The following is a 57,671-nucleotide window of genomic DNA, read 5'->3' on the forward strand; positions in this document are numbered from 1 at the left end:
ACGTACGGACCGTGTTGCGAAATACAACCAGCTTCTTCGCATCGAAGATCAGTTGGCTGAAACTGCTCAATACCACGGTATTAACTCTTTCTACAACTTGAATAAGTAATAAAAAGACCGCCGAGATATGTCTCGGCGGCTTTTTTTATGCAAACTTTCCTAGCTGTCATTCTTACTCTCCTTCTATCTGATTACCTTGATTTGGTAATTAGTATTCATTTTATTGCTTTTTAAAGGAATCAACACAGCAGAACCGAAAAGAAAGGAGTGAATAAGAGGAGGAATGTAAAAATGAAACTGATATTAATGTCCGCAGCACTGGCCGGAAGCGTCATATGGGGAGCTTCGGCTGAACAGCTGAATGAGAAGCAGCCTCTTTCTGTGTCTGAAATGGCCCCGTTGTTTGATGAAGAGCATGCGTATGAAACCATTCATGAGCTTAGTGAAGTCATAGGTCCGAGAGAAACAGGGACAGAGAAAGAAAAAGAAGCGGCATCATACATATCGAAACGGCTTCAAGATGAGGGGTTAACTGTTCGGATTCAGCCATTTCATGTGAAAACATATTTTACTGGTTCAGTAATGGCAGGCGATCATGAATATCCAATACGCTCAGCAGATAAGAACTTTGTGGAAGATGAAGAAAAAATAGAGGCTGCCGTCTTTGACGGAGGCTATGGGTTAAACCTTGAAGTAAAAGAAGCAAAAGGAAAAATAGCCGTTATTAGAGAGGGGAAAATATCAGTATCTCAAAAAATAAAAAACGCCCAAGATGCTGGTGCGAAAGCTGTCATTATTTATAACCGCAAGACAAAACCTCTCGCGATCCGTCCGGTAAAACCAAAACACACCACAATACCGACAGCGGGAATGAAAAAAGAAGACGGAGAAGCTTTGCTGAAAGAAAAGCAGGCTGTCATTCAATTTAAGAACTATCAAAACCGCACTTCACAGAATATAATAGCGACACGCAAAGCGCAGCACACAAAACACCCGGATATTCTTTATGTAACTGCCCATTATGACACAGTTAAAGGTGCACCTGGGGCTGATGATAATGCATCAGGCACATCTGCTGTGCTGGAAATGAGTAAGCAAAGCAAGGATCTTCCTAAAAACAAAGAAATCCGTTTTATCTTATTCGGAGCTGAAGAGCTGTGGTCAGCGGGTTCCTCATATTATGTCAGTACGCTTACATCAGATGAAATCAAACACAGCCGGGCAAACTTTAACGCTGATATGATTGCGACTGACTGGAAAGAAGCCAGCCAAATGTATATAACCACTCCGGATGGCAAAAAAAATGCAAGTGTCAATTATGCAGTAAACGCTGCCCGGAAAGCACAGCTTGAAGCACCCCGCCTCACACAACTGGGATACTCGGATCACGTGTCTTTTTATGAAGCGGGCATACCTTCAGCTAATTGGATTTGGCTCAGCCCGGATACACAAGAGCCTGGTTCATGGTATCACACTGAAAATGATAATATAACACATATCAGCAAAGATAGATTGAAGGAAGCGGGGCAGCTCTTGCTATCTGCTGTAAAAGAGGCGAATATAGAATAAAAAACAGGCTTCGGCCTGTTTTTTAATTTTTCACTAAATTCTTTCAATTAAGGGAGATTCTCTCACCATTCTCCTAATAAATACCTTATCATAGGTACGTAAAATACCAATTACTAGTAAATTACAACATAATGTCCTACGAAATAAAAGGATACAAAACTCATTTACCGTTTTTTTACTTTTGTTATAATTGCAGTATCGATCGATAATTGTTTAATTTTGTAAAAATATATCCTTTTCTATCTTATAGGGGGTCCAAAAATGAATCCTGTCACACAAGAAGCTCGAAACCTAGGTCATAAGCGGCTTTTAGAATTGATTGAAACAAAACAGGCTGTTGTAGGTGTATTAGGGATGGGATATGTGGGGTTTCCTCTTGCATTGGAATGTGTCAATAAAGGATACAGCGTCATCGGCTTCGATAGGAACAGCGAAAAAGTTTCTTTGCTGAAAGACGGGCACAGCCATATTCGGGATATAGACGATAACCAATTAAAAGCGGTATTACAAACAGAGCGTTTTCAAGTGAGTGAGAATATGTCTCTCATTGAACACTGCGACATTATTGTGATATGTGTTCCGACACCTTTGAACAAAAAAGATAAAATTCCCGATCTAAGCTACATAGACAGTGCAGTTGACAGTATGTTGGCTTACGGAAGAACAAATCAGCTCTTAATTTTAGAAAGTACAACCTATCCGGGTACAACCAAACAAAAAATCGCCGATAGAATGGCAACAGGGCGGCAGGTAAACATAGGCTCAGATTTTTTTATAGCTTATTCTCCTGAACGAATTGATCCTGGGAACAGCCAATATGAAGTTGCCGATATTCCTAAAGTGGTCGGCGGAATGACCCGGAATTGTACAAAACTTGCCTCAGCGTTTTACAACACCATCGTTGCAAGCATTCATCCAGTAACCTCACCTGAAGTAGCAGAAACAGCTAAACTCCTAGAGAATACCTACCGTTATGTAAATATAGCTCTCATCAATGAAATGGCACTTAATTGCCGAGAACTCGATATTGATATATGGGAAGTGATCAATGCAGCAGACACAAAGCCGTTCGGGTTTCAAAAATTCAGCCCCGGCCCTGGCGTAGGCGGCCATTGTATACCGATTGATCCTTTTTATTTTAAATGGATAGCCAATCAAAAGGGATTGCAGACAAAGCTGATTGATTTAGCTGATGAAATTAATTCTGAAATGCCGTTTTCAGTGTCCGACTATGCCATGAAGCTGGTTGATAAAGAACCGTGCAGCATTTTATTAATAGGTGCTGCTTATAAAAAAAATACCAATGATTCTCGTGAGTCTTCTGCATTTGCAATTATCGATGATCTGATGAAAAAGGGATGCACGATAGATTACTATGATCCTTTTATCAGTGAAATTCGCCTGGAAGACGGCAGCATCAAGCGCTCCGTCCCTTTCACTAAGGAGCAGATCAACCAATATGATGTCGTCATTATTCATACTGATCATGATGATATAAATTACAGCATATTGCGGGATACAGCCCCTATTATTTTCGATACCAGAAATATTTGCAGAGAAAAAATGGCTGACAATGCAAAGCTTGTCACACTATAGGAGGGAACTACCATTAGTAAACGATTTATCTCTTTTCACAGACCTGATATCACAAACGAAGAACTGGAAACTGTAGCCGAAACAATCAAGTCAGGATGGATTTCAAAAGGTCCGAAAGTGATTGAATTTGAAAAAAAGCTGGGCGAATATCTAGGCGCGGAACACGTAATCAGCTGTAATTCAGGAACAGCTGCCTTACACATGGCATTGCTTGCACTCGGTGTAGGAGAAGGCGATGAAGTTATTGTTCCAAGCTTCACGTTTTGTTCAAGTGTAAACGTCATTTTGCATGTCGGAGCAACCCCGGTTTTTGCGGACATCTGCGAGGATGATTTATGTATAGATCCGGAAGATGTTAGGCAAAAACTTTCACCGCGCACAAAAGCAGTCATTGCGGTCCATTTTGCAGGTCATCCGGCAAATTTGGATGAGCTTAGCAGCATATGCAAGGAAAATGGACTGTACTTGATTGAAGATGCCGCTCACGCGCTTGGGACAAGATATAACGGGAAGATGATCGGCACACACGGAGATGCAGTATGCTTCAGCTTTTATGCAACCAAAAATATTACGACGGGAGAAGGAGGAGCTCTTATTCTTAAGGATGAAGAGGCAGCCGAGAGAGCGAGACTGTATGGGTGGCATGGCATTACAAAAAATGCTTGGAATCGATACGGTGAAAAGGGCAGCTGGCGATATGATGTTTTACTTCCCGGCTTTAAGTACAACATGACAGATATCCAGGCTGCGCTCGGGCTCATTCAATTGAAACGTGCTGCTGAGATCCAAGAAAAACGGACAAGAATCGCAAAGTATTATGCGTCTGAGCTTACAAATCAATCAGAAAGAGCAGAACTTCCTTTGACAGACATCCCCAGCCATATCACCCACTCTTGGCATTTGTTTATTCTGCGGGTGAAAAAACGCGGGGAAATGGAGCGAGACCAGTTTATTGAAAATATGAAAGCGAAAAATATTGGCTTGAGTGTCCACTTTATCCCTGTGCATATGCATCCCTACTATAGTGAGCATTTTCCCGCAAAGCTGCCGGTAACTGAACGCATCTTTCCTGAAATTGTATCACTGCCTCTTTATAGCCAGCTATCGAAGGAAGATTGTCAATATATCGTTCAATCAATTAAAGATGTTTTATCTTTAAGCCAGGAGGTCGGACAATGAAACACATTGCTATCTTAGGTGGAGCAGGCTTTATAGGAAGTGAATTAGCCGGGTTATTACAGAATAAAGGCTATCATGCGATCATCGCTGATCAAAAAAAGCCGGATTTTCAGGCGGAGTTCCGACAAACGAATATTTTAGATCGGCAATCGCTTAAGGAATCATTAAAAGGAGCAGATGCTATTGTTCATTTAGCGGCAATGGTCGGAGTAGACAGCTGCCGCAGCAATGAAGAGGACGTCATCAAGGTAAATTTTGAGGGAACGAAAAACGTAACGGAGGTATGCAAGGAGCTAGGCATCAAAACCCTTCTTTTTTCCTCCAGCTCAGAGGTATTCGGGGACTCACCCGATTATCCGTATACGGAATCGAGTAAGAAGCTCCCTAAATCTGCTTATGGAAAAGCAAAATTGAAGTCAGAGGAATATTTGAGGGAGCAGGCATCAAACTCGTTGAATGTCAGAGTTGTCCGGTACTTTAATGTATACGGCCCGAAGCAGCGGGAGGACTTTGTCATTAACAAGTTCTTCAGTTTGGCTGAATCTGGTGCAGAGCTTCCTCTTTATGGAGACGGCGGCCAAATCAGATGCTTCAGCTACATTAGTGATATCGTTAACGGAACATATCTGGCACTTCTGCATAAAGGCAGTGTTTTTGAAGATTTCAACATAGGAAACAATATGCCCATCAGCATAAAAGGGCTGGCAGAGAAAATCAACGTAATGACAGGCAGGAAGAAAGAGAATTACACCTTTAAAAAGCTGGGTGAGGATGGTGTCCGAGGTAAAGACATTGAAATTTTCAAACGTGCTCCTTCCATCGAGAAGGCAAAGCGAATGCTTGGATATGCTCCTAAAGTTCACCTTGATGAAGGCCTGAGGATGATTAAAGTTGAAAGACAAAAACAAAAACTTCCATTATCCTGAGAATCCCAAACAGATCAAGTTTCCCATTTATGCGAGGCAGCTTTCAGGCAGAAGTCTTTTCCCGGCATTCACTCATTTCATCTCAGCTAAAAAAACCAGGTTGGCAGAAAAACTGGAAAAACGCTATGGAAAGGGTATCGAATTGACTTCGAGCGGAAGTGCGGCGTTGGTGCTTGCACTGAAACTTTCCGGAGCGGAGCCTGGAAAAGAAGTTATTTTTTCTTCTTTCAGCTGTCCGAATGTAATTGATGCTGTGCTTCAATCCGGGGCTTCTCCAGTTTTCGCTAATCTGGATGATGATTTATCCCTGTCTTTTGAAGATGTGAAAAACAAAGTGACCGAGAGGACATGCGCTGTCATTTTGACACACGTCTACGGTCGGAAGGAAAACATGAATCTTATTGAGTGGGCGAAAGAGAAGCGTATTCGTGTCATCGACGATGCTGCTCAGGCTATGTTTACAAAACAAGCCGGAACATTTGCAGGCGGTTTGGGGGATTTCGGTATCTTGAGCTTTGGAATGTCAAAGCCTCTCGGCAGTATAGGGGGCGGAGCATTAATCGCTCGGAAAGATGTGCTGGACAAAATCAGCAGGCTGCCGATGGAACAGCGAAAGCAAGTAGATGCTGATTATGATGCTTATAAGAGACAGCAGCGAATGCAGGCCTTGATGAGTTCTAAGGCTCTATCTTTCTTATTCAGAAAAGCAGGTGTTCGTACTTCTTTAAAAACGAGCAAACTTGAAGTCCTTCCGAAAAAACCTGCTACTGTCCCTTTATTGCGAATGCATCCGGTGAGACAAGCCATTATCGAATACCAGCTGTCCAAGATGGAGCGGTTGGTGAAAGACTCATCAAGAAATTTGGAGACGGCAAGATACATTTTTGCGGAGGCCGAAGAGTTATACGGGATCAAGATGATTCAGCCTCAGGCGGGAGAGAGCCTGAACTATTTGACAATCGTATTTCCTCATGAAGGCGAAAGGTACGATTGCTCCGTTTATTTAGCGGCAAAAGGCATTCAAACATGCTGGAACTACCTTCCTCTTCACCTGATTCCGCTATATCAGCCTTATTCACAACTTGAGGATGAAAATTCTCTTTGGAAAAGAGTTCTTTCGCTGCCATTCAAACCGCCTCTTGGCACAGAGCAGGTGAAGTATATTGCTGAAACTGTTTTAACGTATGCAAAGCAAAAGAATAAGAAATGAATGTTGGTGATATATCGTGGAAAAAACAGCATTTTCCGTAACGCCTCAAGCATGGGATCGGGCTGCTGACATATTTCAGGCTGGGTTGTTTCAAAGCTATGATTGGGGGAAGCTCATGGAAGAGCTCCCCAATACCTCGTTTCACCCCGTCAGGCTGACATCGGACGGCGGACAAGTGATATATGTTCCGGTGTTTGAGCAGAATGGCTCGCTCAGCGGTAATATGATAGGATACGGCGGCGTCATTTCAGACCGTCCAATTTCATTCGAATGGCTGCAAAGTGAAATCAAAGCATTATTTGGACAGAAACTATCGCGGCTCCTGCTTCCGCATGACCAAACTCCTTTTATCGAAGAATCGGGAGAACAATGGGAAGAGAAAACAACTCATATTTTATCGCTTCCCGATACATTTGAAGAGCTATGGACAAACTGTTCGGGAAAAGCACGGACTGCAGTCAGATATGCGGAAAAGAAAAATGTATCCGTCCGCTTAATCGGACAGGAGTCGATTCATGAGTTTTACGATTTGTATAAGGCGCATATAGCAGCTATCGGCGCAGCATATATGCTAAGCCAGGATTTTTTTCAGAGGCTGCATGAAAGCCTTGGCAGACAAGTCTTTTGGGTAGGGGCATTTCTTGAGAATGAAATGATCAGCAGCAGTATTTTTCTATATGACCATTCTCATTTCTATTATTGGCAGAATGTAAACAGCCTTGCCGGTAAAGAAACGCAGGCTTCTTATCTGTTAATGCGGAACGCTTTATCATTCGCCATCGACAAGAAGCTTCAATGGGTTGATTTTGGATATTCTCACAGTAAAGAAATTGCCAGACCGAAACGATATTGGGGAGCTGAAGAGAAACGATGTCGACATTTCACAGAAACGGAGTAAAAGTGGTAAGCGGCCATCAGTCCAGTTATCTCCCTTGGTATGGTTTTTTTGAAAAAATTCATAAATCAGATGTATTTGCGATTCACGATACAGCCCAGTTTGAGAAAAAAGGATTTCTCAATCGGAACAGGATAAAAACGTCTCAAGGCCCTACGTGGCTGACTGTTCCTCTGCAGATGAAAAATTATAAGGATATTGAGCTACGTGATATGAAAATTGATCAAGAACAAGACTGGCGAAAGAAACACTGGATGGCGATAAAAATGAATTATGCAAAGGCTCCCTATTTCGAGGAATATCAAATGTTTTTTAAAGATGTCTATCAGCAGGAATGGGAGTACCTTCACGATTTGAATATGTACATCATTGATTTTTTTCTGCGTGAACTTCGTATTTCAACGCCAATTTGCTATGTTTCGGAGCTCGAATGCCGGAATGAAAAAAAGAGTGATTTTGTGCTCGCACTTTGTAAGGAACTAGGGGCTGATCATTATTATTCAGGCAGCCAAGGATCAGACTATTTAATAGAAAGTGATTTTGATAGAAGCGGAATTACAATCGAATACCAGCAAATCAAGACAATACATTATCCGCAGTTATTCGGAGAGCACATTCCTCATCTCTCTATGCTTGATATGCTTATGAATTGCGGGGCGGATATTTCCGAAACGTTAATCAAAGGGGGACAATATAATGAAAGTAATGGTATTTGCGGCGCACCCGGACGATGAAATTATCGGCGTCGGCGGAGCTCTGGCGAAACATGTCCGTCAAGGAGACAGTGTGTCGGCTGTCATTATGGCTGAGGGAAAATCGTCCAGAAAAGAAGACTATGAAAAACCTTGTGATTCGCTCATGCAGCATTCCTATAGTGAAACGGAACAAGCGCTTAGCACGCTCGGCATAAGCGATTTTGTCAGATTAAATCTTCCTGATAACAGGCTTGATTCACTGGATTTGCTGGATGTCGTAAAAGAAGCAGAAAAACAAATTGAACGCTTTCAGCCGGATATTGTATATACACAATACGGCGGTGATATTAATATTGACCATACCGTAGTATTCAGAGCGGTGATGACGGCAACCCGCCCGCTTCCAGGTCATTCCGTAAAACAGGTCCTGGCATACGAAACATTATCCTCGACAGAGTGGAACTATTTGAATAAGGATCAATTCCACGCGAATTTCTTCATTAATATAGAAGAAGAGCTTGAACTGAAGCTGAAGGCTATGGCGTGCTACGATTCGGAGCTGAGGGATTTCCCGCATCCGCGGTCCTTGCAAGCGATTGAAAATAATGCATATGTTTGGGGAGCTAAATCCGGTTTTTCTGCAGCAGAAGCTTTTATGCTTGTGAGAGGGACGTGGTGACGGATGATTGCGCAAATACCGTTTTTCGGGTTAGACCCGAAGCAAATTGATAAAAAGTGGGTCGAAGCAGGATACGGCCTTGAAGCCAATATTTTTGACGGAAAATCGTTTGAAGCAACAGATTATGTGAAAACCTTCAAGCGGACACTTGATTACACAAAACAGCTTGAGCCGTCATTATTGACACTTCATTTTCCCACCGACAATGCGGATTATGTTCATGAAGCGCATATAAAGGACCGTCTGCTTCATTTTGCAGAGCTTGCGGATGTATATGGCGCCAAGGGGATAATTGTTCATGCCAATCAATTTATGTCCGTTGAAGAATTTCAAGGCTATGATTTAGAAGGAAACCGCAGAAAAGTCATTGAATTTTTTGCAGAGTTTGATGAAGAGCTAAAAGGAACAGATATATGGATTGGAGTCGAAAATCTGCCGATTATCGGGAATCTGGGCGAAGACTTTGACCCGATATTCATTTATCCTGAGGATTTTGAGGAACTGATTCAGCTCGGTTTAAAACATATCGGGATTACATGGGATCTGTGTCATTGGGCCATTACCTATCAGACACATTTATCATCATCACTTATGTTCAGGAATGAAAAGCTGAGATACCCTGACTTTTTTCAATTTCTTTCCTTAAAGGACAGCATTAAACATTATCATTTCAGTTCGTTTTGCCAGCTAGCCTTCCCGCATGGAGGTGTCCGCTGTTTTGAAGGGCGTCATCCTGCAGAAGGAACGATAGATGAAACATTGCTCAGACAAGCAGCAGAGATGTTAAAAGAGATACACCGCGGTGATGGCACAGGTATCGTATTTGAAGTGATGGAAGAGGATTATACACAAAGAAAAGAATCATGGAGAACATTAGAATGGTTCGGCGGTGCTTCTGATGAAGATCAAAAACGGCCGTGATTCGGCATATCGAACACCAAATTATGCAAAACTTTGGTCTGCACAAGTATTTTCTTCCGCGGCGGATGGCGTCTGGCTCATCGCGCTGCCGCTTCTTGTACTCGATTTGACCGGAAGCAAAATATTGGTCGGGGTGATTTCTTTTATCGAGCTCGTTCCCCTGACCTTCGGAATGTTTACAGGCCCCTTAATTGATTCTTTACGAAAAAAAACCATATTGTATATGTGTAATACAGGAAGGGCAGTCATTATGATTCTCTTGGCAGTCCTTAGCGCAAATGGTTTTTTAACTGTATGGATCATCGGTGTATGCGCATTTTGTTTATCGCTACAATCGATGCTCTTTTCCCCGGCGAAAGTCGCGCTTATCCCGATACTTGTCCCTCAGAAACATCTAGATCAAGCGACATCTTTAATGAATACAAGCGAACTTATTGGTCTGATCGTCGGAAAGCTGATCAGCGGCGTTTTACTTGCGGCCATTCCGTTCGGGCTGCTGTTTTTCATTAATGGAACCGCCTTTTTTGTATCCGCTGCATTGATTGCAGTTATCCACATTTCAGAACCTGCCGGCCTAAAAAGCAAAGGGGCAGAAGCCCTTAAGACAGGATACAGAATGCTGAAAGGCAACTCATCTTGGATGACTTCTGTCGGTTATTTTTTTATCGTGAATCTTGTTATTGCCGGGTTTATTTCGGTTATGGGGCCGATTCTTGCAGTGGAACGTTTTCATGAAAACTATTCAGTATGGTTCGCCGTCATGTATGCAATGTTTCAGGGCGGAATGCTCTTAGGTAATCTTGCTGTATTTTTTAAGTGGAATACTAAGCGGCTTGAACGGCTCTATCCCAGAACTTTAACAGCTGTCGGATTGCTCATAATGTTTTTGTTTTTTCAGCTTAGCGGGCTTGAATCTGTCATTTTTTTGATACTAGGTGTTATTATCTCGTATATTGATGTGCAAACAGTTCTGTTTTTTCAAAAGACTGTTCCGACTGAATACTTCGGAAGAATTTTCGCGCTTATTTTTTCTATTGTAAAGATGGGAGAACCTCTTTCAGCAGCTGTTTATACAGTGCTTCTTGTGTTTATGGACGCTGATTATATTTTTCTGGCTGTCGGTCTGACCCTCGTGCTGACTTTTTTCATACTGTCAGTGAGGCAGGGAATGCAACGGGATGCCGGGAAAAAAGCGAATCAGTTTTTTTAATTTCTATATGAAAGAGCTGCCGATTATCATACGGCAGCTCTTTCATTAAAGATCCAAATAAAGTCTCACCATATCACGGCATTGAATGCCGTTTTCGAAAATGTCCTCATCATAATGTCGGGTAAAGAAATCATGATCGATGGCCTGCAGGCGGAAACCGCATTTTTGATAGAGAGAAAGCTGATGAATGCTGGAATTTCCCGTGCCGATTTCAATCGTGTCCGCACCCAGCTCCTTTGCCTTTTCGATGGCGTCATGGACAAGCTGTTTGCCAAAACCCTTCTTTTGAAGAGACTCTTTTACGGCAATATTTACAATTTCAACTGTTTGCGGCCTTGTTTTTAGCAATACATAAACACCGGCAAGTTCATCACCGGCCCAAGCTGTGTAACATTCTCCTCTTTCAAGATATTCATCTACAATGTCTTTCGACGGATCGGCGAGCAGCAATAGATCGTATAATTCGTCATTTGCTTTTTCTCTTATTTGAATCCTGAGCTTTTGCACGTACATTCCACCTTTTCATATGTTTATAGAGATATTTTCATGATTTCCTCCAATTTCATACCATTCTATTATAAAATATGTAACATAGGAAATCTGTACAAAATAGTGGATAAAAAATAGGAGGAAAGTCACATGTTTTGTAAGGAATGCGGTCAAAAAAATAATGAAGGGGCCAAGTTTTGTAAAGAATGCGGCACCCCGATCGGAGGGAGCAGCAGACAGGCAAATCAAGAAACAGCAAGCACTGCTGAAACGAGGCAGGCTCCGCGGAAACCAATCCCTAAGAAAACCATCATGTTATGGAGCAGCATTGCCGCAGCGTGCGTCATATTATTCACTGCATATAAAACCGGAGCGTACCTTACTTCTAAGGACAGGTTAGTCGACAAATTTGAGCAGGCTGTAAATGATGAGGATAAAGACCAAATCGCTTCGCTGCTAACACCGGCAAATGACAGGCTCAAGCTTACTAAACAAAACGTAAAGCCGTTTCTTACATATTTAAAGGATCATCCTGACAAAAAAGATGAGCTTTTTTCATCGCTGCGTGCTGAAACAGTCCAAAAGGATATTGTTTACGCGGAGAAAGACGGGAAAACTTTGCTAGTATTTGACCATTATGATTTAAAGATAGCACCTGTTTATTTTGAAGTAACCAGCAATTATAAACATACGGATCTCTATGTGAATAAAGAGGAAGCCGGATCTGTAAAGAAAGCAGATCAAGCACAAACCCTCGGACCGTACATTCCCGGCGAATATACAGTCTCAGCCAAACTGAAAAACGATGTAGTGGATCTTGTGAAAAAGGAAGACATTCAGGCGGTTGGTGACAGCAGCTTTCGTGTTGATCTCTCATTGGAAGCGGATAATGTAACATTCAGCTTAGCGGACGACATGAAGGATGGAAAGGGAGAATTGCTGATTAACGGCAAATCCATCCATAAGGATCCGTTCAAATCTGTCACATACGGACCGCTTCTGACAGACGGACAAATGACAGCTGAGGTCGAAGCGGAGTTTCCGTGGGGAAAAACAAAAACAGCGGGTGTGCCGATTGATAGCAAAGAAATGGAGTTAACATTAATTCCTGACCAAGACACACAAGAAACAATCATGAATACGATTGTCAAAACGACAAAGCAATATTCCAAAGCGCTTTCTGATGGAAATACAGCTCAGATGACAGAGGCAAGTGCCAGTTGGAAAGCCGAAGTAAAAGATAACGTGGATTCGATGAAAAACACGGATTCTTACTTAAAAGATAAATATCTGGAAACAGACTTTGATTTGGATACATTTGCTCTATCCCAGAAAAATGACGGTACATGGCAGGCGTCAGTAAAAGGAAAAGAACTTCACCAGTCGGCTAATTATAATGACTATACTAAACCTGAAATGTCGGATGAGAGCCCGAGCTATGAATATCTGCTTTCATATGATAAAAAACAGAAAAAGTGGATGTTCGAAGATGCAGAATCAACTTTTGATTCTGCCGGCACAAATATAAAGAAAATAAAAAATGATCATGCAGAGACGTACACGTCAGCCTGGGCAGACGCAAAAGGCAAGAAAGCAAGCGTAAGCCCATCGGCCGGCGATGTCACGGATGAACAAGTGACATCATTTATGGTTAGTTATCTGACAAATCAATCAACCGCAGTGAATTTAAATGAATTTGCGGTCATGGAAGGCAATCTGGAAAAAGGAAGTTCATTATATAATGATCAGCAGAAATTGGTTAAGAAGCTGTACAGCGAGGGGACGACTGAAGTATTTATTGATGTAGAGGTAAAAAGCTTTAATCAAAGCGGCTCGAATATCACAATTAAAACATATGAAGAATTTGATATTACAAAATCAGGCGGCAGTACAAAGCGCAGAACATACAACTGGACCTACACCGGCGTAGTGAAAGACGGAAGAATTTATTTAACATCTATTCAATAAAAACAAACCCCCATCACCAGCAGGCGATGGGGGTGTTTTTTAAAAAAAGATATAACGGAAAATCTCTTTAATATAATGTTCGATGATGAACCGAAACGCAACGCACGTGATCAGATAAATCACAATGGTTGAGTAAATGATATCAGCTTTTCCTTTATACGAATGCTGGTAACTGCTCAGCATCGCAGGGGGAATAGCGAAGAATGCGCCGATTAAACCAATCGCTAACACGGTGAAACAAAGATCTGTATGTAATAAAAACAATAAAAGTGCAAGAATCAAAATAGCTGTAAACGGAATAAGAAACGCACCAAATCTGGAGAATGAATCTTTAAATGAGACTTGGTTTCCCGCGATTTTTAAGGAAAAAAAGATCAATGCATGCAACCCGAAAATAAAAAGGGCAAAGTAAATGGTTGGCTTTAAAAAGATTTCTGTAAAGCTCGCACTGCCGGGACCTTCTGAAAAAAGAATATAAAACATCAGCGGAGTTAGTAAACTGAAAAGCACCATTGTAATGATTCCGCTGATCAGCTGTTCGCCGCCTGTTGTTTTGCACTCCTGATAAGGGCGTTTCAGAACAGCCAGAACAAATGAACCGAACTGCTTTGCTGCTTGTTTTGCAGCTTCAGCTCCCGCCTGTGCTCCTTGATTTTCGCCGGCTTGGCGTGGAAGAGGCGATCCGCATTTCTCACAAAACTTTCCGCCATCTGCTTGATGGCCGCATTGAGGACAAAACATATGATGACTCCTTTTACATGTAATATAGGGAAAATAGACTAATAATGTCATTATAAAAGAAAAAAGTAGAAAAGTAACCAATATCCAGGTAAAAAATTTTCTCCAAGATTACGTATCAGAAACAAGACACGAGCTGCCAGATGCGAACCCGTGTCTTGTTTCTAGTTATTCATATATTTTTCAAATACGTCACCGAAATCTTTAATATGGTACTGCGAGCGGACGGAAGTGACCCATGTAAACCCGAATTCGGTCAGCTCTTTGTATTGTGTTTCAATATTGACGTGCTCAGGGCGGGTATGCTGAAGGATGGTGACTGCTCGTTCCAGACTTTGCTCAGCCTGATTGATCAAAATGTCATTTTCATAGATCGTTTCAGAGATACGGAGAAGGGCTTTATACAAATCTTTCAGCTTTTCAATTTGCTCTTTATGCACATCGATGTCAAATTGTTCAGAGCCCAGCTTGAACTTGATTTCAACATCCAAATCGACCTTCCCGGCGGTTTCCAGAAAAACATCAGAGATTTTATATTGGGAATAAGGGTAGCGTTTCAGCGTTCGTTTGGAGGAAGTGGCACGTTCGCCGTCAACATGGATCAGCGCCAGATTCGTGAAGCAATATTCATCGGCTTTTGTTTTAATCAGGAAATAAATTTTTTCGTTGTCTTCATGCATGACATAGTCATCAGCATCTGTTTTGTCATAATCCTGAGGTTCGATAATTTTTCCGATATCTGATAATCCGAGTGCATCTGCTGCAATTTTCTTGAACATATAGATACATCCTTCCTATTTACATAGTCACTTCATTGTAGCATGCGGTGTTTCCGAACGGCTATAAACGTTTGCGAAGAATCAGCCTCTGGGTAAGGCCAATGTCACATGGAGGAAGTATACGATGTTCTTATGTATGATGTTTCCAATATTAATCTCATCATGTAGAAAAGCAGTTCCCTTACTTCAGGGAGCTGCTTTCAGCTGTTTTCGGCACGTATTCAAATACTTCTTCACTCTCAAAAAACTCAATTAAGCGGCTCAGCCAATCATAGTAATGAAGCCATTCTCTTAATTCATTCAGCAGCTGATTGACTTTCTCTTCGGCTTCTCGGGGAAGCTCGTCCCTTTGTAAAAGAACCGTCAGCTCCCGGTTTAATTTTTTGTACAGCACTTTGTTTTTGCTCACGACCTTTGTCCAGTTCGCCGCAAATAAAGATATGAAGGTTTGATAATAATCCTGCTCTACGTCGTAAAGATCTTTTCTTACGCCTTTTTCAAACACCTTTTCGGCAATGTTGGCATCAATCATTTCACGGACGACCTGGCTCATCCGTGTTTTGCTCATGCCTGTTGCTTCTGATAGCTCGCTTAACGTCATCGGTTTTCGATTCATATAAATAATCCCGAGCACACGCCCGACAGTAGAAGGCATTCCAAACGTATGCATGTTTTCGGCAATCTTCTCGATGAGATGCTCTTCAGCATGTTCAATGATGTCGAGAGCAGTTTTTTCCACAGCTGATCATCCCTTCAAATGGCAATTGATGGTGTCAATATATCATATTTCTGCCAGTTGTTGAAAACAGCTGTATGCGGAGGAAGCGAGAGGTATCCGGCGTAATTGTAAGAACACCCTCTCTGCCTGAGTCATAACAATAAATAATCTGTAAATAACATATAATTTCAACACATTGTAAACTTTTTATTTTACAAAGTTCAAATTATAATAAAGATTATACTTTTCAGAAAAATTAACGGAAACCTGCGGAGGTGCACGGATTGCTGAAATTAGAACAAGTGTCAAAAGTATATAAAGGCGGCAAAAAAGCTGTGAACAGCATTGATTTAGATATTGCCAAGGGCGAATTTATCTGTTTTATCGGCCCGAGTGGCTGCGGAAAAACGACGACGATGAAGATGATTAATCGACTGATTGAACCGTCGTCAGGAAAGATCTATATCGACGGAGATAACATAATGGAACAGGACCCGGTTGAACTGCGGAGAAAAATCGGCTATGTGATTCAGCAGATCGGTTTGTTTCCCCACATGACCATTCAGCAGAACATTTCACTCGTCCCGAAACTGCTGAAATGGCCTGAAGAAAAACGGAAAGAACGGGCGAGAGAGCTGTTAAAGCTTGTTGATATGGGCCCTGAATATTTAGACCGTTATCCCCACGAGCTCAGCGGCGGACAGCAGCAAAGAATCGGCGTGCTGCGCGCACTGGCTGCGGAACCCCCTCTCATTTTAATGGATGAACCGTTCGGAGCGCTTGACCCGATCACGCGGGATTCCCTTCAGGAAGAATTTAAAAAACTGCAGAGAACGTTAAACAAAACCATCGTGTTTGTGACCCACGACATGGACGAAGCCATTAAGCTAGCTGACCGGATTGTGATTTTAAAAGCGGGTGAAATCGTTCAGGTCGGCACACCTGATGAGATTCTCAGAAATCCGGCAAATGAATTTGTAGAAGAATTTATCGGGAAAGAGCGCCTAATCCAGACAAGGCCTGAAATTGAGCGGGTTGAGCAGATGATGAACAGAATGCCTGTCACGGTTACAGCGGACAAAACGCTTTCTCAGGCCATTCAGCTGATGAGAGAAAAACGCGTCGACTCGCTGCTTGTTGTAGATGAGCAAAATGTGCTGAAGGGATACGTAGATGTTGAAATCATTGATCAAAACCGCAAAAAAGCGAGCGTTGTTGGTGATGTGTACCGCTCGGATATGTATACCGTGCAAAAAGGAGCCCTTCTCCGCGATACCGTCCGGAAAATCTTGAAGCAAGGAATTAAGTATGTTCCCGTTGTTGATGAAGAGCACCATTTAGCAGGGATTGTGACAAGAGCAAGCCTTGTGGACATCGTATATGATTCCATATGGGGCGAGGAAAACCAGCTAATGACGATCTGATCAGGGGAGGAGCTCTTACACATGAATCAAATGATGACTTTTTTACAGACGAACGGCGGAGAGCTGCTGTATAAAACAGGTGAACATTTATATATTTCTCTTATTGCTGTTGTATTGGGTATTATCGTTGCGGTGCCGCTCGGCGTTCTGCTGACCAGAATGAAAAAAGGCGCAGGCGCGGTTATAGGTGCCGTCAACATTGTGCAAACCTTGCCGAGTCTGGCGATTCTGGCATTTTTTATCCCGCTTCTCGGTGTGGGAAAAGTGCCGGCGATCGTCGCTTTATTTTTCTATTCGGTGCTTCCGATTCTGCGCAATACGTATACAGGCATTAAAGGTGTAAACAAAAATCTGCTTGAGTCAGGAAAAGGGATTGGAATGACCGGCTGGGAGCAGATCCGGCTTGTCGAGATTCCGCTGGCGATTCCCATTATTATGGCAGGCATCCGCACATCCACGATCTATTTAATCGGCTGGGCGACCCTTGCCTCATTTATTGGCGGCGGCGGTCTTGGTGATTACATTTTTATCGGACTGAACCTGTATCAGCCTGAATACATCATTGGCGGTGCTGTGCCGGTTACAATCTTAGCCATTATCATTGATTATTTGCTAGCCGTGACGGAACGAAAAGTGACACCGAAGGGATTGCAAGGGATGAAGGAAGTTTCTTAAGGAGTTGGCTGTATTGAAAACGAAAAAAATCAGATGGATCGGCGCGCTCGCTTTCGCCTTTGTCATGCTGCTGAGCGGCTGTTCTCTGCCGGGACTTGGCGGCGCCTCACAAGATACGATCAAGGTCGGGGCGCAAAGTATAACAGAATCAGAAATTTTAGCGAATATGATTGCGCAGCTTATTGAACACGATACGGATTTAAATACGGCTTTAGTCAAAAATCTCGGATCAAACTATGTTCAGCACCAGGCGATGCTCGGCGGTGACATTGACATATCCGCCACACGCTATTCTGGCACGGATTTAACGAGCACCCTCGGAATGGAGGCGGAGAAGAATCCGGAAAAAGCGCTGAACATTGTACAGAAAGAATTTGACAAACGTTTTAAATATAAATGGTTTGATTCTTACGGGTTTGATAACACATACGCCTTTACCGTAACAAAAAAGTTTGCGGAAAAGGAGCATGTAAACACCGTATCTGATCTGAAGAAAAACGCTTCTGAATATAAGCTGGGGGTCGACAATGCCTGGCTGAAACGGAAGGGCGACGGATATAAAGGTTTTGTCAGCACGTATGGATTTGAGTTCGGAACAACCTATCCGATGCAGATCGGACTTGTTTATGACGCAGTCAAAAACGAGAAAATGGACGCCGTTCTTGCTTATTCCACAGACGGCCGGATTAAGGCGTATGATCTCAAAATCCTAAAAGACGATAAACAGTTTTTCCCGCCGTATGACTGTTCGCCGGTGATTCCGGAAAAGGTGCTTAAGGAACATCCGGAGCTTGAAGGCATTATTGATAAACTGATCGGGAAGATTGACACGGAAACCATGCAGGAGCTCAACTACGAAGTGGACGGCAAACTGAAGGAGCCATCTGTTGTGGCAAAGGAATTTTTAGAGAAACATCATTATTTTGACTAAGAAAAGAGGCAGACCAAATGGAAGTATTACAGCAGCTTGGCACTTACTATTCGCAAAACGGCAGTTATGTGCTGCAAGAGTTTTACCGCCATTTTCTGATGTCGGTGTACGGCGTTTTGTTTGCGGCCATCGTCGGCATTCCGCTTGGCATCCTGATTGCCAGATACAGAACATTAAGCGGCTGGGTTTTCGCCGTCACGAATGTGATCCAGACGGTGCCGGCGCTCGCCATGCTGGCCGTGCTGATGCTAGTGATGGGGCTTGGCGCGAATACGGTCACTTTATCGTTATTTCTTTATTCACTGCTGCCGATCATCAGAAATACGTACACAGGCATTGTCAGCATTGAACATGCCTATCTTGAATCAGGAAAAGCGATGGGCATGACAAAGTTTCAAGTGCTGCGGATGGTCGAGCTTCCGCTGGCGCTTTCTGTCATTATGGCCGGCCTCCGCACCGCGCTCGTCATTGCTATCGGCATTACTGCCATCGGGACATTTGTCGGCGCCGGAGGCCTTGGAGACATCATCGTCAGGGGATCAAACGCAACAAACGGGACCGCGATTATATTAGCTGGCGCGATCCCGACAGCCCTTATGGCGGTGATAGCTGATTTGGTCATGGGCTGGCTTGAACGCGCGTTAAGCCCGATTAAAAAGAAGAAAAAACTGGCCAGTGCAGCTTAATAAAAAAAACGCCTTGTTCATGACAGGGCGTTTTTTACGGTTTCGGCACATATTTAAAAATCTCTTCACTCTCAAAAAACTCAATCAGACGGCCGAGCCAATTGTAATAGTCGAGCCATTCCTTTAATTCCTTCAACAGCTCATTCACCTTTTCTTCCGCTTCAGGAGAAAGCTCTTCATCCAAGATACTGAGCAGCTCCCGGTTGAGTTTTTTATGTATCATTTTATTTTTGCTGACGACTTTGCTCCAAGTGGCTGTAAACAGAGTGATAAAGGTTTGGTAGTAATCCTCTTCAACATCGTATAAGTCTTTTCGCACGCCCTTTTCGAACACCTTCTCGGCGATGTTGGCATCGAGCATGTCCCGCACGACCTGGCTCATTCGCGTTTTGCTCATGCCGGTCGCTTCTGATAATTCCGTCAGCGTCATCGGCTTGCGATTCATATAAATAATGCCCAGCACACGTCCAACGGTAGAGGGCATTCCAAATGCATGCATGTTTTCCGCGATTCTTTCTATGAGGTGGTCTTCAGTCTGTTCAATTATCGTTAACGGATCTTTCTCCAACAGTTTCAATCCTTTCAGCTAACAATTCCGATGTCAATATACCACATTTTTGATGCGGCGGAAATGCTGTAATCATAGAATTTGGCAGGAAATTGGAGCAATAAGGAGATCATTACCGGTCAATACGGGTAAATCAGGGTTTACACATACTTTATAAATAATATGAACAAATTGTAAACTTTTTATTTTATAAACTTTATTCTATAATGGGAAGCATTCAATTGTCTGAAAAATTAAATATGAACTGAACGAATTGAATGAATTTAATTTTGGAGGTGCGATGTTTGCTGACATTAAAAAATGTCTCGAAAACATATAAGGGCGGAAAAAAAGCTGTGAACAGCGTGAATCTGGAAATTGAAAAAGGTGAATTTATCTGTTTTATCGGTCCAAGCGGCTGCGGAAAAACGACAACGATGAAAATGATTAACCGATTAATTGAGCCGTCAGCCGGTCAGATTTTTATTGACGGCGAGAACATGATGGAACAGGACCCGGTAGAACTCAGGCGTAAGATCGGCTATGTCATTCAGCAGATCGGACTGTTCCCCCATATGACCATTCAGCAGAACATTTCACTTGTGCCTAAGCTGCTGAAATGGCCGGAGCAGCAGCGGAAAGAACGTGCGCGTGAGCTTTTAAAATTGGTTGATATGGGACCTGAATATTTAGACCGTTATCCTCATGAATTAAGCGGGGGACAGCAGCAGCGAATAGGTGTATTACGGGCACTTGCCGCGGAACCGCCGCTTATCTTAATGGATGAACCGTTTGGGGCGCTTGACCCGATTACGAGGGATTCCCTTCAGGAAGAATTTAAAAAACTGCAAAAAACCTTACATAAAACCATCGTATTTGTTACCCATGATATGGATGAAGCGATTAAGCTAGCAGACCGGATCGTCATTTTAAAAGGCGGAGAGATTGTGCAGATCGGAACGCCTGATGATATTCTGAGAAATCCGGCAAACGAATTTGTTGAGGAGTTTATCGGCAAGGAGCGCCTGATTCAGTCATCAAGTCCTGATGTTGAGCGGGTTGATCAAATTATGAGTACACACCCGGTGACTATTACGGCGGATAAAACGCTCTCTGAAGCGTATCCAGCTGATGAGGCAGGAGCGTGTCGACTCGCTCCTGGTTGTAGATGACAGCCATGTTCTTCTAGGCTATGTAGATGTGGAAATCATTGATCAATGCCGGAAGAAAGCCGAGCTCGTAGGCGAGGTCCTGCATCAAGACATCTACACCGTCTTGGGCGCAACACTGCTGCGGGATACAGTACACAAAATTTTAAAACGGGGTGTAAAGTACGTGCCGGTTGTAGATGAAGACAGCCGTTTAATATGAATTGTGACGAGAGCGAGCCTGGTTGACATTGTGTATGAGTCCATCTGGGGAGAAGAAAAACAGCTCGCAGTATTGTCATAGGGAGGTTGTCAGACATGAATCATATCATTGAATTTTTGCAAACCAACGGAGGCGAACTGCTTTACAAAACATATGAGCATATCACCATTTCTCTCATCGCCGTCATTTTAGGCGTGGCTGCCGCTGTGCCTCTTGGGATTGTGCTTACCAGAATGAAAAAAGGAGCCGGCACCATTATCGGCATTGTGAATATCATTCAGACGCTGCCCAGTCTGGCAATCCTCGCTTTCTTTATCCCGCTCTTGGGAGTCGGAAAAGTTCCGGCTATTGTGGCCTTGTTTTTCTATTCCGTTTTGCCGATCCTGCGCAACACGTATACCGGGATTCGCGGCGTTAACAAAAATCTGCTTGAATCAGGAAAAGGCATCGGGATGACGGCAGCTGAACAAATCCGCCTCGTGGAACTGCCGCTTGCCGCGCCCGTCATCATGGCGGGGATCAGAACATCCACGATTTATTTAATCGGCTGGGCGACGCTTGCATCCTTTATCGGAGGCGGCGGATTGGGTGATTATATTTTCATCGGCCTGAATTTATATCAGCCGGAATATATCATCGGAGGAGCGGTTCCCGTCACGATATTGGCGATTGTCATTGATTATGTGCTTGCGTTGACGGAACGAAAAATCACGCCTGCCGGACTGCAGGGAATGAAGGAAGTTTCATAAGGAGGCTGCTCATGAAAAGAAAACATCTTAAATGGCTGAGCGGTTTTACGCTCGCAGTAATGCTGATGCTAAGCGGCTGTTCGCTTCCCGGGCTCAGTGCCGCTTCAGACCAGACCATTAAAATCGGCGCGCAAAGCATGAGTGAATCAGAAATCATCGCAAGCATGCTTGGCCAGCTGATCGAACACCATACGGATCTAAAAACAACAACCATTAAAAATCTCGGCTCCAACGCGGTGCAGCAGCAGGCCTTAATAAACGGAGAAATCGATATTGCGGCCACAAGATATACAGGTGACGCGCTGACAGGCACGCTGAGGATGAAACCTGAAAAAGATCCGGACAAAGCACTGGCGCTGACACAGCAGGAGTTTAAAAAAAGATACGATTTAAAATGGTATGACTCCTACGGGTTTGATAATACGTATGCCTTTACCGTCAGCAAGAAGCTTGCGGACCAATATCATTTAGAAAACGTATCAGACATCAAAAAATGGGCGCCGCAATTAAAGCTGGGCGTCGACAATTATTGGATGAAGCTGAAAGGGAACGGCTATCAGGATTTTACGAAAACCTACGGCATGACATTCGGCGGCACGTATCCGATGCAGATCGGGCTTGTGTATGACGCGGTGAAAAGCGGAAAAATGGACATTGTCCTCGCTTACTCCACGGACGGGAGGATCAAGTCCTATGATCTCAAAATGCTAAAGGATGATAAACAATTTTTCCCTCCGTACGACTGCTCTCCTGTTGTTCCGGAACAGGTGCTTAAAGAACATCCTGAACTGGAAGGCATCATTCAGAAAATGATCGGAAAAATCGATACAGCCACGATGCAGGAGCTTAACTATGAAGTCGACGGTAACCTAAAAGAACCGTCTGTCGTTGCCAAGGAATATTTGCAAAAGCATCACTACTTCGAATCGTGAAAGGGGGATTGACCAATGAATGTGCTTGAACAGTTAATGACGTATTATGCACAGAACGGCAGCTATGTAATGGAAGAGTTCGGCCGCCATTTTCTCATGTCGGCTTACGGCGTCTTGTTTGCTGCTGTCGTCGGGGTTCCGGTCGGAATCCTCATTGCGCATTTCCGCCGCTTGTCAGGATGGGTATTCGCCGTAACAAATGTCATTCAGACGATTCCGGCGCTCGCCATGCTGGCAGTCCTGATGCTTGTCATGGGGCTCGGCGCAAACACAGTGATTTTATCATTATTTCTGTATTCCCTGCTACCGATTATCCGAAACACGTACACAGGCATTGACAGCATTGAACACGCATACTTAGAATCAGGAAAAGCGATGGGGATGACGAAATTCCAAGTTCTTCGGATGGTTGAGCTCCCGCTCGCGCTTTCTGTCATTATGGCAGGCCTTCGAACGGCTCTCGTCATCGCTATCGGCATTACAGCAATCGGCACATTTGTCGGCGCCGGCGGCCTTGGGGATATGATCGTCCGCGGGTCAAACGCCACAAACGGAACGGCGATTATTCTAGCCGGCGCGATTCCGACTGCGGTGATGGCGGTTGCGGCTGATTTGCTCATGGCTTGGCTGGAGCGGGCGTTACATCCGGTCAAGAAAAAAAGAACCAGGGTGAGACGTATTCAAACAGCTGCATAAGAACAAAAAAAGAGGCTTGGATGATTCCAGCCTCTTTTTTCTTATTTAAATTGTAAACTGATCCATTTTCTCATTAAGTTCTTTCGCCAAATGCTCAAGCTCCTCAGCATTTTGAAGCACTTGATCCATTGAATGGGCGGATTGCTCGGTAATGGAAAATGTTTCTTCAATGCCGGCGGCGGATTCTTCAGAAACGGAGGCGATATTTTCAATCGATTGGTTAATTGTGATCGATTGGTTTGTTAACTGCTTTAATCCGTCCGTTACTTCCTTAATACTGTCCGCTACATAGGTGACCGATTGCTTAATGTTCTGCATGGCCTGTCCGGTGTCAGTCAGGTTTTCAGTACCTTTTTCTACTTCGGTAAAGCTGCTTTCCAGGTACTGGATGACAGTGTTGATTTCCTGCTGTGTGCCGCCAACTATTTTAGTGATATCCTGAACGGAGTCAGATACGCCATCTGCGAGCTTTCGGACCTCCTCAGCCACAACGGCGAAGCCTTTGCCGCTTTCTCCTGCGCGGGCTGCCTCAATTGCGGCATTAAGTGACAATAAGTTCGTTTGCTCGGCAATGCCGTTGATGACCTGAACAAGCTTGTTGATGTCCTGAGAATGCTGTTCCAGCGATCTCACTTTATGAACGGCCTCCTGAACGATATGATGGATTGTTTTCATTTGCTGCACTGACGTATCCATATTTTCGTTTCCGTTTACGGCGAGTTCGAGAACGTTTTGAGACGTATCGCTGATCGTCATGCCGTGATTGTAGGCTTTATCAATGCTTTCTGTAAATTCATTCATTGATTCGGCGATTGTCACAGCGTCTTGCGCCTGCTGCTCGGAGCCTTCAGCCATTTCGTTCATCGTTTCGGTAATATGCCTGCTGCCGGTTCTTGTTTCATTCGTTGCAGTGGTCAGCACCTGTGATGAAGAAAGCACGCGGGTGGAGATTTCTTTTGAATATCCGACGATATCTCTTAAATTCCCTACCATTTTCTGAAGCGCTTCGTTCAGATCGCCGAGCTCGTCTTTTGAGGCCAGCGGCTCTATGTCATTTGACAGATTGCCTTCGGCGATCTCATTCGCAGATGACTTCATTCGAATAATCGGTTTTACAATGCTGCGATTGATATAAAGCCAAATACATATGCTGATGGCGATGGAAGCTGCCAGAAGCAAAGCCGTGTAACTGAGACCTTTATGATAAACATCCTTGGTTTCTTTCACCGCCGTGTTGCTGCCTTCTTTATTAAAGTCAACAAGTTCAGTGATTGATTTTTTCATATCCTCAAAGCTTGCTTCAGTCTGTACCAATAACCCCCTTGCTTTATCTATATCATTCGTGCGTCCGCTCTCTAAAATCTGGTTATGAATATTCGTATATGAGTTGACTTCAGTCTTGAGCTGTTCGAAAATGCTGCGTTCTTTGTCATTAGAGATTGTCTTTTCATAGTTATCAAGCTTTTCATTGATATCCTTAAGGATCTGGTTCATATCTTGGTCCAGCGTATCCATTTTATCTTTGTCTGTATAAATCAGGAAATCCTTTTCCTTAGAGGAAAGGTGCTCTGTCAAATAATTAATAGATGTAATTTCTTTAATGCCGTCTATCCATTTTGTATTGATTTCATCTGTCTTTTTGATGATGTGCTGCATATTGAAAGCGCCTATTCCGCCTATAAGCAGATTGATGAGGATCAGTGTCAAAAATACCAGGCTGAATTTGCGGGAAATCGTCAGTCGCATTTACGTGTTCTCCTTTTAAAAAAAGTGATGTGATGTACTATATATCGGCTGAGAAATTGTTTTTTCACCTGGAAATAAAAAATAAAAAACGGCTCTTCTCTCCGTGAGATAGAACCGTTTTAGCAATTACATATGAAAGGAAGGGTCAATCCATTCAGTCGCCCATTTGGAGATTTCACCCAGAATGGGCGCTAACGCCATTCCTTTGTCGGTTAATGAATATTCGATGCGAACCGGAGTTTCGGGGATGACGTCCCGCTTAACAACTCCTTCAAGCTCAAGTTCTTTCAGCCTTTCTGACAGAACTCTGCCGCTTAGATTTGGAAGTGCTGCTTCTATTTCGCTAAATCGCTGCTGACCGTTCAACAGTTGAAAAACGATTAAAGCAACCCAGCGTTTGCTCAAGATGTCGACTGCTTTTTCAAATCTAGGACACATTTCTGATTGGTTCATACTTTTCACCTCGTCTGTCATTATTATAACGCAAATAACGAGGGAACGTATGCATGCGTGATTGATAAAATGCGGAAAGAGATGCAGAAGATTACGTGGAAGAGGAGCGTTTTTTCGCTTCGGAAGCTAAAAAATCGAAGTATTTGCTGAGATTTTCAATATCCTGCTTGGAGAGATGCCGCCATTTTTCGCTGTTAAAAAGAGACAGGTTCTCCGTTCCTCGAGTGACAGCCGTCTGATAAATCGCATAAATAGACTGATAGCTTTCCGAAGCCTCTCGAATTTCTTCAGGAAAAGCGGTAATGTGCCCTGCGGCTGCCATCAGGTTTTCGTGCGGTATTTTCAGCACCGCTGCGAGCTTTTTTATGGTCGCGGGCTTTGGTGTGCCGCGCTTGCCGTTTTCTATTTTTGAAATGGTCGCTGAGCTGATGCCCGAGTACACCGCAAGCTGGTTTACTGTCAGTTTGCGGGCGCGGCGCAGCGCCCTTAATTCCTGTCCGAATGTTGACATGATGATCGCCTCGCATTTCTGGAAAGAGTTATTGATCAGCAGATCGTTTTTTGGCTTCGTCTGAAATAAAAGAGAAATAATGATCCAGCATGAGCAAATCCTCTTTGTTGAGATACTGCCATTTTTCACTCTCAAGAAGGGCAAGATTTTTCAGGTCATAAGCCTCCGCCTTTTCAAGCAGCTGGCACTTCGTTTCATAAGGCGCTCTGGCTTCATGAATCTCTTCGATATATCCCGCTTTATACATAAGCCCTTCATAAGGAATTTTTAAGGCCTCCGCCAGTTTTTTGATGGTGGCAGGTTTAGGAACGCCGCGTTTGCCGTTTTCAATTCTGGAGATGCCGGCCGCGCTTACACCGGAATAAGTCGCCAGCTGGTTGACTGTCAGCTTTCTCTCCTCACGCAATGCCCGTAATTGTTCGCCGAAGCTTTCCATATGTCTCACCCCGTCCCTCACTGTTACTCATATTTTAGTATGTTTATTGACTAAAGGGAATAGGTAGGCTGGAAATGTATTGACAAAAGTTAACATACGCCGTAATGTAAATGTATAGAAAAAGTTTTTTCATGAACGGAAGGTGAGGAAAGTGCCAGTAGAAAAGATACAGATTAGACGTGATTATGTATTGCAGTATATGGTCAATAACGATTATTCCCTCAATCAGCTTGCGCTGGAAATCGGAGTCTCACCCGCCACACTGAGCCGTGTGCTGAATGGAGAAAGACGGCCGGGGCAGCTTGTGATCGGAAAAATGCTTCACTATTTTGACTTGAAGTTTGAGGATCTTTTTTACTATGATTTTATTGACAAAAGTCAATAACTTAAGAACGCCTAGGGAACCAAGCGTTTTCTAAGCCTTAACATCAATGTGTCAAAACAAAACCCGTCACAAGTTCATTGCATGTTTTCCATTGTTTTGTCGGCAGCTGATGGCCTTGGTATTCCAGCCTGAAAAATTCAGCGTGGCTGCATGCTTTCCGGTAATAGCCTGCATGTGTAAAGGTCCAGTCGCGCAGGCCGCCATACATAAACAGCATCGGCATGTTAAAACGGGGCAATTGTTCAAGGCAGCTGTAGTGGAGCGAATCCCGATAATATTGATACCAATGGCCGAGGTCAGCTTTTTTCATATGACTCGTTAATAGATTTCGGAGCTGTCTGTTTTTCGTATGGCTGCTGGCGATAATTTTCATCAGCATGCCGGGACTTTTTTCAAGAAGATACATTCCCATTTTGTGAAGCTGCTGACCGGCCATGGTATGAACAGCGGGGTACGCGCCGGACAACACCAAATGAGATACTTTGTCTGGCCGGGTGAAGCCAATGTGCTGTGCAATTAAGCTGCCGGCGGAATACCCGAATACTGCAGCCTGATCAATGTGCAAACGATCCATAAATTGCACGATCTCGTTTGCGTAATAGGAAATCGAGATTTGCTGGTCTGCATGATCGCTGTCGCCATGTCCGCTTAAATCGGGAAATATCACCCTGAAATGATCCGCCAGAAGGCGCTGATAATAAAAAACCTTGCGTCCCATGCCCGGCGGGTGAATAAAAATGATAGGGATTCCCTGTCCATATTCCTCATAATATAGATGTTTCTTATTGACTGTGCTGATGATCGGCATTGTTGTTCTCCCTTTTCGCTCAATTCATACGAATAGGCTAACCAAAACAAAATGTCTTATCCGGTCTTTTGGCGTCTGATACGGCGTGACATGCCAAACCTTTTCATGTAAAATAGAAGTAATGTAGGCCAGTGAGTCTGGAGGTGTAAGGGATGCACGCGGTTTTGATTACCTTATTGGTTATCGTCAGTATTGCACTTATTATTGTCGTTTTGCTTCAATCCAGTAAAAGCGCCGGATTATCTGGTGCGATTTCAGGCGGAGCGGAGCAGCTCTTCGGGAAACAAAAAGCAAGAGGTCTTGATTTGATTCTGCACCGCATTACGGTTGTGCTGGCAGTCTTGTTTTTCGTGTTGACGATTGCGCTTGCTTATATCCTATAGGGCAATGTTTGTATAAGGTCTGATGTAAAGTCAGGCCTTTTTCACGTTTCTGGCTGATATTCAGAGCGTTTTTTTCTTATCAAACTGTGGAAAACTAAAATGATCGTGCAGAAAGAAAGGGAGAAATGAGCATGAAAGTTGTGACACCAAAACCATTTACATTTAAGGGCGGAGACAAAGCGGTGCTTTTGCTGCACGGCTTTACAGGGAATACAGCAGATGTGAGAATGCTGGGACGTTATTTGAATGAACGGGGCTATACGTGCCACGCTCCTCAATATGAAGGACACGGCGTTCCGCCTGAAGAATTGGTACATACGGGGCCTGAAGACTGGTGGAAAAACGTCATGGATGGCTATGAATATTTAAAATCTGAAGGCTATGAGGACATTGCTGCCTGCGGACTGTCGCTTGGCGGGGTTTTTTCGCTGAAATTGGGTTACACTGTACCCATAAAGGGAATTGTCCCAATGTGCGCGCCAATGCATATTAAAAGCGAAGAGGTCATGTATCAGGGCGTCCTTTCCTACGCGCGCAATTACAAAAAATTCGAGGGGAAAAGCCCGGAGCAAATAGAAGAGGAAATGAAGGAATTTGAAAAAACGCCGATGAATACCCTTAAGGCGCTGCAAGACTTGATTGCCGATGTGCGAAAGAATGTCGATATGATCTATTCTCCGACATTTGTTGTGCAGGCCCGTCATGATCACATGATTAATACCGAAAGCGCAAATATTATTTACAACGAAGTGGAAACTGATGAGAAACAGCTGAAATGGTATGAGGAATCAGGCCATGTTATCACGCTGGACAAGGAACGGGACATCGTACATCAAGATGTGTATGAATTTTTAGAGAAGCTGGATTGGTAACCAACAGGAGGTCGGATTATGGAAAAAGAAGCATTTATGGATAAGCTTCTCTCGTTTATGAAGGAAGAGGCGTACAAGCCTCTGACTGTTCAGGAACTTGAGGAGATGTTACAGATTACGGATGCCGAGGAATTTAAAGAGCTCGTCAAAGCGCTGGTTGCGCTGGAGGAAAAAGGGCTTATCGTGCGGACGAGAAGCGACCGCTACGGCATTCCGGAAAAAATGAATTTAATTAAAGGAAAGCTTTCTGCGCATCCGAAGGGATTTGCCTTTTTGCTGCCTGAGGATACGTCGTTAAGCGATGTGTTTATTCCCCCTAATGAGCTGAATACAGCTATGAACGGCGATATCGTAATGGTACGCCTGAATTCGCAGTCAAGCGGCTCCAGACAAGAGGGCACCGTCATTCGTATTTTAGAAAGAGCGATTCAGCGGGTAGTCGGAACCTATACAGAAACAAAAAACTTTGGTTTTGTCATTCCGGATGACAAAAAAATCACAAGCGATATCTTCATTCCTAATAGCGGGAAAAATGGCGCGGCTGAAGGGCATAAGGTGGTTGTTAAGCTGACCAGCTATCCTGAAGGCCGAATGAATGCAGAGGGTGAGATTGAATCCATTCTCGGCCATAAAAATGATCCGGGCATTGATATTTTATCAGTCATCCATAAGCACGGACTGCCGGGTGAATTCCCTGCCGATGCAATGGAACAGGCGACAAGCACGCCTGATACGATTGATGAAAAAGACCTGAAAGACCGCCGTGATCTCCGTGACCAGGTCATTGTCACCATTGACGGAGCGGACGCGAAGGACTTGGATGACGCGGTTACAGTGACAAAGCTGGATGACGGCAGCTATAAGCTTGGCGTTCACATTGCCGACGTCAGCCATTACGTGACTGAAAACTCGCCGATTGACAAAGAAGCGATGGAAAGAGGAACGAGTGTGTATTTGGTTGACCGTGTGATTCCGATGATTCCGCACAGACTGTCAAACGGTATTTGTTCATTAAATCCGAAGGTTGACCGCCTGACACTTTCTTGTGAAATGACCATCAACAGTCGGGGAGAAGTCACAGAGCACGAAATCTTCCAAAGCGTCATCAAAACAACGGAAAGAATGACATATTCCGATGTGAATCAGATTCTTGTTGATGATGATGAAGAATTAAAGCAAAAGTACGAACCGCTCGTACCGATGTTCAAAGACATGGAGCGGCTGGCAGAAATTCTTCGCGAAAAGCGGATGAACCGCGGCGCCGTGGATTTTGACTTTAAAGAAGCAAAGGTGCTTGTTGATGAAGAAGGGGCGGTCAAAGACGTTGTGATCAGAGAACGCTCAGTCGCCGAAAAACTGATTGAAGAATTTATGCTTGTTGCGAACGAAACCGTTGCAGAGCATTTCCATTGGATGAACGTTCCGTTTATTTACCGGATACACGAAGAGCCTAATGCTGAAAAACTGCAAAAGTTTTTAGAGTTTGTGACAACATTTGGCTATGTTGTAAAAGGAACGGCGGGAAATATTCATCCGCGCGCGCTGCAAAGCATTCTTGACGCTGTTCGTGACAGACCAGAGGAAACAGTGATTTCTACTGTCATGCTACGTTCCATGAAGCAGGCGAAATACGACCCGCAAAGCTTAGGGCACTTCGGCCTGTCAACGGAATTCTATACCCATTTCACATCGCCGATCCGCCGTTATCCGGATTTAATCGTCCACAGATTGATCAGAACGTACTTAATCAACGGCAAGGTCGATGAAGCGACACAGGAGAAGTGGGCTGAACGGCTTCCGGATATCGCTGAACATACTTCATCAATGGAACGCCGTGCAGTTGACGCAGAGCGTGAAACAGATGATTTGAAAAAAGCGGAATATATGCTTGATAAAATCGGTGAAGAATTTGACGGCATGATCAGCTCTGTGACAAACTTCGGGATGTTTGTCGAGCTGCCGAATACAATTGAAGGACTCGTCCACGTCAGCTTTATGACGGATGACTATTATCGCTTTGACGAGCAGCATTTTGCGATGATCGGCGAGCGGACGGGGAATGTGTTCCGCATCGGAGATGAAATTACAGTTAAAGTCGTTGACGTCAATAAAGACGAGCGCAATATTGACTTCGAAATCGTCGGTATGAAAGGCACCCCGCGCCGTCCGAGAGAAATGGACAGCCGCAGCCGAAAACGCGGAAAACCTGCCAGAAAACGCGTGTTAAGCACAAATACGCCTGTATCTCCTGCTCCTTCCGAGGAAAAAGGAGAGTGGTTCACAAAGCCGAAGAAGAAAAAGAAAAAACGAGGCTTTCAAAACGCACCGAAGCAGAAACGGAAAAAGAAGAAATAGCAGCTCAACCAGCAAATAGGGCCGCAGCGCTCTATTTGCTTTCTTTCGGAAACAGCTTTTCATTGTAGCCATGCGTGACATTTGGTAAAATAGAGCGTATCGCAAAGGTGGACAGTTTTTCCTTAGTGAGAGGAGGTTCTGGCATGCCGAAAGGGTCAGGAAAAGTATTATCACAAAATAAAAAAGCCAATCACGATTATTTTATAGAAGAAACATATGAAACAGGCATTGTATTGCAAGGAACAGAAATCAAAGCGATTCGCGCCGGCCGCGTGAATCTAAAAGATTCCTTCGCCAAAATCGAACGGGGAGAAGTATTTCTCCACAATATGCACGTCAGCCCGTATGAGCAGGGAAACCGCTATAACCACGATCCGCTCCGGACGAGAAAGCTGTTAATGCACCGCAAGGAAATTAACAAGCTGATCGGCTTAACGAAGGAAAAAGGTTATTCTCTCGTTCCGCTCAAGCTGTATTTGAAAAACGGCTTTGCCAAAGTTCTTCTCGGCCTGGGTAAAGGGAAGAAAAACTATGACAAACGTGAAGATCTGAAGCGCAAGGATGCGAAGCGTGAAATTGAAAGAGCGTTCAGAGACAGTCAAAAAGGGTTCTAAAAAGCATAACGCTTGATACTGAAATCCAGCCTGTGCTATACTGATTTCACGATGAGATGACACGGTCTTTTCTTGAAGGATTTGTCAATTGAAATAAGCCGTGATCATGTTATAATAAGAATGTAGCCAGTTTGAGTGAGAGCTTGATATTTCTCCCGTATTTCCCTTATAACAAGGGGACGTTACGGATTCGACAGGGATGGATCGAGCTTGAGCTGCGAGCCGAGAGGCGATCTCGTAAACACGCACATAAATATAACTGGCAAAACTAACAGTTTTAACCAAAACGTAGCATTAGCTGCCTAATAAGCGCAGCGAGCTCTTCCTGACATTGCCTATGTGTCTGTGAAGAGCACATCCAAGTAGGCTACGCTTGCGTTCCCGTCTGAGAACGTAAGAAGAGACAAACAGACTAGCTCTCGGAAGGCCCGCCCGCAGGCAAGAAGATGAGTGAAAACACAAATATGCAGGCTACGCTCGTAGACGCTTAAGTAATCGATGTTTCTGGACGTGGGTTCGACTCCCACCGTCTCCATACTTATTATTAAAAAAGCCTTGAAATTGTTGAGTTTTCGACGTTTTCGAGGCTTTTTGAAATATTAAAATCCATTGTAATTCTTATCTAAATTACATGATGTTTTTTCGATTTTTTTCCTACCTTAATTGCTTCTTAAAATACTATTATTCTAACGAAATATGTGATAGATTTATCAAGACTTCAATTAAAGGAGAAAATTTATTCATGAGCGTATTAGACCGATTAAAGATTAAAACGCATAAAGATCCTTACTTTAGTAAAGTTGGATATGAAATATTAAATGAATCAGCATTAAAACGAAGAGTTAAGGTGACTGTCGTAGTTCCAGTATATAACGCTATTGATTATTTAAAGAAAACAATAGATTCTGTTATACTTCAAAATATCGGATTTCATAATATTTCCCTTATTTTAGTTGATGATGGGTCTAATGATGGGTCTCGAGATGTTCTAACAGAATATTCAAGACTTTATGAAAATATTGTTAGTGTTTTCTTGGAAAAAAATACAGGTACTCCTGCGTTCCCGAGAAATCTTGGAGTCCATTTATCCAACTCCAAATATATTACGTTTCTCGATGCAGATGATTGGTTCTCTCATGAGGGAGTTAAAGTGCTATATGATTTGTTAGAGGAGACGAACGTTGATTATGCTGTGGGGAAAACCATTCAAGTCGATTCTAAGGAACAAACAGTAATTGGTAGATATGAATCCAGTCAGATTAGACACAATGTATCTCCGTTTTCTATTAAACATCTATTTTATCATCTTGGTCCGCGGGCTCGTATGATGAAACTTGATGTAATCAAGAAAAATAGAATTAAATATCCTGAAATGAAATTTGCTGAAGACAAACAGTTTTTTATTGATGTTCTTCTAGCTGTAGGAGAAATTTCAACAACTACAACACCGGTTTATTACCTTAACAGAATAGACGAAAATAATTCCTTAACAAAACAAACAGATGCACTTGAGAAAATGGACTCAAATATAGCTGTATTAAAGTATGTATTAGAGAAGAATTTGAAACCAGAACAAGAAAAGTTAATCATTAACCGTTTAATTGAATTTGATAGTATTACAAGATTATTTGATCGAAAGCACTTTGTTAAAAGTAAAAACAAAGATGCATATTATAAAAAATTTCACACAGTAATGAACATTTTCAAGAAATATAAACGTACGTATCAGTTCGAAGATACAATCATAAAACCAATAAGTAGAATTTATTTCGATCTTGCGATGAATCAAGATTATGATACATTAGAAGCTTTGGCTGATTGGTCTAAAAACAAAGGAGAAAGTTATTTTATAGAGAAAGAAGGCTTGCCTTATAAAGTAGCTTGTTTGAAAAATGGGGAAAAAATTAGTATCCCAATTGACGTTAAAGCCGAAATTTGTGAAGAAAAACAATATGATGATCAGATAGAGTTGAAAATTTCTTTGAAAGGCCATAAAATCCCTAAAATTCAAGGACTTATTTTACAAAGTAGAACGCATGTTGAACAGTCTCACTTAATTGAAGAAGGAGTTAGGCATACCCAAGACAATTATATAACGGTTAAGTTAAATCCAAAAAATCTAGAGCAAATAAAGTTAGATGGGTATGCTGTATTTTTACGTCACAGCGACTATGAAAAAATTCGGATTACTAAGGATACAGAACTAGGCCTACAAGTCAAACTGGCAAAAAATAAACTGTTTATGATTTATAAGACGATTCGAGGGAATGTCGGGATTAAAGTTATTAAAGAGGATAAGAAAAAGTAGATTTAGTGAATAACATGATTCAAATCCGATTTCACGGTCAAAATATCAATCTCAAACTAGCTTTTATTTTCAGTGGCCGAGACGTTTATTTAAATAGAACAAAAACTGTTGATACTTAAAATTCTAGTGTTTTAAGTATGATATAGTAAAGTGTAGTCAGGCTAGTCTTTGAAAACCTCTTCTTCTAGGAAGAGGTTTTTTGTTGTATGACTTCCAGAACATGCTGTCGTATTTGGTACCTCGAGTGCAAAACTAAGATGAGTTTGATTTGGAAAGTAAAATATTGATGGAAACCTTTTACAGGTTCTGCTTTATTTTTTTCGTATAACAGGCACCAAAAAGTGCGTACTTCCACTTGAATCCCAGCTGTTTCATACTGGTTTTACAGCAGATGTTTTACCAATCGCATTTCTGTTAATAAATAAGAGGAAACAAAAACGGAGGGATGAACGGATGAAGCTGAATTTACATGGAAAAACCGCACTGGTGACCGGCTCAACGTCGGGGATCGGCAAAGCGATTGCCGCTTCGTTGGCGGAAGAAGGCGCGGCGGTTATCATTAACGGACGCCGGGAAGAAAAAGTGAATCAGACGATAGACGATTTGAAAACACAGCATGCAGAGGCTGTGTTTTATCCGGCCGCATTTGATCTTGGAACCGAAGAAGGCTGCAATGACCTGTTTCGGACATATCCGCAGGTTGATATTTTGGTCAATAATTTAGGGATTTTTGAACCGGCAGAGTATTTTGATATTCCCGATGATGAGTGGTTCCGGTTTTTTGAAGTGAATATTATGAGCGGTGTGAGGCTCACACGCAAGTATTTACACAAAATGATAGAGAAGAAAGAAGGCCGGGTGATTTTTATTGCCAGTGAAGCGGCAATCATGCCTTCTCAGGAAATGGCCCATTACAGCGCGACGAAAACGATGCAGCTTTCCATTTCCCGCAGCTTGGCGGAGCTGGCAACCGGCACAAATGTAACGGTAAATACAGTCATGCCGGGTTCAACCTTAACAGAGGGAGTGGAAACAATGCTGAACTCTCTTTATCCTGGTGAAAACCTGACTGTTCAAGAAGCTGAGACCCGTTTTATGAAGGAAAACCGTCCGACTTCAATTATCCAAAGGCTGATCCGGCCAGAAGAAATCGCTCACTTTGTTACATTCCTAAGCAGCCCGCTGTCTTCCGCGATTAATGGCGCGGCACTTCGGGCGGACGGCGGCTTGGTCCGCAGCGTCTTTTAGAAAACCTCTCCCTCTGGGAAGAGGTTTTTTTATTGTATTGATTTCCAGAACTTGCTGTCGTATAATTTTGGTACTGAAATAGTTTTTTTAGTACCGAAAGCGAGGTGGTTGATTTGGAAAAAAGAATATTGGCGGAAACCATTCGGCTGATCAGACAGAAAGGTTTTTCATTTACAATGAACGATCTGGCGGGAGCGCTTGGAACAAGCAAGCGGACGCTTTATGCGCATTACCCGTCGAAAGATCAGCTTACGGAGGCCGTCGTGGCGCAGTTTATCGCAGAGATGAAGCAACTGGAAAAAAGCATCTATGAAGATGAGACCCTAGATGCGCTTGAAAAGGTGAAGCAAATGCTGATCGGTCTTCCAAAGGAAATGGAGCTGCTGAACATGGGGTTATTACAAGAGCTGAAGAAATCCCATTACGATGCGTGGCTCAAATTAGACACGTTTATGAAGGAAGAATGGTCAGTTGTTATTGGATTGTTAAACGAGTGCAGGGAGCAAAAGAAGATCAGAAACATCAACATTGATTTATTGGTTCAAATGTATATAGGAAGCATCAACCAAGTATATGATCCTGATTATCCGCTCAAACATCAGTACACGACAGGAGAAGTTCTTGAATCAATCGTAGATGTATTATGTAACGGTATAACAGAAAAATGAGGAGGCTGGTGGCGCGTGCAGTGGATGTTTTTATGTTTGGCCATTTTATTTGAAGTTGCCGGAACGGTCAGTATGAAGCTTTCAGCGGGTTTCACGAAGCTTCTGCCGAGTGTGCTATTGATGTTTTTTTATGGCGGGAGTCTTTTCTTTCTGACGCTTACGCTCAAATCTATCGATGTATCTGTTGCTTACGCTGTCTGGTCGGGGATGGGCATTGTCCTGATCACAGTTGTCGGGTTTTTGTATTTTCAAGAGAATATAAGTGTCATGAAACTAATTTCAATCGGGCTGATTATTGCCGGTGTTGTGTCTTTAAACCTGATCGATCAAGGGGCGGAGCCTCAAACGGTACATAAAAGTGAGCAGTAACATGAGAGTGATGAAACTGTTCTTTCTCGTGACGGATATCGGTTTTATATTGTACTGGCTGTCTGCCGGCTTTTCATTAATGCCGGAAAGCTGGGCCTTTAAACATTATCAAGATCCGTTTATGATCGCCTGGAATTGGTCCTTTTTTCCCTTGGATATCTTAATCTCCATGACTGGTTTGTACAGCTTGTATTTGCAGCGCGTCAAAAGAGCAATATGGAGGCAGCTGGCGCTGATTTCTCTTGTGCTGACCTTCTGTTCAGGCCTTCAGGCTTTATCATTCTGGACATTTAGCGGGGATTTTGATCTTGCATGGTGGCTGTTTAATGGATACCTTTTGATTTATCCTTTATTTTTTATTCACAGACTTTTATCTAAGCAGTGCGAGTAGCACTGTTTTTATTTTTTGAAAACACTTTGTTTTCTGAAAAGTAAAACGATATAATATGTAATATATTGCATATTACATGTCAGGAGGATATACGTTGGCGACTCAGAAACAGCGGTTGTACGGCTTTTTAATGGTGATTGTCGGAGCTGCTTTTTGGGGATTATCGGGAACGGTTGCCCAGCATTTATTTGAAACGAGTGATGTATCGGTGGAGTGGCTTGTAACGGTGCGTTTACTGTTATCAGGCCTGTTGGTGCTGATTATTGTGTCCGCTGGTAAAAACAGGAGGGCAGTTTGGGGCATATGGAAAGATAAAAAAGCGGCTGTCCAGCTTATTGTTTTCGGGATTGCCGGCATGCTGGGTGTTCAGTATACGTTTTTAGCTTCAATCGGAACCGGAAACGCAGCGGTGGCTACGCTGCTTCAATACTTAGCGCCTGTTCTGATTATGCTGTATTTGCTTCTGACCCGAAAGAATTCATTTCAGTTTTCCGATTTTTTGGGGCTATTATTGGCTTTAGCAGGCACTTTTTTGCTGCTGACGAATGGAAACATCAGCAATTTAACAGTTTCTCCTTTATCTGTTGTATGGGGTCTTCTTTCTGCTGGCGCACTTGCCTTCTATACGCTGTATTCCAGTTCTCTTTTGAAAACATGGGGGTCGGCTCTCGTCATTGGCTGGGGGATGCTGATCGGGGGCGTCGGCATGAGCTTTATTCATCCGCCTTGGGCAGTACAGGCAGAAGGCTGGACGGTTTCTGGAATTGTATCGGTGGCTTTTATTGTTATTTTCGGAACGTTATTGGGATTCTGCATGTACCTAGAAAGTTTGAAATATTTATTCCCGCAAGAAGCGAGCATGCTGGGATGCACTGAGCCGGTTGCCGCAGTCGCGTCTTCTATTCTTTGGCTTGGCGTGTCCTTTGGGTTGTTTCAAGCAGCAGGAGCGGCATGCATTTTAGTCATGATTTTTGTCCTTTCACAGAAGAAAAGTGCCGGCAAAACGGCAGCATTAAAAAACCAAACCCATATTCAGAGGTGATGCTTTGTGCCGATACCGTCAAATACCCCGAAGCCGAAACGGCAGACTGCCAAAAAGCTTGCTTTTGAGCAAATTCAAAAATGGATCGTGGAAGGAGTGCTTGTGCCCGGAGAAAAATTGAATGACGATGCGTTGGCCAAAGCGCTTGGCGTCAGCAGAACACCGGTCAGAGAGGCTTTGCAATTATTAGAGATGCAGGGGTTTGTTGAAATGTCTCCGGGGAAAGAAACAAGAATTTCACAGATTGAAAAAAATGATGTCTTCAAAGTCTATCCGCCGATGGCGTCTCTCCAATCCACCGCTGCCGAATTGGCAATTGAAAACATTCATTCGTCTCATATAGAGCAGCTGACAGCCATCAATCACGAAATGAAAGCGGCAATTGACCGAAACGAAATCTATGAAGTGCTTGGCATTGATAAAGCGTTTCATGATGTGATAATTGAGGCGGCTGATAATGAATATATCCGCAATTTTACCTCAGTTCTTCACATGCATATTCTTCGGCTTGAGTACCTTTTTTTCAAGTCTCCGCAGAATTCTATTGAAGAACATAACCAAATCATTCAGGCATATAAGGAGAAGAACCGGAAAAAGGCGGCTGAGCTGACATACAGCAACTGGATCAAACCAATGCATGACATTGCGAAAAAACTTGTGTAATGAAGGCAGAGAAGATATGTCTCTGTCTTTTTTGATGAGAGCATATCCAATGAGAAGATGGGTCTGTTTCTGGGCATACTATGGCGAATAAACGGGAAGAGACCAACATCATGTCGTTAAAGAGGGTTATGTAATATGAACAAGTCTTCTGATCAAAATCGAAGAACAGTGCCAAGTGTCGTCAAGGATGCCTTTCGCATTCATGCAACCCCTTTCCCATGGAAAAAGGCAATCGGGTCAGGCGTCGCTTCAGGATTTCCTGTGTTTGTCGGCGCATTGTCGGGACACACGGATTTCGGTTTGACCGCTAGCATCGGCGGCTTTGTTTTTTTATATGCAGGCGGGGAATCGTATACGAAACGTATTCTGAAGCTGCTGTTAGTTTCATTGGGGATCGCCGCATCGTTTGGATTAGGGACGCTTTTGGCAGGGACTTTCTGGAGCATAGCGGCTGTTCTGGGGCTTATCGGGGCAGCTGCAATGTTTATTTTTGGCGCGCTTGGGATACAAGGGCCAGCACCGATGTTTTTTGTCCTTGCCTTTTTGGTGAGCTCGGGTTTGCCGGCAGATCCTTCAGAAGCTCCGTTCAGAGCGGGACTGACATTTGCCGGCGGGCTTTTCGCCACAGGAATCGCCTTGATTGGCTGGATCAATAACAGGCATGGACCGGAAAATACAGTGCTGAAAAGAACATACCGCCAGCTTGCATCCTGCCTTTCCGATGTCGGAACTCCTGATTTTCATAACGCGCAGCATCAGACCGTGCTGATGCTGAGAACAGCCCGTCAAACGGTGCTCGGCAAAGGGAATAGATGGAGAAAATCGCCTCATGATGAACGTTTTATCCGCTTGCTGGAAAAAGCGGATGATCTCTTCATCTCGATTATTCATTTTTCTGCCGAAACACCAAACGCAGATAAGGCCCAGAGCGCAAAGGCACTTCGCCAAACTGCCGACATGCTGGGGCAATCTCGTGTTTCCGATGCGTTTCCTATTCAGGAGGATGAAGCGGAGCCAGCCCGGAAGCTGTATGAAGAAATCAACGAGGTGTTGAGTATCGCTTCAGGGCGGAATGATGATCCATCGGACGCGGAGCCAAGCCGTCTGCCATCCTCCTATTACTTTCTGAGAAATGCCTTTGACTGGGAGTCACCTGTTTTGATTCGGGCATTAAAGTATGGGATTGTGCTGTTTGCGGCGGCTTTGTTTGCCAATGCTTTCGGTTTTCACCGTTCTTACTGGATTCCGCTCTCGGCAGCGGCGGTGATGCTGGGCACGACTGTTGTCTTTACGCTGCAAAGAGCCATTCAGCGTTCGGCAGGAACCGTAATTGGCGTGATGCTGGCAGGAGCGATCCTGTTCTTTAAGCCATCCGGCGTGTATATCGCTTTATGTATCACAATGCTTCAATTTCTTCTTGAAATGCTGATTGTCCGCAATTATGCTTTGGCTGTTCCTTTTCTGACCGCAAACGCGCTTGTTATCACAGAAACCATGCATGGCGGCTTGGGGGCCGGTTATTTTATAGCGGCGAGGCTGACCGATGTGGCTGTCGGCAGCACAATTGGCCTATTGGGAACGATGCTTTTGTGGAGACGTTTTTCAGCAAAACGCCTGCCTGAATACATGAGGGAAGTGATCAGGCTGGAAGGGCAGTTTATGGAGAAACTGTTAGCCGGACAGCAAATAGACGGACATCAGCTTAGAGTGAGCTTAGTCAGGCTTCGGGATGCATATGATAAAGCACTTGGAGATTTTCCAAAAGCGAAAGCGGATACGCTGTGGGCGGCGATCTCTGGAGTACAGCACTTAGGTTATTATTTGCTCTCGGCTCAAGCCCATCATCGTCCGCCCTCTCCGGTTTCTGAAGAAGAAATAAACCATTTGAGAGCGTTTTTTGAACAGGCTGAGCAATCAGTACTGATGAAAATGCCGCCCGCTGTTGTAGAAGTGCCGCGTTTTCCGTATTATCCGCGAATCAGCGGGGAGCTCTACACATTGTATACAGGTTTGCGAACAGCTTATGAAAAGTAAGCTGTTCGTACGGATTTAAAAAAATCTTTAATTCGAGATATTTTTCTTGAAAGCAATTTTTATTGCACCTATAATAAGGTTTAAGAGATAAAGAATAATCATGACGCGTCTGAATGATAATAACGGATGTGTAATTTTAAAATTGAAAGGGCTGGTAAAAATGGCAAAAGTATTGTATATCACTGCTCACCCGCATGATGAAGCGACTTCTTACAGCATGGCAACCGGTAAAGCGTTCATCGAATCATACAAAGAAGCAAATCCAAATGATGAAGTTGTACATATCGACTTGTACAAAGAAAACATTCCTCACATTGATGCTGATGTATTCAGCGGCTGGGGCAAGCTCCAGTCCGGCGATGCACTTTCTGAAAACGAAAAAGAGAAAGTGGGCCGTTTAGGAGAGCTTAGCGATCAATTTGCATCAGCTGATAAATATGTGTTCGTCACACCATTATGGAACTTCTCATTCCCGCCGGTGATGAAAGCGTACCTTGATTCAGTTGCAGTAGCAGGAAAATCTTTCAAATATACTGAACAAGGTCCTATCGGCTTGTTAACTGATAAAAAAGCGATTCACATTCAAGCGCGCGGCGGCTATTATTCAGAAGGCCCTGCGGCTGAAATGGAAATGGGCCACCGTTACATTGGCATCATGATGAACTTCTTCGGCGTTCCATCCTTCGATGGCATTTTCGTAGAGGGTCATAATGCAGAGCCTGACAAAGCACAGCAAATCAAAGAAGATGCGATTACCCGTGCAAAAGAAGCAGGAAAAACATTCTAATGAAAAAGCCTCCCCGTATAAAGGGAGGCTTTATTTATTGTTCTAACGAAATGGTCCGTTTCTCTTCACTGCTTTTCACAGCCGCTTCAATGATCCGGATGACATCAATTCCCTCTTCAGCTGTGACAGGCAGCGGCGCGCCTTCACGTATGCTGTCCGCTATTTTGCGGTAATAGGTAAGGTAAGAGCCGTTAACTGATGGAATGGTTTCTGTTTTTTTGTTCTCGCCATGAACAGTTGTCAGCTGACCGTAAGACTCGTGATCATCCGCACCCCAGCTGTCATCCTCCGGTTTTTTCCCGGCTCTGAGGGCATCCTCCTGTCCGTCAATCCCGTATTTGATAAAGCTTGATTGCTGTCCGTGAATTTGATAACGCGGCCCGTTTGCCGGGACGATTGATCCGGCGTATAGAATGGCTTGGAGCTTGCCGTAATCCATTGTCAGATGAAAATAATCAACGGTTTCAGCATGTTCTCTTTGAGCCATGACTTTTGCGGTTACAGCTTTAGGCATTCCGAATAAATGCAGGGCCTGGTCTATGATATGAGAGCCGAGATCATACAGCGTACCGGTGGCAGCCCCTTCTTTTTCCCGCCATCTTGCTTGAATCTCAGGTTTGTATCGGTCATAGGAGACCTGATATGTATTGATATCTTCTAGAGACCCGTCATCAATGAGTTTCTTAATTGTTAAAAAGTCATTATCCCATCGCCTGTTATGGTATACGCTTAACAAGACGCCTCGTTCGTCGGCCGCTTTTTTTAATTTCTCCCCTTCTTCAGCAGTGGCTGTCATCGGTTTTTCAATAACGACATGTTTGCCCGCCTGAATGCATGCCAATGCGTGCTCGTAATGCAGGCCGCTCGGAGTGGTGACGATGACAAGCTCAATTGCCGGATCATTTGTCATCTCTTCAAGCTCATGCACTACTTCGGCATCAGGGAAATCACGCTTCACCTCTTCCGTTCGCGATGTCATCACCTTGCTGATATGATACTCGTCCAGAACGGCAAGCAGCGGCGCGTGAAAGACCGAGCCTGACAGTCCGTACCCTAATATCCCTACCTGTATCGTATTCACTTTTCTTCTCCCCTTTTAAAAGTGCTTTGATAAAGGTATATACCCTTATCTTCAAATGGTAAAACCTGCATAGTGGATTTTTTTGCCGCCGCAAGCTTAGACAACGGTTTGGACAATCAGTATAATGGGAATTAATATATGAAACAGAGGTGTGCGCATGGAGAAGCATAATGAACATAAAGCATTAAACCATAAAAGCTCGAAAGAAAAGGATCAAATTACAAACCGATTGAAACGGATAGAAGGCCAGGTCAGAGGCATTCAAAATATGGTGGAAAACGATCGATATTGTGTAGATATTCTTGTACAGATTTCAGCTGTTCAGGCGGCAATGCAAAAAGTGGCTCTCCACTTGCTTGAAGATCACGCCCATCATTGCGTAGCAGACGCCATCAAAAGCGGAGACGGGGACCAAGCCATTTCTGAGCTATTAGACGTATTTAAAAAATTAGCGAAATAATCATGTTTTATTATTGTAATACCCTACGGGGGTATGGTAGGATGAAAACAGATCGAATAAACAGGAGGAATTCATATGGAACAAAAAACATTGCAAGTTGAAGGCATGTCTTGTCAGCACTGCGTCAAAGCAGTTGAAACGAGTGTGGAAGAGCTTGACGGAGTTAGTGCTGTTCATGTCAATCTTGAAGCGGGGAAAGTTGATGTCACGTTTGATGCCGGCAAAGTGTCAGTCAAAGACATTGCGGATGCGATAGAAGACCAAGGCTATGATGTAGCCAACTGATTCACGGTATCGCGCCTTCATCAAGGCGCGATATTTCTTTCATTTTTATATACCCCCCGGGTGTATATAAAGGAGTGAGTGTATTGAGTGAGCAAAAGGAAATTGCGATGCAAGTATCTGGTATGACTTGTGCGGCGTGTGCCGCCAGAATTGAAAAAGGCCTGAAGCGGATGCCTGGTGTCACGGATGCCAATGTGAATCTGGCGACGGAAACGTCAAATGTTACCTTTGACCCTGCTGAAACAGGAACAGAAGCAATCCAAGAAAAAATAGAAAAACTGGGTTATCACGTCGTAACGGAAAAAGCTGAGTTTGATATTGAGGGCATGACCTGTGCAGCATGCGCCAATCGGATTGAAAAGAGGATTAGCAAATTAGAAGGCGTTACAAATGCTCCGGTGAACTTTGCTTTAGAAACTGTAACAGTTGAATACAACCCAAAAGAAGCGGCTGTCAGCGATTTTAAAGAAGTCGTTGATAAGCTCGGATATCAACTTAAGCTGAAAGGTGATGAGGATAGCGAAGCCGCTGCTTCCAAAAAGAAAGAAGAACGGCAGCAAACAGCGAGACTGATCTTTTCAGCTATTCTGTCATTTCCTTTGCTGTGGGCGATGGTGAGCCATTTTACATTTACTTCGTTCATTTGGGTGCCGGATTTATTCCTCAATCCGTGGATGCAATTTGCCCTTGCGACCCCGGTGCAGTTTTTGATCGGCTGGCCGTTTTACGTCGGCGCATATAAGGCGCTCAGAAATAAAAGCGCCAATATGGATGTATTGGTTGCACTCGGAACAACGGCTGCTTATGCTTACAGTCTTTATCTTACGATTCGAAGCCTCGGTTCCCATGGGCATACTGACGGCCTTTACTATGAAACAAGCGCGATTTTGCTGACGCTCATTTTGTTAGGAAAGCTGTTTGAAACGAAGGCGAAAGGGCGCTCATCAGATGCCATTAAAAAGCTCATGAAGCTGCAAGCCAAAACAGCGGCGGTCGTAAGAGACGGACAGGAGCAAATCATCCCGATAGATGAAGTGGCTGTTGGTGATATTGTTCATGTCAAACCAGGCGAACGAATTCCTGTCGATGGAGAGGTGCTGGAAGGCCGCTCGGCTGTAGATGAATCCATGATTACAGGAGAAAGTCTTCCCGTTGACAAATCTCCCGGTGACAGCGTGACAGGAGCGACTGTGAACTCAAACGGTTTCCTGAAAATCAAGGCTGTTAACGTCGGGAAAGAAACAGCGCTTTCTCATATCATCAAAATTGTGGAGGAAGCACAAGGATCAAAAGCGCCGATCCAGCGTCTCGCCGACCAGATCTCAGGCATTTTTGTGCCGATTGTATTGGGGATCGCCGTCCTCACGTTCCTTATTTGGTATCTTTGGGCGTCTCCAGGTGATTTTGCTGAAGCGATCAGCAAGTTTATTGCGGTTCTCGTCATCGCCTGTCCATGTGCACTGGGTCTTGCCACCCCGACAAGCATTATGGCAGGATCCGGACGGGCGGCTGAATTCGGCATTCTTTTTAAAGGCGGAGAGCATTTAGAAAAAACACACCGCCTTGATACCATTGTTCTCGATAAAACCGGAACAGTGACAAACGGAAAGCCGAAGCTGACTGATGCCATTCCGGCCGATGGCTTTGAAGAAACAGAGCTGCTCCGGTTCGCAGCAGCAGCTGAGACGGGCTCGGAACACCCGCTGGGCGAAGCGATCGTTGCCGGTGTGAAAGATAAAGGGCTGGAGATACCGAAGCTCACCCATTTTGTAGCGAAAGTAGGCGCTGGTATTTCAGCCGAAGCCGGAGGCAAAACGATACTCGTCGGCACAAGACGGTTAATGGAGAGCGAACGGATTGAGCATGAGGCTCTTCTTCCTCGGATGGAGGAGCTTGAAGGAGAAGGAAAAACGGTGATGCTCGTGTCCATTGATGGAGCAGCAGCGGGACTTGTAGCGGTTGCCGACACGATAAAAGACACGTCGCGGGAGGCAGTCACCCGTCTGAAAGAGATGGGTCTGGATGTCATCATGATGACCGGGGACAATCGCAGAACGGCAGAAGCGATAGCAAAGGAAGCTGGAATTGACAGCGTCATTGCTGAGGTCCTTCCTGAGCAAAAGGCAGCGGAAATCTCCCGCCTGCAAAAAGAAGGACGCCAGACGGCAATGGTCGGTGATGGAATCAACGATGCACCCGCGCTTGCCACAGCGGATATCGGCATGGCAATTGGAACAGGCACCGACATCGCGATGGAAACAGCGGACATAACGCTCATTCGCGGCGATCTGAACAGTATTGCGGACGCCATCCGTATGAGCAGACTTACCATGAAAAACATTAAACAAAACTTATTCTGGGCACTTGGCTATAACAGTCTCGGCATTCCAGTCGCGGCCCTTGGATTTTTAGCGCCATGGATAGCGGGAGCGGCAATGGCTTTTAGCTCTGTATCTGTTGTTCTGAATGCGCTGCGTCTGCAAAAAGTAAAATAAAAACCGGTGATTTGCCGGTTTTTATTTTTCATTGACACTTTCTTGGAAAACACCATATAATAGATGTAACTATTATATGAGTATATGCTCATATATGTAATTTTGATACTCACACTCATTCATATGCTTTGATGAGGGAACCCTAAATCGGAAGGTAAGGTGAGACAAATGAAACAAGTGACGCGGGAATATGTTCTGGACGGTTTGGATTGCAGCAACTGCGCACAAAAAATCGAAAATGGCGTCAAAGGCATCAAAGGCGTTGACGGATGCGCGGTTAACTTTGCAGCAAGCACACTGACTGTCTCAGCCGATGGCAAAGAAGAACAATGGGTCACCAATAAGGTCGAGAAAAAAGTAAAATCAATTGATCCTCATGTAACAGTTCGTCCGAAACATAAAAAGAAATCAGCAGATGACGGTTATCGAAAAAGAATGATCAATATGCTGATCAGAATGGCAGCAGCGGTCCTTCTCGGAGCGGCGGCATATTTGATTCATGCCGGCCCAATGCTGGAATTTTTATTATTTTTCGCCGCCTACTTGATAATCGGAGGAGACATTGTCGTTCGAGCGGTCAAAAATATCAGCCGCGGACAAGTGTTTGATGAACATTTTTTAATGGCTCTTGCTACAATCGGCGCTTTTTTAATTCAGCAATACCCGGAAGGCGTTGCTGTGATGCTGTTTTATCAAATCGGCGAGTTGTTTCAAGGAGCCGCGGTCAGCCGTTCTAGAAAATCGATCAGTGCATTAATGGATATCAGGCCGGATTACGCCAATATAAAAATAGGAGACGGCATCAAGACCGTTTCTCCGGAGGACGTGCAGACAGGAGATATCATTGTCGTCAACCCGGGAGAAAGCATACCGCTGGACGGAAAGGTTGTGCAGGGATCGGCGATGGTTGATACATCAGCGCTGACAGGAGAATCTGTACCAAGAAAAGCGGCAGAAGGACAAGAAGTCATGTCCGGCTTTATCAATCAAAACGGCGTTCTGCATATAGAAGTAACAAAAGGCTATCAGGATTCCGCGGTATCCAAAATATTAGATTTGGTTCAAAATGCGAGCAGCCGTAAAGCGCGGACCGAAAACTTTATCACGAAGTTTGCCAAGTATTATACACCGGCTGTCGTCATTATCGCCGCCCTGCTGGCATTTGTCCCGCCGCTGTTTATTCCTGGCGCTTTACTTTCTGATTGGGTGTACCGCGCGCTTATTTTCTTAGTCATTTCATGCCCATGCGCCCTTGTTGTCTCCATTCCGCTCGGTTTCTTCGGCGGAATCGGCGCAGCTTCGAAGGCCGGGGTGCTTGTGAAAGGAAGCAATTACTTAGAAGCCTTACATCAAGTCAAATACGCTGTGTTTGATAAAACAGGCACACTGACAAAAGGCAGCTTTGAAGTGACAGAGATCAAACCTGCGAAAGGTTTTTCGAAGGCGACTTTACTCAAAGCCGCGGCATACGCTGAGCTCCACTCTCAGCACCCGATTGCAGAATCTGTGCGGAAAGCCTATGGGAAGCCGCTTTCCCCGGACACAATCGAGTCATATGAGGAAATATCCGGGCACGGTATTTTCGCAAAGGTGAACGGAAAAGAAATCCTTGCGGGGAACAAGAAGCTGATGGAAAGAGAGCAGATTGAGAGCGTCCCGGATGAAAACGCCGGTACAATTGTTCACGTGGCTATTGATCAGCGCTATGCCGGGGCGATCATCATAGCAGATGAAGTAAAGGAAGACGCAAAACAAGCGATCGCAGATTTGAAATCGCTCGGTATCAAACAGACAGTCATGCTGACGGGCGATTCAAAACAGACAGGAGAAACAGTCGGAAAACAGCTCGGCCTCGACGAGGTTTATGCGGAGCTGCTGCCGGAGGATAAAGTGGAGCGGGTAGAAGCATTGGAATCGAAGCTGCTCCCGAATGAAAAACTCATTTTTGTCGGTGACGGAATTAATGACACTCCGGTGCTTGCACGCGCGGACATTGGAGCGGCGATGGGCGGACTCGGGTCAGATGCAGCTGTAGAAGCCGCGGATGTTGTGCTGATGACAGATCAGCCGTCAAAAATAGCGGAAGCGATTCGGATTGCAAAACGGACTCGGCGAATCGTGTGGCAAAACATCGGATTTGCTTTAGGTGTTAAGGCCATTTTCCTCTTACTCGGAGCGTTTGGATTTGCGACCATGTGGGAGGCGGTTTTCTCAGATGTCGGTGTTACGCTTCTCGCTGTTGCAAACGCTATGCGCGTGATGCGCCTCAAAATAAGATAATTGTCGGAGAGAATTCACTATTTCGGGCTTTTCTTATAGACGGTTGTCTTGTTAAAATAAAGAAGTGGGTCAATTGAGATCCGCTTCTTTTTTAATTTTAAAACGATGAGGTGTCGGAGTGAAAAAGAAACAGCAGTCTTCTGCGAAATTCGCGGTCATCCTTACGGTTGTCGTTGTTGTCTTGTTAGCAGCAATTGTCATCATTAATAACAAAACGGAGCAAGGCAACGAAGCAGTGTCAGGACAGCCGTCTATCAAAGGCCAGCCTGTGCTTGGCAAAAATGATGCACCGGTAACGGTAGTGGAATTCGGAGATTATAAATGTCCGTCTTGCAAGATGTTTAACAGCGACATCTTCCCTAAAATCCAAAAAGACTTTATTGACAAGGGCGATGTGAAATTTTCTTTCGTGAACGTCATGTTCCATGGAAAAGGCTCAACGTTAGCGGCTCTTGCCTCAGAGGAAGTATGGAAAGAAGATCCTGATTCTTTCTGGGCATTTCATGAAAAGCTGTTTGACAAGCAGCCGGACACAGAACAGGAATGGGTAACGCCGGCGGTTCTCGGTGATATCGCAAAAAGCACGACAAAGGTAAATCCTGATACGCTGAAGGACAATCTTGATAAGGAAACATTTGCTTCTGCAGTGGAAAAGGATTCGGACCTTAATCATAAAATGAACATAAAAGCAACGCCTACGATTTACGTTAATGATAAAGTGATCAGTGATTTTTCGGATTATGAAGAAATTAAAGAAACGATAGAAAAAGAGCTGAAAGGGAAGTAAGCGAATGAAAAATAGAATTGTTTTTTTATATGCTTCCTGGGTTGTTGCTCTTAGCGCCATGCTGGGCAGCCTGTATTTCAGTGAAATCAAAAAGTTCATCCCGTGTGAACTGTGCTGGTACCAGCGTATTCTCATGTATCCGCTCGTTCTGATTTTAGGAATCGCCACCTTTCAGGGTGACACACGCGTGAAAAAGTATGTGCTGCCGATGGCAATTATCGGCGCATTTATTTCGATTATGCATTATCTGGAGCAAAAAGTGCCGGGCTTTAGCGGCATCAAGCCATGTGTAAGCGGTGTGCCTTGCTCGGGCCAATATATTAACTGGTTTGGTTTTGTGACCATTCCGTTTCTGGCCTTGATTGCTTTTATTCTGATCATCATTTTTATGTGCCTTTTAAAAGGTGAAAAATCTGAATAGGAAAAAAGCGCCCGCGAATGCAGGGCGCTTTTTTTACGGTACAAATGATAGGAGCTGCCAGAGGTAAACCCATGCTGATCGGTGTTTGCTGTTTTCCCTCTAAATTTATCTTTTTTTATCATAAAAATGTTATTGATTTTCACCTGAAGCGGTTATAAAATCTAGAGGTCGTCAGAAAATTTAACAAATATAAAGGGAGTCATCAGAATGGCTTGGGAGCTGCTCAGTGTGATCGGCATCATTGCGTTTGCGGTCAGCGGCGCAATTGTTGCAATGGAAGAAGAATATGATATTTTAGGTGTTTATATATTAGGGATTGTCACAGCTTTTGGAGGAGGAGCGATCCGCAATTTGCTGATCGGTGTTCCGGTGTCAGCTTTGTGGGAGCAGGGTGCGTACTTTCAAATCGCTCTGATATCCATCACGATCGTTTTCTTGTTTCCGAAGCTGCTGCTGAAGCATTGGAACAAATGGGGAAATTTATCGGATGCGATCGGTCTTGCAGCTTTCGCTATTCAAGGCGCCCTGTACGCCGTCAAAATGGGGCATCCGCTTAGTGCCGTTATCGTGGCTGCGGTGCTGACGGGAAGCGGCGGAGGAATCATCCGAGACCTGCTTGCCGGGCGCAAGCCGCTCGTGCTGAAAGCGGAAATCTATGCGGTATGGGCGGCGCTCGGCGGTTTAATCGTCGGCTTGGGCTGGACCGGAAACTCGATCGGTTTATACGCGCTGTTTTTTGTGCTTGTCGTATGCCGCGTTTGTTCTTATATGTTTAATTGGAAGCTTCCAAACCGTTATTTTCGCTTAGATAGCCAGTAAATAAAAGAAACCTCATCCATGTCGGAGAGGTTTTTTTATTGCAGCCAGCTGGATCAAAGTCTTTTCAAATGCTGACCGCGCAGAGCAAAGTTGTTTGAAATTAATAAGTAGCCCAAAATGTATAGCTGATGGTCTTTTTAGTTCCTGTGTTAGTGAATTTGAATCTGTAATTTGTTTTGTAGCTTTTAGAAGCTTGTTTGTAACTTAAATTTGTAGAGCCTTTTTTCTTTGCATAAAAAGTTTTCACATTTTTCCAGCCTTTATTTGTCTTTTGTTGCAGAGTTGCTGTAATTTTCCCGCTGCCTGATCCGTTTGCCGTAATGTTGGCCCAAGTTCCTTGCCCTGAATAATAAATATGAAAAGTTGGCGAGTAAGTATAGTTTTTAAATGAGCCCGAATGGTAATGAGTACTCCATATTTGACCTTTTTTAACCCAATCTTTAGCTTCTGCTTTGTTGTTTACTAGGTCAATAGCCGTAAAACTTGTTACGGCTACGACGAAAGCCAGCAACATCATATATAGCTTTTTCTTCACTGAGTATTTCCTCCTAGCTTATTCTGGTTCTTTCTTCATGTTCATATCATAAACCGTGAGAAATAATGTAACATCGTCCTAATCTCCCAAATTAGAAACTTCATTTTGTTGAAATATGTCGAAATTGGATAAAAAATGACTTTTTTACTGCGTCTATAGGTATGATAGCAAGGATGGAAGGCTATTGATTTTAGTTGCTATATGGATGATAATACAGCCAGTTTAGTCACTCTTCACGTGAGATGAACTGATAAACACGGCAACGCTCTGTGTGTTTTTAAAATGAAAAAGATATATTTTCATATGGAAGATTGAATGTTATAAGGAATCGATACTGATGAAAGAGAAGATTCGCAACCTTAAAAAGCACGTATAACAGTGAAATCTTAAAATAAAAAAACGATTTCGAGTTGAAATCGTTTTTTTTATGCATATAAATAACCCAAACCTTGAACGATGTTGGGTGAATGTGCTATTATAAATTGTATTTGCCTGTTTTTATCATATATTAAATATATATCCAATTCTATTTTACATTATTTCTTCTTCGTTTGTCAACTATTTTCTGGAGGTGCCGTTCATGAATCAGCATGATAAGGAATGGAAAGAAGAGCAGTCAAGAATAGATGATGTACTGCAGGAGCTCGAGAATAAAGAGCGGCTTCTCGAAACGTCCGCGGGCGGATTAAAGCATGATATTATCGGATTACGAAAAAACTTCTGGGAGGATGTCACGGTTAACTTTGATGACGTCCATGAAGCGGTTGAAACGATGGCAAGCATTAAGCAGCAGGCAGAGCTGCTGTCTGATCGGGAACGGAATCACCGGCATATGGATCAGCAGCTCAAACGAATTCATCAATTAAAAGCATCGCCTTATTTCGGCCGGATTGATTTTATTGAAAACGGCGAGAAACAGGCGGAGCAGATCTATATCGGTTTAGCATCCTGTATGGATGAGCAGGAGGAACACTTTCTGATTTATGATTGGAGAGCACCGATATCAAGCCTTTACTATAATTATTCCCCAGGAAAAGCTGAATACGAGGTTCCCGGCGAAACGATAGAAGGGGAAATGGTGCTGAAGCGCCAGTTTATTATTAAAAACGGCGCTCTCAAAGCGATGTTTAATACTGATATGACGATCGGCGATGAAATGCTGCAAGAGGTATTAAGCCATCACTCTGATACACAAATGAAAAACATCGTGTCTACGATTCAGAGAGAACAAAATCAGATTATCCGAAATGAAAAAAGCAAATTTCTGATTGTGCAGGGTGCGGCAGGCAGCGGAAAAACGTCAGCAGCGCTCCAGCGTGTCGCTTATTTGTTATACAGGCACCGCGGTGTAATAGATGCTGGACAAATCGTTTTATTTTCCCCAAACTTTTTGTTTAACAGCTATGTCTCCTCTGTTTTGCCTGAATTAGGCGAAGAAAATATGGAACAGGCGACGTTTCAGGAATATATCGAGCATCGGCTTGGCCGCAAGTTTCAATGTGAAAGCCCCTTTGATCAGCTGGAATATTGCCTGACCAAAACAAAAGATGGCCGTTTTCAATCAAGGCTTGCCGGAATCACGTGGAAGGCAGGCTTATCTTTTCAGCAATTTATTGATGAATACGCCAGCAGGCTGTCTTCTGAAGGAATGATCTTTAAAAATATCGTTTTCCGCGGACAAAAACTGATCACAAAGGAACAAGTCCAAGCGTATTTTTACTCGCTTGATCAAAGCCTGTCCATTCCGAACCGGATGGAACAAACGGCAAATTGGCTGCTGAGTGAGCTTAACAAGCTGGAGAAAAAGGAACGGCGAAAGGATTGGGTCGTTCAGGAAGCCGAGCTTCTCGACAAAGAGGAATATTTGGAAGTGTACAAAAAGCTGCAGGCAAAGAAACGGTTTAGTGAGAGTACATTTAACGATCATCAGAGAGAACAGCAGCTGCTTGCCGCCATGATTGTAAAAAAGGCCTTCAGAGCAATTAAACAGGCGGTCAGGCAGCTGGCGTTTCTTGATGTCAAACAGCTGTATCTGCAATTGTTTTCTGACTGGGGAAGCAAAGCTCAAACAGAGGATACTGCGGCAATATGGGAGCTGACAAGATCGGCATTTGGAGAAAATAAACTGCTCTATGAGGACGCGTCTCCATTTCTATATTTGCAGGATTTGCTAGAAGGCAGAAAGAAAAACACGCAGATCAAACATCTATTTATCGATGAAGCTCAAGATTATTCTCCATTCCAGATGGCGTATATAAGGAGTATTTTTCCGTCTGCCAGCATGACGGTGCTCGGGGATATCAATCAGTCTATTTACGCCCATGCGATAAACGGTGCAGCACGTATGGATGCCGGCTTTGAAAAAGAGCAGGCTGAGTGTGTTCGTTTAAAAAGAACGTACAGATCAACGAGACAAATTGTGGAATTGACAAAAGCGCTGCTGCAGGACGGAGCGGACATTGAGCCTTTTAACAGAGATGGGGAAATGCCCTGCGTGTTAAAAAGCGAGGGTCGCGAGGATCTTTGTCAAAAGCTTATTCGAGAAATTGGGCGACTTAGAAAGAAAGGGCATGAAACCATTGCTGTTATTTGCAAAACGGCGCAGCAGTCAAGACAGGCACACGCTCAAATAAGCGAATATACCGATATTCGGCTGATTCATAAAGAAAACCAAACGTTTCAAAAGGGAGTCTGTGTTATTCCGGTTTATTTAGCGAAGGGAATTGAGTTTGACGCAGTACTTGTCTATGATGCCTCAGAAGAACAATATAGAACAGAGCACGACCGGAGGCTGCTGTACACTGCCTGCACCCGGGCCATGCACGGGCTGACCGTTTCTTCTATCGGTGAACCAAGTCCGTTTGTGAGTGCTGTGCCCCCTCATTTATATAAGAGTGCTGATTGAAAGAGAAGGGTGCCTTCTCTTTTTTCTTCATTTACATGAGACAAAGGGGTTTTATCATTAATAATCTTAATCGTTATCATCATGTAAATATATTTTACTTGCGGTGTGTCTTCCGGTAAAGTTCAATTAGATACTATTTCGATCAGTTTATACAATTTTGTGAGGTGGATACGTTGCAACTTCAGGTAATGAACAGTCCGTTTAATCAGGAGCAGGCAGAGCTCCTTAACCGCCTTCTGCCAACCTTGACAGAATCTCAGAAAATCTGGCTGAGCGGCTATTTATCAGCGCAATCTGTTTCCGTCCTGGAAACATCGGGGGCGCCGGCTGCTGTGTCTGCGGGTGTAACGGCACCGGCCATTTCAAAAGAAGTCACCGTCCTTTACGGTTCACAGACGGGAAACGCACAAGGGCTTGCAGAGAACGCCGGCAAGCAGCTTGAGGAGCGAGGCCTTCAAGTCACCGTTTCATCCATGAGCGACTTTAAGCCGAACCAGCTCAAGAAAATTAACAATCTTCTGATTGTCGTCAGTACGCATGGCGAAGGTGAGCCGCCTGATAACGCGCTGTCGTTTCACGAATTTTTGCACGGAAGACGGGCGCCTAAGCTTGATGATCTTCGCTTTTCTGTTTTGGCGCTTGGTGACAGTTCATACGAATTCTTCTGTCAGACAGGAAAAGAATTTGATCAGCGCTTAGAAGAGCTTGGCGGGAAACGAATTTCTCCGCGCGTTGACTGTGATTTGGATTATGATGAGCCGGCTGCTGAATGGCTGGAAAGCGTATTTGAGGGCTTAAGTGAAGCTGAGGGCGGAAGCGCCGCGCCTGCGCCGGCCGCAGCGCCTCAAACTGGTGAATCTGCGTATTCAAGAACAAATCCTTTCCGGGCGGAAGTGTTAGAAAATTTAAATTTAAACGGCCGCGGATCAAATAAAGAAACACGCCATGTAGAGTTGTCTCTTGAAGGATCAGGCCTTACGTATGAACCTGGTGACAGCCTCGGCGTCTATCCGGAAAATGATCCGGAGCTTGTCGATGCGCTGCTTCAGGAAATGAATTGGGACCCCGAAGAAATTGTGACGCTGAATAAGCAAGGCGATGTCCGCCCGCTGAAAGAAGCGCTGATTTCTCATTATGAAATTACTGTTCTCACAAAGCCGCTTCTTGAACAGGCTGCTCATTTGACGGGAAGCGAGGAGCTTAGAGAGCTTTTAGCACCGGGAAATGAGGGTAAAGTGAAAGCGTATATTGAAGGGCGCGATTTGCTTGATCTGATCCGGGATTATGGGCCGTTTAGTGTAACGGCGCAGGAGTTTGTATCCATTCTTCGAAAAATGCCGGCCCGCCTCTATTCAATTGCGAGCAGCTTATCCGCAAACCCGGATGAAGTGCATTTAACGATTGGGGCAGTTCGGTACGACGCGCATGGCCGCGAACGAAAAGGCGTCTGCTCGATTTTATGCGCGGAGCGTCTGCAGCCGGGAGACACACTGCCGGTTTATGTCCAGCATAATCAGAACTTCAAGCTTCCGAAGGATCCTGAAACACCGATTATCATGGTCGGCCCTGGGACAGGCGTTGCGCCGTTCCGTTCCTTTATGCAGGAGCGCGAGGAGACGGGAGCTGAAGGAAAAGCATGGATGTTCTTCGGTGATCAGCATTTTGTCACAGATTTCCTATATCAGACAGAGTGGCAGAATTGGCTGAAAGACGGCGTGCTGACAAAAATGGACGTAGCGTTCTCACGCGATACGGAAGAAAAAGTGTATGTGCAGCACCGCATGCTTGAGCAGAGCGCAGAACTGTTTGAATGGCTTCAAGAAGGAGCGGCTGTTTACATTTGCGGAGATGAAAAGCACATGGCACACGATGTCCATAACACACTCTTGGAAATTATAGAAAAAGAAGGCAATATGACACGTGAAGAAGCGGAAGTTTATCTTGCCGATATGCAGCAGCAAAAACGTTATCAGCGTGATGTATACTGATTTGACCTGAAAGGAGTTTTTCAACATGGTGACCAAAATCTTAAAAGCACCGGACGGCTCTCCAAGTGACGTCGAGCGCATTAAAGAAGAAAGCGATTATTTGCGCGGCACACTGAAAGAAGTGATGCTGGATCGGATCAGTGCGGGAATTCCGGATGATGATAACCGCCTGATGAAACACCACGGCAGTTATTTGCAGGATGACCGGGACCTCCGCAATGAACGCCAAAAGCAAAAGCTTGAACCGGCTTATCAGTTCATGCTGCGTGTCCGTATGCCGGGCGGCGTATCAACGCCTGAGCAATGGCTCGTGATGGATGATCTTTCGCAGAAATACGGTAATGGCACCCTAAAGCTGACGACGCGTGAAACGTTCCAAATGCACGGGATTTTAAAATGGAACATGAAAAAAACCATTCAGACGATCCATTCGGCTCTTCTGGATACAATCGCGGCTTGCGGGGACGTAAACCGGAATGTGATGTGCGCATCGAATCCTTACCAGTCTGAAATCCATTCTGAAGTATACGAATGGTCCAAAAAATTAAGTGATGATCTCCTGCCCCGAACAAGAGCGTATCATGAAATTTGGCTTGATGAGGAAAGAGTGGCCGGCACGCCTGACGCAGAAGAAGTCGAGCCGATGTACGGGCCGCTTTACCTGCCGCGGAAATTCAAAATCGGTATTGCGGTTCCTCCGTCAAATGACATTGACGTCTTTTCGCAGGATCTCGGATTCATTGCGATTGTGGAAGATGGCAAGCTCATCGGTTTTAACGTGGCAATCGGCGGCGGTATGGGAATGACGCACGGCGACAAAGCGACATATCCGCAGTTAGCCAAGGTAATTGGATTCTGCCGCCCTGAACAAATGTATGACGTTGCTGAAAAAACAATTACGATTCAGCGTGACTACGGAAACCGTTCCGTCCGTAAAAATGCCCGTTTCAAATACACAGTTGACCGCCTCGGTTTGGAAACAGTGAAAGAGGAATTGGAAAACCGTCTCGGCTGGAGCCTGGAAGAAGCGAAGCCGTACCATTTTGATCATAACGGCGACCGCTACGGATGGGTGGAAGGCATTGAGGATAAATGGCATTTTACGCTGTTTGTCGAAGGCGGCCGTGTGACGGATTACGAAGATTATAAGCTGATGACAGGCTTGCGTGAAATTGCTAAAGTTCATACAGGCGATTTCCGTCTGACAGCCAATCAGAACTTGATTATCGGTAATGTTCCAAGCGAGAAAAAGGATGAAATCAACGCATTAATCGATCAATACGGGTTAACTGACGGAAAGCATTATACAGCGCTGCGCCGCAGCTCTATGGCGTGTGTTGCTCTTCCGACCTGCGGATTGGCGATGGCTGAAGCAGAACGTTATTTGCCGTCCCTTTTAGATAAAGTGGATGAGATTATTGACGAAAACGGTCTTCGTGATGAGGAAATTACCATTCGCATGACAGGCTGCCCGAACGGCTGCGCCCGCCATGCGCTCGGAGAGATCGGATTTATCGGAAAGGCGCCTGGGAAATATAATATGTATCTAGGCGCTGCGTTTGACGGCAGCCGCTTAAGCAAAATGTACCGCGAAAATATCGGAGAAGAAGACATTTTGAGCGAGCTGCGCGTCCTGCTTTCCCGCTATGCGAAAGAACGCGAGGAAGGTGAGCACTTCGGAGACTTCGTCATTCGCGCCGGTATCATTAAAGCGACAACTGACGGGATGAATTTTCATAATTGAGATGAGAGACAGGGGGGATTGCCCTGTCTCTTTTTGATTTTGCTTTGCGGCAAAAAAGTTCACCATGAGCATATCATGAGAAAAAATACCCTAAAAAGGGTACTATAAAAGAAGACTAGTGTGGAGGAGACTCCTGCGAAATCCAGTATTGGATGTAAGGCCATCCTTTATCTTTTGCAAGCCTCAGCCTCTTCGGACAAATATTGATCAACTCA

The 57,671-nt window shown here is 44.1% G+C and carries 55 protein-coding genes, 1 other RNA gene and 1 pseudogene; 45 read left to right on the forward strand and 12 right to left on the reverse strand.

The genetic code is table 11. From position 1 onward, the window contains the following. The 11 genes from CJU60_RS03810 to CJU60_RS03860 form a co-directional block, all read left to right on the forward strand. Window positions 1-109 (forward strand): hypothetical protein (locus CJU60_RS03810; RefSeq protein WP_141243759.1); only part of this gene is annotated, 109 nt, incomplete at its 5' end. Window positions 110-291: 182 nt separating this feature from the next. Continuing rightward, complete coding sequence (locus CJU60_RS03815; RefSeq protein WP_095712998.1) at window positions 292-1,569, forward strand: M20/M25/M40 family metallo-hydrolase; 1,278 nt, start codon at window positions 292-294, stop codon at window positions 1,567-1,569. Window positions 1,570-1,830: 261 nt separating this feature from the next. Further along, window positions 1,831-3,165, forward strand: a complete 1,335-nt coding sequence (locus CJU60_RS03820) for a nucleotide sugar dehydrogenase (RefSeq protein ID WP_095712999.1) — start codon at window positions 1,831-1,833, stop codon at window positions 3,163-3,165. Between the two features lie 48 nt (window positions 3,166-3,213). After that, complete coding sequence (locus CJU60_RS03825) at window positions 3,214-4,344, forward strand: DegT/DnrJ/EryC1/StrS family aminotransferase (RefSeq protein ID WP_024122889.1); 1,131 nt, start codon at window positions 3,214-3,216, stop codon at window positions 4,342-4,344. Next, window positions 4,341-5,270: an NAD-dependent epimerase/dehydratase family protein gene (locus CJU60_RS03830; protein WP_095713000.1), complete on the forward strand. Its 930-nt coding sequence runs from the start codon at window positions 4,341-4,343 to the stop codon at window positions 5,268-5,270. Before CJU60_RS03825 ends, CJU60_RS03830 begins: the two co-directional genes overlap by 4 nt. Continuing rightward, entirely contained in the window at window positions 5,236-6,480 is a 1,245-nt protein-coding gene (locus CJU60_RS03835; RefSeq protein WP_095713001.1) for an aminotransferase class V-fold PLP-dependent enzyme, read from the forward strand. The genes CJU60_RS03830 and CJU60_RS03835 overlap by 35 nt, the downstream gene beginning before the upstream one ends. A gap of 16 nt (window positions 6,481-6,496) precedes the next feature. Next, complete coding sequence (locus CJU60_RS03840; RefSeq protein ID WP_095713002.1) at window positions 6,497-7,378, forward strand: GNAT family N-acetyltransferase; 882 nt, start codon at window positions 6,497-6,499, stop codon at window positions 7,376-7,378. After that, complete coding sequence (locus CJU60_RS03845; RefSeq protein WP_095713003.1) at window positions 7,351-8,109, forward strand: WbqC family protein; 759 nt, start codon at window positions 7,351-7,353, stop codon at window positions 8,107-8,109. The genes CJU60_RS03840 and CJU60_RS03845 overlap by 28 nt, the downstream gene beginning before the upstream one ends. After that, window positions 8,072-8,749 carry a PIG-L deacetylase family protein gene (locus CJU60_RS03850; protein ID WP_024122884.1) on the forward strand — a complete coding sequence of 226 codons (678 nt, stop codon included), beginning with the start codon at window positions 8,072-8,074 and terminating at the stop codon, window positions 8,747-8,749. Before CJU60_RS03845 ends, CJU60_RS03850 begins: the two co-directional genes overlap by 38 nt. A gap of 3 nt (window positions 8,750-8,752) precedes the next feature. Next, window positions 8,753-9,670 (forward strand): TIM barrel protein, encoded by a 918-nt coding sequence (locus CJU60_RS03855; RefSeq protein ID WP_095713004.1) that lies wholly within the window; start codon window positions 8,753-8,755, stop codon window positions 9,668-9,670. Continuing rightward, window positions 9,648-10,880, forward strand: a complete 1,233-nt coding sequence (locus CJU60_RS03860) for an MFS transporter (RefSeq protein ID WP_095713005.1) — start codon at window positions 9,648-9,650, stop codon at window positions 10,878-10,880. The genes CJU60_RS03855 and CJU60_RS03860 overlap by 23 nt, the downstream gene beginning before the upstream one ends. 45 nt (window positions 10,881-10,925) lie before the next feature. Here CJU60_RS03860 and CJU60_RS03865 read toward each other — a convergent pair whose 3' ends face one another. Then, window positions 10,926-11,393, reverse strand: a complete 468-nt coding sequence (locus CJU60_RS03865; RefSeq protein WP_081638366.1) for a GNAT family N-acetyltransferase — start codon at window positions 11,391-11,393, stop codon at window positions 10,926-10,928. Between the two features lie 126 nt (window positions 11,394-11,519). Here CJU60_RS03865 and CJU60_RS03870 point away from each other — a divergent pair, with 126 nt between their 5' ends. Continuing rightward, the gene (locus tag CJU60_RS03870) at window positions 11,520-13,337 is read left to right on the forward strand and encodes a zinc ribbon domain-containing protein (protein WP_095713006.1); all 1,818 of its coding nucleotides are present in this window, start codon (window positions 11,520-11,522) and stop codon (window positions 13,335-13,337) included. Window positions 13,338-13,376: 39 nt separating this feature from the next. On the opposite strand, the gene CJU60_RS03875 is transcribed toward CJU60_RS03870, so the two are convergent. The 3 genes from CJU60_RS03875 to opcR all read right to left on the reverse strand — a co-directional run bounded on the left by CJU60_RS03875 (window position 13,377) and on the right by opcR (window position 15,593). Beyond that, entirely contained in the window at window positions 13,377-14,078 is a 702-nt protein-coding gene (locus tag CJU60_RS03875) for a zinc ribbon domain-containing protein (RefSeq protein ID WP_024122879.1), read from the reverse strand. A gap of 161 nt (window positions 14,079-14,239) precedes the next feature. After that, window positions 14,240-14,854 carry a PH domain-containing protein gene (locus CJU60_RS03880; RefSeq protein WP_024122878.1) on the reverse strand — a complete coding sequence of 205 codons (615 nt, stop codon included), beginning with the start codon at window positions 14,852-14,854 and terminating at the stop codon, window positions 14,240-14,242. Window positions 14,855-15,035: 181 nt separating this feature from the next. Continuing rightward, window positions 15,036-15,593: an opuC operon transcriptional regulator OpcR gene (gene opcR, locus CJU60_RS03885; RefSeq protein ID WP_024122877.1), complete on the reverse strand. Its 558-nt coding sequence runs from the start codon at window positions 15,591-15,593 to the stop codon at window positions 15,036-15,038. A 263-nt stretch (window positions 15,594-15,856) separates the two neighbouring features. Here opcR and opuCA point away from each other — a divergent pair, with 263 nt between their 5' ends. The 4 genes from opuCA (at window position 15,857) to opuCD (ending at window position 19,288) form a co-directional block, all read left to right on the forward strand. Beyond that, the gene (gene opuCA / locus CJU60_RS03890; RefSeq protein WP_024122876.1) at window positions 15,857-16,996 is read left to right on the forward strand and encodes an osmoprotectant ABC transporter ATP-binding protein OpuCA; all 1,140 of its coding nucleotides are present in this window, start codon (window positions 15,857-15,859) and stop codon (window positions 16,994-16,996) included. A gap of 21 nt (window positions 16,997-17,017) precedes the next feature. Continuing rightward, window positions 17,018-17,671 carry a glycine betaine/carnitine/choline/choline sulfate ABC transporter permease OpuCB gene (opuCB, locus tag CJU60_RS03895; RefSeq protein WP_024122875.1) on the forward strand — a complete coding sequence of 218 codons (654 nt, stop codon included), beginning with the start codon at window positions 17,018-17,020 and terminating at the stop codon, window positions 17,669-17,671. Between the two features lie 64 nt (window positions 17,672-17,735). Next, window positions 17,736-18,602 carry an osmoprotectant ABC transporter substrate-binding lipoprotein OpuCC gene (gene opuCC, locus CJU60_RS03900; protein WP_081638367.1) on the forward strand — a complete coding sequence of 289 codons (867 nt, stop codon included), beginning with the start codon at window positions 17,736-17,738 and terminating at the stop codon, window positions 18,600-18,602. Between the two features lie 17 nt (window positions 18,603-18,619). Next, the gene (gene opuCD / locus CJU60_RS03905; protein ID WP_095713007.1) at window positions 18,620-19,288 is read left to right on the forward strand and encodes a glycine betaine/carnitine/choline/choline sulfate ABC transporter permease OpuCD; all 669 of its coding nucleotides are present in this window, start codon (window positions 18,620-18,622) and stop codon (window positions 19,286-19,288) included. Between the two features lie 34 nt (window positions 19,289-19,322). Here the strand turns inward: opuCD and CJU60_RS03910 are convergent, their stop codons facing one another. Continuing rightward, a complete protein-coding gene (locus tag CJU60_RS03910) occupies window positions 19,323-19,856 on the reverse strand; it encodes a GbsR/MarR family transcriptional regulator (RefSeq protein WP_095713008.1) in 534 nt (177 codons plus the stop codon). Window positions 19,857-20,140: 284 nt separating this feature from the next. On the opposite strand from CJU60_RS03910, the pseudogene opuBA reads away from it, so the two are divergent. The 4 genes and pseudogenes from opuBA to opuBD all read left to right on the forward strand — a co-directional run bounded on the left by opuBA (window position 20,141) and on the right by opuBD (window position 23,583). Next, a pseudogene (gene opuBA / locus CJU60_RS03915) lies at window positions 20,141-21,287 on the forward strand (choline ABC transporter ATP-binding protein OpuBA). A 14-nt stretch (window positions 21,288-21,301) separates the two neighbouring features. Further along, entirely contained in the window at window positions 21,302-21,955 is a 654-nt protein-coding gene (locus CJU60_RS03920) for an ABC transporter permease (RefSeq protein WP_095713009.1), read from the forward strand. 11 nt (window positions 21,956-21,966) lie between these two features. Further along, window positions 21,967-22,887, forward strand: coding sequence for a choline ABC transporter substrate-binding lipoprotein OpuBC (gene opuBC, locus CJU60_RS03925; protein ID WP_095713010.1), 921 nt, complete (start codon window positions 21,967-21,969; stop codon window positions 22,885-22,887). Window positions 22,888-22,902: 15 nt separating this feature from the next. Continuing rightward, complete coding sequence (gene opuBD / locus CJU60_RS03930; protein WP_095713011.1) at window positions 22,903-23,583, forward strand: choline ABC transporter permease OpuBD; 681 nt, start codon at window positions 22,903-22,905, stop codon at window positions 23,581-23,583. 45 nt (window positions 23,584-23,628) lie between these two features. Here opuBD and CJU60_RS03935 read toward each other — a convergent pair whose 3' ends face one another. The 4 genes from CJU60_RS03935 to rghR all read right to left on the reverse strand — a co-directional run bounded on the left by CJU60_RS03935 (window position 23,629) and on the right by rghR (window position 26,729). Next, window positions 23,629-25,329 (reverse strand): methyl-accepting chemotaxis protein, encoded by a 1,701-nt coding sequence (locus tag CJU60_RS03935; RefSeq protein WP_095713012.1) that lies wholly within the window; start codon window positions 25,327-25,329, stop codon window positions 23,629-23,631. A gap of 126 nt (window positions 25,330-25,455) precedes the next feature. Next, window positions 25,456-25,782 (reverse strand): catDE operon transcriptional regulator CatR, encoded by a 327-nt coding sequence (catR, locus tag CJU60_RS03940; protein WP_010331897.1) that lies wholly within the window; start codon window positions 25,780-25,782, stop codon window positions 25,456-25,458. A gap of 91 nt (window positions 25,783-25,873) precedes the next feature. After that, window positions 25,874-26,293, reverse strand: coding sequence for a helix-turn-helix domain-containing protein (locus tag CJU60_RS03945; protein WP_024122861.1), 420 nt, complete (start codon window positions 26,291-26,293; stop codon window positions 25,874-25,876). Window positions 26,294-26,321: 28 nt separating this feature from the next. Further along, the gene (rghR, locus tag CJU60_RS03950) at window positions 26,322-26,729 is read right to left on the reverse strand and encodes a transcriptional repressor RghR (RefSeq protein WP_024122860.1); all 408 of its coding nucleotides are present in this window, start codon (window positions 26,727-26,729) and stop codon (window positions 26,322-26,324) included. Between the two features lie 151 nt (window positions 26,730-26,880). Here rghR and CJU60_RS03955 point away from each other — a divergent pair, with 151 nt between their 5' ends. Then, the gene (locus CJU60_RS03955; RefSeq protein ID WP_010331894.1) at window positions 26,881-27,114 is read left to right on the forward strand and encodes a helix-turn-helix domain-containing protein; all 234 of its coding nucleotides are present in this window, start codon (window positions 26,881-26,883) and stop codon (window positions 27,112-27,114) included. Between the two features lie 43 nt (window positions 27,115-27,157). Here CJU60_RS03955 and CJU60_RS03960 read toward each other — a convergent pair whose 3' ends face one another. After that, window positions 27,158-27,922, reverse strand: a complete 765-nt coding sequence (locus CJU60_RS03960) for an alpha/beta fold hydrolase (protein ID WP_095713013.1) — start codon at window positions 27,920-27,922, stop codon at window positions 27,158-27,160. Between the two features lie 152 nt (window positions 27,923-28,074). Between CJU60_RS03960 and secG the strand changes: the two genes are divergently transcribed. The 14 genes from secG (at window position 28,075) to azoRB (ending at window position 41,656) form a co-directional block, all read left to right on the forward strand. Next, window positions 28,075-28,305 (forward strand): preprotein translocase subunit SecG, encoded by a 231-nt coding sequence (secG, locus tag CJU60_RS03965; RefSeq protein WP_003220028.1) that lies wholly within the window; start codon window positions 28,075-28,077, stop codon window positions 28,303-28,305. A 131-nt stretch (window positions 28,306-28,436) separates the two neighbouring features. Further along, window positions 28,437-29,177, forward strand: coding sequence for an alpha/beta hydrolase (locus tag CJU60_RS03970; protein ID WP_141243761.1), 741 nt, complete (start codon window positions 28,437-28,439; stop codon window positions 29,175-29,177). A gap of 18 nt (window positions 29,178-29,195) precedes the next feature. Continuing rightward, the gene (gene rnr, locus CJU60_RS03975; protein ID WP_095713015.1) at window positions 29,196-31,532 is read left to right on the forward strand and encodes a ribonuclease R; all 2,337 of its coding nucleotides are present in this window, start codon (window positions 29,196-29,198) and stop codon (window positions 31,530-31,532) included. 143 nt (window positions 31,533-31,675) lie between these two features. Further along, a complete protein-coding gene (gene smpB / locus CJU60_RS03980; protein ID WP_010331890.1) occupies window positions 31,676-32,146 on the forward strand; it encodes an SsrA-binding protein in 471 nt (156 codons plus the stop codon). A gap of 175 nt (window positions 32,147-32,321) precedes the next feature. After that, window positions 32,322-32,684, forward strand: a transfer-messenger RNA (tmRNA) gene (gene ssrA, locus CJU60_RS03985). A 204-nt stretch (window positions 32,685-32,888) separates the two neighbouring features. Continuing rightward, window positions 32,889-34,454 (forward strand): glycosyltransferase family 2 protein, encoded by a 1,566-nt coding sequence (locus tag CJU60_RS03990; protein ID WP_095713016.1) that lies wholly within the window; start codon window positions 32,889-32,891, stop codon window positions 34,452-34,454. 453 nt (window positions 34,455-34,907) lie between these two features. Continuing rightward, window positions 34,908-35,702: an SDR family NAD(P)-dependent oxidoreductase gene (locus CJU60_RS03995; RefSeq protein ID WP_095713017.1), complete on the forward strand. Its 795-nt coding sequence runs from the start codon at window positions 34,908-34,910 to the stop codon at window positions 35,700-35,702. 113 nt (window positions 35,703-35,815) lie between these two features. After that, window positions 35,816-36,370 carry a TetR/AcrR family transcriptional regulator gene (locus tag CJU60_RS04000; RefSeq protein ID WP_024122853.1) on the forward strand — a complete coding sequence of 185 codons (555 nt, stop codon included), beginning with the start codon at window positions 35,816-35,818 and terminating at the stop codon, window positions 36,368-36,370. A gap of 15 nt (window positions 36,371-36,385) precedes the next feature. Further along, a complete protein-coding gene (locus tag CJU60_RS04005; RefSeq protein WP_024122852.1) occupies window positions 36,386-36,739 on the forward strand; it encodes a DMT family transporter in 354 nt (117 codons plus the stop codon). Between the two features lies 1 nt (window position 36,740). Beyond that, on the forward strand, window positions 36,741-37,130 hold the full coding sequence (locus CJU60_RS04010; protein WP_095713018.1) for a YvaD family protein: 390 nt from the start codon (window positions 36,741-36,743) through the stop codon (window positions 37,128-37,130). Between the two features lie 94 nt (window positions 37,131-37,224). Then, the gene (locus tag CJU60_RS04015) at window positions 37,225-38,172 is read left to right on the forward strand and encodes an EamA family transporter (RefSeq protein ID WP_095713019.1); all 948 of its coding nucleotides are present in this window, start codon (window positions 37,225-37,227) and stop codon (window positions 38,170-38,172) included. A gap of 6 nt (window positions 38,173-38,178) precedes the next feature. Continuing rightward, complete coding sequence (locus tag CJU60_RS04020; RefSeq protein ID WP_095713020.1) at window positions 38,179-38,835, forward strand: GntR family transcriptional regulator; 657 nt, start codon at window positions 38,179-38,181, stop codon at window positions 38,833-38,835. A gap of 135 nt (window positions 38,836-38,970) precedes the next feature. Further along, the gene (locus CJU60_RS04025) at window positions 38,971-40,869 is read left to right on the forward strand and encodes an FUSC family protein (RefSeq protein ID WP_095713021.1); all 1,899 of its coding nucleotides are present in this window, start codon (window positions 38,971-38,973) and stop codon (window positions 40,867-40,869) included. 160 nt (window positions 40,870-41,029) lie between these two features. Beyond that, the gene (gene azoRB / locus CJU60_RS04030) at window positions 41,030-41,656 is read left to right on the forward strand and encodes an FMN-dependent NADH-azoreductase AzoRB (RefSeq protein WP_095713031.1); all 627 of its coding nucleotides are present in this window, start codon (window positions 41,030-41,032) and stop codon (window positions 41,654-41,656) included. Between the two features lie 34 nt (window positions 41,657-41,690). Here the strand turns inward: azoRB and CJU60_RS04035 are convergent, their stop codons facing one another. Then, window positions 41,691-42,737, reverse strand: coding sequence for an oxidoreductase (locus CJU60_RS04035; protein WP_024122846.1), 1,047 nt, complete (start codon window positions 42,735-42,737; stop codon window positions 41,691-41,693). A 157-nt stretch (window positions 42,738-42,894) separates the two neighbouring features. Between CJU60_RS04035 and csoR the strand changes: the two genes are divergently transcribed. The 7 genes from csoR (at window position 42,895) to CJU60_RS04070 (ending at window position 50,284) form a co-directional block, all read left to right on the forward strand. Beyond that, window positions 42,895-43,197, forward strand: a complete 303-nt coding sequence (csoR, locus tag CJU60_RS04040; RefSeq protein WP_024122845.1) for a copper-sensing transcriptional repressor CsoR — start codon at window positions 42,895-42,897, stop codon at window positions 43,195-43,197. A gap of 75 nt (window positions 43,198-43,272) precedes the next feature. After that, a complete protein-coding gene (gene copZ, locus CJU60_RS04045; protein ID WP_095713022.1) occupies window positions 43,273-43,482 on the forward strand; it encodes a copper chaperone CopZ in 210 nt (69 codons plus the stop codon). 83 nt (window positions 43,483-43,565) lie between these two features. Beyond that, window positions 43,566-45,977 carry a copper-exporting P-type ATPase CopA gene (gene copA, locus CJU60_RS04050; protein ID WP_095713023.1) on the forward strand — a complete coding sequence of 804 codons (2,412 nt, stop codon included), beginning with the start codon at window positions 43,566-43,568 and terminating at the stop codon, window positions 45,975-45,977. 168 nt (window positions 45,978-46,145) lie between these two features. After that, window positions 46,146-48,257 carry a heavy metal translocating P-type ATPase gene (locus tag CJU60_RS04055; RefSeq protein WP_095713024.1) on the forward strand — a complete coding sequence of 704 codons (2,112 nt, stop codon included), beginning with the start codon at window positions 46,146-46,148 and terminating at the stop codon, window positions 48,255-48,257. A gap of 118 nt (window positions 48,258-48,375) precedes the next feature. Beyond that, window positions 48,376-49,044 carry a disulfide bond formation protein BdbD gene (locus tag CJU60_RS04060; protein WP_095713025.1) on the forward strand — a complete coding sequence of 223 codons (669 nt, stop codon included), beginning with the start codon at window positions 48,376-48,378 and terminating at the stop codon, window positions 49,042-49,044. A gap of 4 nt (window positions 49,045-49,048) precedes the next feature. Continuing rightward, window positions 49,049-49,465: a disulfide oxidoreductase gene (locus CJU60_RS04065; protein WP_095713026.1), complete on the forward strand. Its 417-nt coding sequence runs from the start codon at window positions 49,049-49,051 to the stop codon at window positions 49,463-49,465. Window positions 49,466-49,672: 207 nt separating this feature from the next. Next, complete coding sequence (locus tag CJU60_RS04070; RefSeq protein WP_044159108.1) at window positions 49,673-50,284, forward strand: trimeric intracellular cation channel family protein; 612 nt, start codon at window positions 49,673-49,675, stop codon at window positions 50,282-50,284. A gap of 100 nt (window positions 50,285-50,384) precedes the next feature. On the opposite strand, the gene CJU60_RS04075 is transcribed toward CJU60_RS04070, so the two are convergent. Continuing rightward, on the reverse strand, window positions 50,385-50,819 hold the full coding sequence (locus CJU60_RS04075; RefSeq protein ID WP_095713027.1) for a hypothetical protein: 435 nt from the start codon (window positions 50,817-50,819) through the stop codon (window positions 50,385-50,387). 580 nt (window positions 50,820-51,399) lie between these two features. Here CJU60_RS04075 and helD point away from each other — a divergent pair. The 3 genes from helD (at window position 51,400) to cysI (ending at window position 57,456) form a co-directional block, all read left to right on the forward strand. Beyond that, complete coding sequence (gene helD, locus CJU60_RS04080; protein ID WP_095713028.1) at window positions 51,400-53,724, forward strand: RNA polymerase recycling motor HelD; 2,325 nt, start codon at window positions 51,400-51,402, stop codon at window positions 53,722-53,724. A gap of 173 nt (window positions 53,725-53,897) precedes the next feature. Next, window positions 53,898-55,712, forward strand: coding sequence for an assimilatory sulfite reductase (NADPH) flavoprotein subunit (locus tag CJU60_RS04085; RefSeq protein ID WP_095713029.1), 1,815 nt, complete (start codon window positions 53,898-53,900; stop codon window positions 55,710-55,712). Window positions 55,713-55,737: 25 nt separating this feature from the next. Then, window positions 55,738-57,456, forward strand: a complete 1,719-nt coding sequence (gene cysI, locus CJU60_RS04090) for an assimilatory sulfite reductase (NADPH) hemoprotein subunit (RefSeq protein WP_044159104.1) — start codon at window positions 55,738-55,740, stop codon at window positions 57,454-57,456. The last annotated feature ends 215 nt before the right edge of the window (window positions 57,457-57,671 follow it).

Origin of the sequence: Bacillus sp. 7705b (assembly GCF_002289525.1) — a bacterium.
Taxonomy (GTDB): domain Bacteria; phylum Bacillota; class Bacilli; order Bacillales; family Bacillaceae; genus Bacillus; species Bacillus halotolerans.

Bases quoted from the DNA above. Each gene is read 5' to 3' on its own strand.
- CJU60_RS03815 (WP_095712998.1), top strand. From the start codon at position 292: ATGAAACTGATATTAATGTCCGCAGCACTGGCCGGAAGCGTCATATGG.
- CJU60_RS03820 (WP_095712999.1), top strand. From the start codon at position 1,831: ATGAATCCTGTCACACAAGAAGCTCGAAACCTAGGTCATAAGCGGCTT.
- CJU60_RS03830 (WP_095713000.1), top strand. From the start codon at position 4,341: ATGAAACACATTGCTATCTTAGGTGGAGCAGGCTTTATAGGAAGTGAA.
- CJU60_RS03845 (WP_095713003.1), top strand. From the start codon at position 7,351: ATGTCGACATTTCACAGAAACGGAGTAAAAGTGGTAAGCGGCCATCAG.
- CJU60_RS03850 (WP_024122884.1), top strand. From the start codon at position 8,072: ATGAAAGTAATGGTATTTGCGGCGCACCCGGACGATGAAATTATCGGC.
- CJU60_RS03855 (WP_095713004.1), top strand. From the start codon at position 8,753: ATGATTGCGCAAATACCGTTTTTCGGGTTAGACCCGAAGCAAATTGAT.
- CJU60_RS03860 (WP_095713005.1), top strand. From the start codon at position 9,648: ATGAAGATCAAAAACGGCCGTGATTCGGCATATCGAACACCAAATTAT.
- CJU60_RS03865 (WP_081638366.1), bottom strand. From the start codon at position 11,393: ATGTACGTGCAAAAGCTCAGGATTCAAATAAGAGAAAAAGCAAATGAC.
- CJU60_RS03870 (WP_095713006.1), top strand. From the start codon at position 11,520: ATGTTTTGTAAGGAATGCGGTCAAAAAAATAATGAAGGGGCCAAGTTT.
- CJU60_RS03875 (WP_024122879.1), bottom strand. From the start codon at position 14,078: ATGTTTTGTCCTCAATGCGGCCATCAAGCAGATGGCGGAAAGTTTTGT.
- CJU60_RS03880 (WP_024122878.1), bottom strand. From the start codon at position 14,854: ATGTTCAAGAAAATTGCAGCAGATGCACTCGGATTATCAGATATCGGA.
- opuCB (WP_024122875.1), top strand. From the start codon at position 17,018: ATGAATCAAATGATGACTTTTTTACAGACGAACGGCGGAGAGCTGCTG.
- opuCC (WP_081638367.1), top strand. From the start codon at position 17,736: ATGCTGCTGAGCGGCTGTTCTCTGCCGGGACTTGGCGGCGCCTCACAA.
- opuCD (WP_095713007.1), top strand. From the start codon at position 18,620: ATGGAAGTATTACAGCAGCTTGGCACTTACTATTCGCAAAACGGCAGT.
- CJU60_RS03920 (WP_095713009.1), top strand. From the start codon at position 21,302: ATGAATCATATCATTGAATTTTTGCAAACCAACGGAGGCGAACTGCTT.
- opuBC (WP_095713010.1), top strand. From the start codon at position 21,967: ATGAAAAGAAAACATCTTAAATGGCTGAGCGGTTTTACGCTCGCAGTA.
- opuBD (WP_095713011.1), top strand. From the start codon at position 22,903: ATGAATGTGCTTGAACAGTTAATGACGTATTATGCACAGAACGGCAGC.
- CJU60_RS03935 (WP_095713012.1), bottom strand. From the start codon at position 25,329: ATGCGACTGACGATTTCCCGCAAATTCAGCCTGGTATTTTTGACACTG.
- catR (WP_010331897.1), bottom strand. From the start codon at position 25,782: ATGAACCAATCAGAAATGTGTCCTAGATTTGAAAAAGCAGTCGACATC.
- CJU60_RS03945 (WP_024122861.1), bottom strand. From the start codon at position 26,293: ATGTCAACATTCGGACAGGAATTAAGGGCGCTGCGCCGCGCCCGCAAA.
- rghR (WP_024122860.1), bottom strand. From the start codon at position 26,729: ATGGAAAGCTTCGGCGAACAATTACGGGCATTGCGTGAGGAGAGAAAG.
- CJU60_RS03960 (WP_095713013.1), bottom strand. From the start codon at position 27,922: ATGCCGATCATCAGCACAGTCAATAAGAAACATCTATATTATGAGGAA.
- secG (WP_003220028.1), top strand. From the start codon at position 28,075: ATGCACGCGGTTTTGATTACCTTATTGGTTATCGTCAGTATTGCACTT.
- CJU60_RS03970 (WP_141243761.1), top strand. From the start codon at position 28,437: ATGAAAGTTGTGACACCAAAACCATTTACATTTAAGGGCGGAGACAAA.
- rnr (WP_095713015.1), top strand. From the start codon at position 29,196: ATGGAAAAAGAAGCATTTATGGATAAGCTTCTCTCGTTTATGAAGGAA.
- smpB (WP_010331890.1), top strand. From the start codon at position 31,676: ATGCCGAAAGGGTCAGGAAAAGTATTATCACAAAATAAAAAAGCCAAT.
- CJU60_RS03990 (WP_095713016.1), top strand. From the start codon at position 32,889: ATGAGCGTATTAGACCGATTAAAGATTAAAACGCATAAAGATCCTTAC.
- CJU60_RS03995 (WP_095713017.1), top strand. From the start codon at position 34,908: ATGAAGCTGAATTTACATGGAAAAACCGCACTGGTGACCGGCTCAACG.
- CJU60_RS04010 (WP_095713018.1), top strand. From the start codon at position 36,741: ATGAGAGTGATGAAACTGTTCTTTCTCGTGACGGATATCGGTTTTATA.
- CJU60_RS04025 (WP_095713021.1), top strand. From the start codon at position 38,971: ATGAACAAGTCTTCTGATCAAAATCGAAGAACAGTGCCAAGTGTCGTC.
- azoRB (WP_095713031.1), top strand. From the start codon at position 41,030: ATGGCAAAAGTATTGTATATCACTGCTCACCCGCATGATGAAGCGACT.
- csoR (WP_024122845.1), top strand. From the start codon at position 42,895: ATGGAGAAGCATAATGAACATAAAGCATTAAACCATAAAAGCTCGAAA.
- copZ (WP_095713022.1), top strand. From the start codon at position 43,273: ATGGAACAAAAAACATTGCAAGTTGAAGGCATGTCTTGTCAGCACTGC.
- CJU60_RS04055 (WP_095713024.1), top strand. From the start codon at position 46,146: ATGAAACAAGTGACGCGGGAATATGTTCTGGACGGTTTGGATTGCAGC.
- CJU60_RS04065 (WP_095713026.1), top strand. From the start codon at position 49,049: ATGAAAAATAGAATTGTTTTTTTATATGCTTCCTGGGTTGTTGCTCTT.
- CJU60_RS04070 (WP_044159108.1), top strand. From the start codon at position 49,673: ATGGCTTGGGAGCTGCTCAGTGTGATCGGCATCATTGCGTTTGCGGTC.
- helD (WP_095713028.1), top strand. From the start codon at position 51,400: ATGAATCAGCATGATAAGGAATGGAAAGAAGAGCAGTCAAGAATAGAT.
- cysI (WP_044159104.1), top strand. From the start codon at position 55,738: ATGGTGACCAAAATCTTAAAAGCACCGGACGGCTCTCCAAGTGACGTC.